General features: G+C 67.1%; 50 protein-coding genes and 2 pseudogenes (1 of these 52 only partly in view). 13 read left to right on the forward strand and 39 right to left on the reverse strand.

Annotated features, from left to right (window positions below; translation table 11 throughout):
• Positions 1–6,406 (forward strand): non-ribosomal peptide synthetase (locus ABQE93_RS21635; RefSeq protein WP_448410663.1); only part of this gene is annotated, 6,406 nt, incomplete at its 5' end.
• Positions 6,407–6,412: 6 nt separating this feature from the next.
• Here ABQE93_RS21635 and ABQE93_RS21640 read toward each other — a convergent pair.
• A complete protein-coding gene (locus ABQE93_RS21640) occupies positions 6,413–7,069 on the reverse strand; it encodes a methyltransferase family protein (RefSeq protein WP_448410673.1) in 657 nt (218 codons plus the stop codon).
• Between the two features lie 340 nt (positions 7,070–7,409).
• Between ABQE93_RS21640 and ABQE93_RS21645 the strand changes: the two genes are divergently transcribed.
• Positions 7,410–8,561 carry a 3-keto-5-aminohexanoate cleavage protein gene (locus ABQE93_RS21645; RefSeq protein WP_448410662.1) on the forward strand — a complete coding sequence of 384 codons (1,152 nt, stop codon included), beginning with the start codon at positions 7,410–7,412 and terminating at the stop codon, positions 8,559–8,561.
• Positions 8,562–8,650: 89 nt separating this feature from the next.
• Positions 8,651–10,183, forward strand: a complete 1,533-nt coding sequence (gene mbtM, locus ABQE93_RS21650; protein ID WP_448410661.1) for a long-chain-fatty acid--ACP ligase MbtM — start codon at positions 8,651–8,653, stop codon at positions 10,181–10,183.
• A gap of 7 nt (positions 10,184–10,190) precedes the next feature.
• On the opposite strand, the pseudogene ABQE93_RS21655 reads toward mbtM, so the two are convergent.
• Positions 10,191–11,162 (reverse strand): annotated as a pseudogene (locus ABQE93_RS21655) (NADPH:quinone oxidoreductase family protein).
• 158 nt (positions 11,163–11,320) lie between these two features.
• On the opposite strand from ABQE93_RS21655, the gene ABQE93_RS21660 reads away from it, so the two are divergent.
• Positions 11,321–12,292, forward strand: a complete 972-nt coding sequence (locus tag ABQE93_RS21660; protein ID WP_448410660.1) for an alpha/beta fold hydrolase — start codon at positions 11,321–11,323, stop codon at positions 12,290–12,292.
• Here ABQE93_RS21660 and ABQE93_RS21665 read toward each other — a convergent pair.
• A complete protein-coding gene (locus ABQE93_RS21665) occupies positions 12,289–13,650 on the reverse strand; it encodes a flavin monoamine oxidase family protein (RefSeq protein ID WP_448410659.1) in 1,362 nt (453 codons plus the stop codon). The genes ABQE93_RS21660 and ABQE93_RS21665 overlap by 4 nt on opposite strands.
• Before the next feature lie 19 nt (positions 13,651–13,669).
• On the opposite strand from ABQE93_RS21665, the gene ABQE93_RS21670 reads away from it, so the two are divergent.
• Entirely contained in the window at positions 13,670–14,653 is a 984-nt protein-coding gene (locus tag ABQE93_RS21670; protein WP_448410658.1) for a TIGR03617 family F420-dependent LLM class oxidoreductase, read from the forward strand.
• Positions 14,654–14,693: 40 nt separating this feature from the next.
• On the forward strand, positions 14,694–16,223 hold the full coding sequence (locus tag ABQE93_RS21675) for a flavin-containing monooxygenase (protein ID WP_448410657.1): 1,530 nt from the start codon (positions 14,694–14,696) through the stop codon (positions 16,221–16,223).
• A 60-nt stretch (positions 16,224–16,283) separates the two neighbouring features.
• Here the strand turns inward: ABQE93_RS21675 and ABQE93_RS21680 are convergent, their stop codons facing one another.
• Together ABQE93_RS21680 and ABQE93_RS21685 are read right to left on the reverse strand one after the other, a co-directional pair.
• Entirely contained in the window at positions 16,284–17,396 is a 1,113-nt protein-coding gene (locus ABQE93_RS21680) for an Rv3169 family protein (RefSeq protein ID WP_448410656.1), read from the reverse strand.
• Complete coding sequence (locus ABQE93_RS21685) at positions 17,396–18,529, reverse strand: phosphotransferase family protein (protein ID WP_448410655.1); 1,134 nt, start codon at positions 18,527–18,529, stop codon at positions 17,396–17,398. The genes ABQE93_RS21680 and ABQE93_RS21685 overlap by 1 nt, the downstream gene beginning before the upstream one ends.
• Positions 18,530–18,576: 47 nt before the next feature.
• On the opposite strand from ABQE93_RS21685, the gene ABQE93_RS21690 reads away from it, so the two are divergent.
• Positions 18,577–19,179: a TetR/AcrR family transcriptional regulator gene (locus tag ABQE93_RS21690; protein WP_448410654.1), complete on the forward strand. Its 603-nt coding sequence runs from the start codon at positions 18,577–18,579 to the stop codon at positions 19,177–19,179.
• Between the two features lie 4 nt (positions 19,180–19,183).
• Entirely contained in the window at positions 19,184–19,870 is a 687-nt protein-coding gene (locus ABQE93_RS21695) for a PIG-L deacetylase family protein (protein ID WP_448410653.1), read from the forward strand.
• Positions 19,871–19,959: 89 nt separating this feature from the next.
• On the opposite strand, the gene ABQE93_RS21700 is transcribed toward ABQE93_RS21695, so the two are convergent.
• Positions 19,960–20,736, reverse strand: a complete 777-nt coding sequence (locus ABQE93_RS21700; protein ID WP_448410652.1) for an enoyl-CoA hydratase — start codon at positions 20,734–20,736, stop codon at positions 19,960–19,962.
• A gap of 99 nt (positions 20,737–20,835) precedes the next feature.
• On the opposite strand from ABQE93_RS21700, the gene ABQE93_RS21705 reads away from it, so the two are divergent.
• Entirely contained in the window at positions 20,836–22,335 is a 1,500-nt protein-coding gene (locus ABQE93_RS21705) for an FAD-dependent monooxygenase (RefSeq protein ID WP_448410651.1), read from the forward strand.
• Positions 22,336–22,339: 4 nt separating this feature from the next.
• Positions 22,340–22,936: a TetR/AcrR family transcriptional regulator gene (locus ABQE93_RS21710; protein ID WP_448410650.1), complete on the forward strand. Its 597-nt coding sequence runs from the start codon at positions 22,340–22,342 to the stop codon at positions 22,934–22,936.
• Positions 22,937–22,943: 7 nt separating this feature from the next.
• On the opposite strand, the gene nuoN is transcribed toward ABQE93_RS21710, so the two are convergent.
• The 17 genes and pseudogenes from nuoN to ABQE93_RS21795 all read right to left on the reverse strand — a co-directional run bounded on the left by nuoN (position 22,944) and on the right by ABQE93_RS21795 (position 39,998).
• Positions 22,944–24,542 (reverse strand): NADH-quinone oxidoreductase subunit NuoN, encoded by a 1,599-nt coding sequence (gene nuoN, locus ABQE93_RS21715; RefSeq protein ID WP_448410649.1) that lies wholly within the window; start codon positions 24,540–24,542, stop codon positions 22,944–22,946.
• Positions 24,539–26,122 carry an NADH-quinone oxidoreductase subunit M gene (locus ABQE93_RS21720; protein ID WP_448410648.1) on the reverse strand — a complete coding sequence of 528 codons (1,584 nt, stop codon included), beginning with the start codon at positions 26,120–26,122 and terminating at the stop codon, positions 24,539–24,541. Before ABQE93_RS21720 ends, nuoN begins: the two co-directional genes overlap by 4 nt.
• Positions 26,116–27,996, reverse strand: coding sequence for an NADH-quinone oxidoreductase subunit L (nuoL, locus tag ABQE93_RS21725; protein ID WP_448410647.1), 1,881 nt, complete (start codon positions 27,994–27,996; stop codon positions 26,116–26,118). Before nuoL ends, ABQE93_RS21720 begins: the two co-directional genes overlap by 7 nt.
• A gap of 6 nt (positions 27,997–28,002) precedes the next feature.
• Positions 28,003–28,302, reverse strand: coding sequence for an NADH-quinone oxidoreductase subunit NuoK (gene nuoK, locus ABQE93_RS21730; protein ID WP_448410646.1), 300 nt, complete (start codon positions 28,300–28,302; stop codon positions 28,003–28,005).
• Complete coding sequence (locus ABQE93_RS21735) at positions 28,299–29,069, reverse strand: NADH-quinone oxidoreductase subunit J (protein ID WP_448410645.1); 771 nt, start codon at positions 29,067–29,069, stop codon at positions 28,299–28,301. The genes nuoK and ABQE93_RS21735 overlap by 4 nt, the downstream gene beginning before the upstream one ends.
• Entirely contained in the window at positions 29,066–29,590 is a 525-nt protein-coding gene (nuoI, locus tag ABQE93_RS21740; protein ID WP_448410644.1) for an NADH-quinone oxidoreductase subunit NuoI, read from the reverse strand. Before nuoI ends, ABQE93_RS21735 begins: the two co-directional genes overlap by 4 nt.
• Positions 29,583–30,812 (reverse strand): NADH-quinone oxidoreductase subunit NuoH, encoded by a 1,230-nt coding sequence (gene nuoH, locus ABQE93_RS21745; protein WP_448410672.1) that lies wholly within the window; start codon positions 30,810–30,812, stop codon positions 29,583–29,585. The genes nuoI and nuoH overlap by 8 nt, the downstream gene beginning before the upstream one ends.
• Positions 30,813–30,820: 8 nt before the next feature.
• Positions 30,821–33,187, reverse strand: a pseudogene (locus ABQE93_RS21750) (NADH-quinone oxidoreductase subunit G); the annotation flags it as partial.
• A gap of 71 nt (positions 33,188–33,258) precedes the next feature.
• The gene (gene nuoF / locus ABQE93_RS21755; RefSeq protein WP_448410643.1) at positions 33,259–34,575 is read right to left on the reverse strand and encodes an NADH-quinone oxidoreductase subunit NuoF; all 1,317 of its coding nucleotides are present in this window, start codon (positions 34,573–34,575) and stop codon (positions 33,259–33,261) included.
• A complete protein-coding gene (gene nuoE, locus ABQE93_RS21760; protein ID WP_448410642.1) occupies positions 34,572–35,435 on the reverse strand; it encodes an NADH-quinone oxidoreductase subunit NuoE in 864 nt (287 codons plus the stop codon). Before nuoE ends, nuoF begins: the two co-directional genes overlap by 4 nt.
• Positions 35,436–35,496: 61 nt before the next feature.
• Positions 35,497–36,855, reverse strand: coding sequence for an NADH dehydrogenase (quinone) subunit D (gene nuoD / locus ABQE93_RS21765; protein WP_448410641.1), 1,359 nt, complete (start codon positions 36,853–36,855; stop codon positions 35,497–35,499).
• Positions 36,855–37,574: an NADH-quinone oxidoreductase subunit C gene (locus ABQE93_RS21770; RefSeq protein ID WP_448410640.1), complete on the reverse strand. Its 720-nt coding sequence runs from the start codon at positions 37,572–37,574 to the stop codon at positions 36,855–36,857. The genes nuoD and ABQE93_RS21770 overlap by 1 nt, the downstream gene beginning before the upstream one ends.
• Complete coding sequence (locus ABQE93_RS21775) at positions 37,574–38,128, reverse strand: NuoB/complex I 20 kDa subunit family protein (protein ID WP_448395411.1); 555 nt, start codon at positions 38,126–38,128, stop codon at positions 37,574–37,576. Before ABQE93_RS21775 ends, ABQE93_RS21770 begins: the two co-directional genes overlap by 1 nt.
• Entirely contained in the window at positions 38,119–38,490 is a 372-nt protein-coding gene (locus ABQE93_RS21780; RefSeq protein WP_448410639.1) for an NADH-quinone oxidoreductase subunit A, read from the reverse strand. The genes ABQE93_RS21775 and ABQE93_RS21780 overlap by 10 nt, the downstream gene beginning before the upstream one ends.
• A 166-nt stretch (positions 38,491–38,656) precedes the next feature.
• Positions 38,657–39,058 (reverse strand): Rv3143 family two-component system response regulator, encoded by a 402-nt coding sequence (locus ABQE93_RS21785; RefSeq protein ID WP_448410638.1) that lies wholly within the window; start codon positions 39,056–39,058, stop codon positions 38,657–38,659.
• Between the two features lie 15 nt (positions 39,059–39,073).
• Positions 39,074–39,607, reverse strand: a complete 534-nt coding sequence (locus tag ABQE93_RS21790; protein ID WP_448410637.1) for a YceI family protein — start codon at positions 39,605–39,607, stop codon at positions 39,074–39,076.
• Between the two features lies 1 nt (position 39,608).
• The gene (locus ABQE93_RS21795) at positions 39,609–39,998 is read right to left on the reverse strand and encodes a nuclear transport factor 2 family protein (protein ID WP_448410636.1); all 390 of its coding nucleotides are present in this window, start codon (positions 39,996–39,998) and stop codon (positions 39,609–39,611) included.
• A gap of 50 nt (positions 39,999–40,048) precedes the next feature.
• Here ABQE93_RS21795 and ABQE93_RS21800 point away from each other — a divergent pair, with 50 nt between their 5' ends.
• A complete protein-coding gene (locus ABQE93_RS21800; RefSeq protein ID WP_448410635.1) occupies positions 40,049–40,672 on the forward strand; it encodes a class I SAM-dependent methyltransferase in 624 nt (207 codons plus the stop codon).
• Here the strand turns inward: ABQE93_RS21800 and ABQE93_RS21805 are convergent.
• The 11 genes from ABQE93_RS21805 to ABQE93_RS21855 all read right to left on the reverse strand — a co-directional run bounded on the left by ABQE93_RS21805 (position 40,669) and on the right by ABQE93_RS21855 (position 50,586).
• Positions 40,669–41,022, reverse strand: coding sequence for a DUF6285 domain-containing protein (locus ABQE93_RS21805; RefSeq protein ID WP_448410634.1), 354 nt, complete (start codon positions 41,020–41,022; stop codon positions 40,669–40,671). The genes ABQE93_RS21800 and ABQE93_RS21805 overlap by 4 nt on opposite strands.
• Positions 41,019–41,978 (reverse strand): phosphotransferase family protein, encoded by a 960-nt coding sequence (locus tag ABQE93_RS21810; RefSeq protein ID WP_448410633.1) that lies wholly within the window; start codon positions 41,976–41,978, stop codon positions 41,019–41,021. Before ABQE93_RS21810 ends, ABQE93_RS21805 begins: the two co-directional genes overlap by 4 nt.
• Positions 41,975–43,213 (reverse strand): acyl-CoA dehydrogenase family protein, encoded by a 1,239-nt coding sequence (locus tag ABQE93_RS21815; protein WP_448410632.1) that lies wholly within the window; start codon positions 43,211–43,213, stop codon positions 41,975–41,977. Before ABQE93_RS21815 ends, ABQE93_RS21810 begins: the two co-directional genes overlap by 4 nt.
• A 93-nt stretch (positions 43,214–43,306) precedes the next feature.
• A complete protein-coding gene (locus tag ABQE93_RS21820; protein WP_448438075.1) occupies positions 43,307–43,984 on the reverse strand; it encodes a TetR/AcrR family transcriptional regulator in 678 nt (225 codons plus the stop codon).
• A complete protein-coding gene (locus tag ABQE93_RS21825) occupies positions 43,935–44,840 on the reverse strand; it encodes a hydroxymethylglutaryl-CoA lyase (RefSeq protein ID WP_448410630.1) in 906 nt (301 codons plus the stop codon). Before ABQE93_RS21825 ends, ABQE93_RS21820 begins: the two co-directional genes overlap by 50 nt.
• Entirely contained in the window at positions 44,837–46,042 is a 1,206-nt protein-coding gene (locus tag ABQE93_RS21830) for a CaiB/BaiF CoA transferase family protein (protein ID WP_448410629.1), read from the reverse strand. Before ABQE93_RS21830 ends, ABQE93_RS21825 begins: the two co-directional genes overlap by 4 nt.
• Entirely contained in the window at positions 46,039–47,220 is a 1,182-nt protein-coding gene (locus ABQE93_RS21835) for an alpha/beta hydrolase family protein (protein ID WP_448410628.1), read from the reverse strand. The genes ABQE93_RS21830 and ABQE93_RS21835 overlap by 4 nt, the downstream gene beginning before the upstream one ends.
• A complete protein-coding gene (locus ABQE93_RS21840) occupies positions 47,220–48,332 on the reverse strand; it encodes a homogentisate 1,2-dioxygenase (protein WP_448410627.1) in 1,113 nt (370 codons plus the stop codon). Before ABQE93_RS21840 ends, ABQE93_RS21835 begins: the two co-directional genes overlap by 1 nt.
• Before the next feature lie 65 nt (positions 48,333–48,397).
• Positions 48,398–48,787, reverse strand: coding sequence for a nitroreductase/quinone reductase family protein (locus ABQE93_RS21845; protein ID WP_448410626.1), 390 nt, complete (start codon positions 48,785–48,787; stop codon positions 48,398–48,400).
• A gap of 15 nt (positions 48,788–48,802) precedes the next feature.
• On the reverse strand, positions 48,803–49,966 hold the full coding sequence (locus ABQE93_RS21850; protein WP_448410625.1) for an acyl-CoA dehydrogenase family protein: 1,164 nt from the start codon (positions 49,964–49,966) through the stop codon (positions 48,803–48,805).
• Between the two features lie 62 nt (positions 49,967–50,028).
• Positions 50,029–50,586, reverse strand: a complete 558-nt coding sequence (locus ABQE93_RS21855; protein WP_448410624.1) for a TetR/AcrR family transcriptional regulator — start codon at positions 50,584–50,586, stop codon at positions 50,029–50,031.
• 309 nt (positions 50,587–50,895) lie between these two features.
• Between ABQE93_RS21855 and ABQE93_RS21860 the strand changes: the two genes are divergently transcribed.
• Complete coding sequence (locus ABQE93_RS21860) at positions 50,896–51,873, forward strand: esterase family protein (protein WP_448410623.1); 978 nt, start codon at positions 50,896–50,898, stop codon at positions 51,871–51,873.
• A 73-nt stretch (positions 51,874–51,946) separates the two neighbouring features.
• Here the strand turns inward: ABQE93_RS21860 and ABQE93_RS21865 are convergent, their stop codons facing one another.
• From ABQE93_RS21865 to hisN, 4 genes are all read right to left on the reverse strand, one after another.
• Positions 51,947–52,945, reverse strand: a complete 999-nt coding sequence (locus ABQE93_RS21865; RefSeq protein WP_448410622.1) for an oxidoreductase — start codon at positions 52,943–52,945, stop codon at positions 51,947–51,949.
• Between the two features lie 35 nt (positions 52,946–52,980).
• Positions 52,981–54,195 (reverse strand): acyl-CoA dehydrogenase family protein, encoded by a 1,215-nt coding sequence (locus ABQE93_RS21870; protein WP_448410621.1) that lies wholly within the window; start codon positions 54,193–54,195, stop codon positions 52,981–52,983.
• Positions 54,196–54,229: 34 nt separating this feature from the next.
• Entirely contained in the window at positions 54,230–55,621 is a 1,392-nt protein-coding gene (locus ABQE93_RS21875) for an acyl-CoA dehydrogenase family protein (protein ID WP_448410620.1), read from the reverse strand.
• A gap of 115 nt (positions 55,622–55,736) precedes the next feature.
• Positions 55,737–56,525: a histidinol-phosphatase gene (hisN, locus tag ABQE93_RS21880; RefSeq protein WP_448410619.1), complete on the reverse strand. Its 789-nt coding sequence runs from the start codon at positions 56,523–56,525 to the stop codon at positions 55,737–55,739.
• Between the two features lie 22 nt (positions 56,526–56,547).
• Here hisN and ABQE93_RS21885 point away from each other — a divergent pair, with 22 nt between their 5' ends.
• Positions 56,548–56,901 (forward strand): hypothetical protein, encoded by a 354-nt coding sequence (locus tag ABQE93_RS21885; RefSeq protein ID WP_448410618.1) that lies wholly within the window; start codon positions 56,548–56,550, stop codon positions 56,899–56,901.
• Positions 56,902–56,922: 21 nt separating this feature from the next.
• Here the strand turns inward: ABQE93_RS21885 and ABQE93_RS21890 are convergent, their stop codons facing one another.
• Positions 56,923–57,291, reverse strand: partial view of an FAD-dependent oxidoreductase gene (locus ABQE93_RS21890; RefSeq protein ID WP_448410617.1) — the final stretch only. The gene runs 1,008 nt beyond the window's last position; the window shows 369 of its 1,377 coding nt (coding positions 1,009–1,377); its start codon lies beyond the right edge, outside the window; its stop codon occupies positions 56,923–56,925.

A 57,291-nucleotide genomic window follows, 5' to 3' on the forward strand; every position in this document is an offset into this window, starting at 1 on the left:
TTCACTGCTGGCGATGCGTCTGGTCGCCGCCATCAACAAGACGATGGACACCGGCCTGGTCGTCAGCGCGGTGTTCGACACCCCCACCGTCGCTCAGTTGGCGCAGCGGTTGGGCGGCGAGGACGACCAACTCGAGCCGCTGGTCGCCGGGCAGCGGCCCGCGGTGGTGCCGCTGTCGTTCGCACAAAGCCGGCTGTGGTTCATCGACCAATTACACGGGCCCTCACCGGTTTACAACCTCGCCGTGGGCCTGCGCCTGGAGGGACACCTCGACGTCGATGCGCTCGGCGCGGCGTTCGCCGACGTGGTGGAACGCCATGAAAGCCTGCGCACGGTGTTCCCGGCCGTCGACGGGATACCGCAGCAGCAGATTGTCGACGCCGAGCTGGCCGAGTTCGGCTGGGACGTCGTCGATGCCAGCGCATGGTCGGCCAGCCGGCTGGCCGAGGTGGTCGAAGAAACCGCGCGGCACAGTTTCGACCTGGCTAAGGAGATCCCGCTACGGGCAAGGCTTTTCCGTGTCGCCGACGACGAGCACGTACTGGTGGCCGTCGTGCACCACATCGCCGCCGACGGCTGGTCGATCACCCCGCTGGTGGCCGATCTGGGGGTGGCGTACGCCAGCCGCTGCGCCGGGCAAGCGCCGACATGGCAGCCGCTGGCCGTCCAATACGTCGATTACACGCTGTGGCAGCGCGCCCAACTCGGCGAGCTCGAGGACAGCGGCAGCCGGATCGCCCAACAACTGAACTTCTGGGAAGAGGCGTTGGCCGGAATGCCGGAACGCATTGCGCTGCCGACCGATCGGCCGTACCCGCTGGTGGCCGATCAACGCGGCGCCAGGGTGGAGGTGGACTGGCCGGCCGAGTTGCAGCGCCAGATCTCCCAGGTGGCGCGCCAGCACAATGCGACAGGCTTCATGGTGATGCAGGCCGCGCTGGCGGTGCTGCTGGCCAAACTCAGCGCGAGTTCCGATGTGGCGGTGGGATTCCCGATCGCCGGCCGCCGCGACGCCGCCCTCGACGAACTGGTCGGGTTCTTCGTCAACACGTTGGTGTTGCGGGTCGACCTCGAAGGCGACCCCACCGTCGCCGACGTGCTGGCCCAGGTGCGGGAACGCAGCCTGGCCGCGTTCGAGCATCAGGACGTGCCGTTCGAACTCCTGGTGGAGCGGCTCAACCCGACCCGGTCGCTGACCCACCACCCGCTGGTGCAGGTGATGCTGGCCTGGCAGAACGTGCCCGGGCAGGGTGACGACGCGGCAGGCGAGGTGACGCTGGGTGATCTGGCGGTCACCCAGATGCCGCTGGACACCCACACCGCGCGCATGGACCTGTCGTTCTCACTGGCCGAACGCTGGACCGAAACCGGTGGGGCCGCCGGTATTTCAGGCACGGTCGAGTTCCGCACCGATGTGTTCGACACTTCCAGCATCGAAGCCATGATCGAGCGTCTGCACCGGGTGCTCGACGCCATGACCACCGATCCCACCCGGACCTTGTCGGCGATCGATGTCCTCGACGCCGACGAACATGCCCGAGTGGACGCGATCGGTAACCGGGCGGCGCTGACCGAGTCGATTGCCACAGCCTCGATCGCGGCGTTGTTCGAGGGGCAGGTCGCCCGCACTCCCGACGCGGCCGCCGTAAGCTTCGACGGTCGCTCGGTCACCTACCGGGAACTGGATGAGGCCGCAAACCGGCTGGCGCACATGCTGGTTGGCCGCGGCGTCGGCTCTGGCCAGCGAGTGGCGTTGCTGTTTCCCCGCTCGATCGAAGCGGTCGCGGCGATCTTCGCCGTCCTCAAGACCGGTGCGGCCTACGTGCCGATCGACCCATCCGTGCCCGATGCGCGGCTGGAGTTCGTGCTCGGCGATTCCGCACCGGTGGTTGCGCTCACCACCGCGGATCTGGCCCACCGGCTTTCCGGCCGTGGGCTGGTCGTCATCGACGTGGACGACCCTGGCATCATCACCCAGCCCACCAGCGCGTTGTCGGGACCCAGCGCCGACGACATCGCCTACCTGATCTACACCTCGGGAACGACAGGCGTGCCCAAGGGCGTGGCGATCCCGCACCACAACGTCACCCGGTTGCTGGAGGCCATTGACACCCGACTGGAGCTACCGCCGAAACAGGTGTGGACACAGAGCCATTCATTGGCCTTCGACTTCTCCGTCTGGGAGATCTTCGGCGCCCTGCTCCACGGCGGCCGGCTGGTGATCGTCTCGGATACAGTCGCCCGGTCGCCAGAAGAGCTGCACGACCTGCTGATCGACGAGCAGGTCAACGTGTTGAGCCAGACGCCGTCGGCGTTCTACGCGCTGCAGTCCATCGACGAGCTGACCCCTGATTCGGCGTCCGATCTGGCGCTCGACGTGGTGGTGTTCGGCGGTGAGGCCCTGGAGCCGCCGCGGCTCAAGACGTGGCTGGACACCCATCCGGACGCGCCCCGGTTGATCAACATGTACGGAATCACCGAAACCACCGTGCACGCCTCGTTCCGCGAGATCCTCATCGACGACATCGACACCGCCGTCAGCCCCATCGGGGGACCCCTGTCGCACCTGGGCTTCTTCGTGCTCGACGCGTGGCTGCGGCCGGTGCCGGTCGGCGTCGTGGGGGAGCTTTACGTGGCAGGCGCCGGGGTGGGCACCGGCTATGTGGGCCGAGCAGCGCTGAGCGCGACGCGGTTCGTCGCGTGCCCGTTCGGCGGGCCCGGCGCCCGGATGTATCGCACCGGCGACCTGGTGTGTTGGGGCGCCGACGGTGAGTTGAGGTACCTGGGCCGCGCCGACGAGCAGGTCAAGATCCGCGGCTACCGCATCGAACTCGGTGAGATCCAGGCTGCCCTTGCCGAATTGAACGGCGTTGAACAGGCGGTGGTGATCGCCCGCGAGGACCGTCCCGGCGACAAACGCCTCGTGGGATATGTGACCGGTATCGACGACCCGGCCGGGCTACGCGCCCAGCTCGCCGAGCGGCTGCCCGCCTACATGGTTCCTGCGGCCGTGGTGACGCTGGACGCGCTGCCGCTCACCGTCAACGGCAAGCTCGACACCCGCGCGCTTCCTGCGCCCGAGTACACCGACGTCGACCACTACCGCGCCCCGGCCAACACCGTCGAGGAGATCCTGGCCGGCATCTACGCCGAGGTCCTCGGGTTGGAGCGGGTCGGGGTTGACGACTCGTTCTTCGACCTTGGCGGCGACAGCATTTCGGCGATCCAGGTGATCATGCGCGGCCACGCCGCGGGGCTGGTCGGGCGCCCCCGCGACATCTTCGTTCAGCAGACCGTGGCCCGCCTGGCCCGGGTTGTCCGGCTGGCCGACAGCTCTACCGGCGAGGTCGACGAGGGCACGGGGGCGGTGATCGCCACCCCGATCATGCAGTGGTTGAAGGGCATTGACGGCTCGATCGACGAGTTCAACCAGACGGTGCTGTTGCAGGCGCCCACCGGCGCGACCGAAGCCGACGTGGTGGTGGGACTGCAGGCCCTGCTGGACCGGCATGCCATGCTGCGCCTGCGCGCCGAGGACGACGGCGCAGGCGGATGGTCGTTGACTGTCCCCGAAGCCGATTCGGTAGACGCACGAAGCATGTTGCACTCCGTGGACACGCTGACCGATGAGGTGCTGGTGGCGGCGCGGTCGCGGCTGAACCCCGCGCAGGGCGTAATGCTCAGCGCGCTGTGGGTAGCCTCCACCGGGCAACTGGCGTTGATCATCCACCACCTGGCCGTCGACGGGGTGTCCTGGCGGATTGTGCTGGAAGACCTCAACATCGCCTGGACCCAGCATCGCGGTGGGCAGCCGGTGCTGTTACCGCCGGCCGGCACATCCTTTGCGCGGTGGTCGCAAGTTCTGGCCGAACACGCCCGCGACCCACACGTCGTCGCCCAGGCGGACGCGTGGCGGCGGGTGGCGGCGATCCCCGCGGCACTACCGGCCCCGCAACCCGCGGTCGATACCTTCGCCACGGCCGGATACCTGACCGAACTGCTCGACGCCGAGACCACCCACATGCTGCTCGGCGAGGTGCCCGCCGCGTTCCACGCCGCGGTGCACGAAATCCTGTTGATCGCCTTCGCGTTGGCGTGGACGCAGTACCTGGGCACCGACGGCGCGCCGATCGCCATCGACGTCGAGGGCCATGGCCGCGACGAAGACTTGCCGCTTGCGGGTGAGAGCGCCGATCGACACATCGACCTGTCCCGCACGGTGGGCTGGTTCACCGCCAAGTACCCCGTGGCCGTGAACCTGGGCGGGTTGCGCTGGACGCAGGTGGTCGCCGGGGACGCCGCGCTGGGTGCGGTGATCAAAGATGCCAAGGAGCAACTGCGTTCCCTGCCCGACGGCCTGACCTACGGGCTGCTGCGCTACCTGAACCCCGACGCCGACCTGGCCGGGGCGGACCCGGTCATCGGGTTCAACTACCTTGGGCGCCTTGGCGCTCCGGCGGCCTACGCATCCGGTGACGTGTGGCGGTTCAGCCAGGAAGGCTTGTCGATGACCGCCGCGGCGGCGGCGATGCCGATCGCGCTGATGCACACCGTCGAACTCAACGCCGCCACCATAGACACCGACACCGGTCCGCACCTGAACGCGACGTGGACGTGGGCGCCGTCGGCGCTGGACCGTACGGCGGTCACGCGCATCAGCCGGTTGTGGTTCGACGCGCTGGCCGGTATCTGCGCGCACGTCCGACGCGGCGGCGGCGGGTTGACACCGTCCGACATCGCACCAGTGCGGTTGAGCCAGCAGCAGATCGACGAACTGCACCGCCAGTCTCCGATCGCCGACGTGCTGCCGTTGACCCCGCTGCAACAGGGTCTGCTCTACCACGCCGGCATCGCGAACTCCTCAGGTGACGATGTGTACGCGGTGCAACTCGACATCGCGCTGAGTGGCCCGGTCGACGCCCACCGGCTCCGCGAAGCCGTACAGGCCGTGGTCACCCGGCACCCGCACCTGGCCGCCCGGTTCTGCGCACAGTTCGAACAACCGCTGCAGCTGATACCCGCCGACCCCGACCCGCCGTGGCGATATGTCGAATTAGAAGACGTCGCAACCGATTCCGGCGTCGACGAGCAGATCGACCGGATCTGCGCCGACGAACGCGCCGCGGTGTGCGATCTGGCGCACCAGCCGCCCTTCCGAGTGGCGCTGATCCGTGTCGGCGCGGAACGCCACCGCTTTGTGCTGACCAACCACCACATCGTGCTCGACGGCTGGTCGATGCCGATCCTCATGCAGGAGATCTTCGCCGGCTACCACGGCCACCGGCTGCCGGCGGCTTCGCCCTACCGCAGCTTCATGACCTGGCTGGCCGAGCGGGATCACGCTGCCGCACAAGCGGCCTGGCGGAAACTGTTCGCCGACTTCGAGACCCCGATCCTCGTCGGGCCACCGCAGAAGCTCGGGTTCGCGCGGCGCAGCGTCGAGGTGTTCCGGGTGCCCGCCAAGACCACCCGCGGCGTCACCAAGCTGGCACGGTCACACCACACCACCGTCAACGTCGTGCTGCAGGCCGCATGGGCGATCTTGCTCGCCTCGCTGACCGAACAGCACGACGTCGCGTTCGGCACCGTCGTGTCCGGTCGGCCGCCGGAGGTGCTGGGCGCGGACTCGATGGTGGGCCTGCTGATCAACACGGTGCCGGTGCGCGCCACCCTCGCACCCGATACCACACCGTCGGCCCTGTTGCACCAGCTGCAAAGCGTGCACAACGACACCCTCGAGCACCAGCATCTGGCGCTCAGCGATATCCACCGCATCACCGGCCAGGAAAGGCTTTTCGACACCGTCTTCGTTTACGAAAATTATCCGACCGACACCGGTACCGCGCCGGCCGTCGACGGGCTGGCCATCACCGGGTTCAGCAGCCGCGACTTCTACCACTATCCGCTCGCGGTACAGGCCGGGCCGGGCCGCGAACTCGAGCTACGCGTGCAGTACGACACCGAAGTGTTCGACGCAGAGGGCATCGAAGCGCTGATGGAACGGTTCAAACAGGTGCTCGTGGCGATGACGGCCCACCCGAATCGGCGGCTGCTGTCGATGGATGTGCTGAAGCCCGGCAAGCATTCCCGGCTGAACCGGTGGAGCAAACCGGCGACCCCGGCACCGGAAGCCCGCGACCCCGGCGCCGCCTACAGCGCACCGTCGACGTTGGTCGAACAGATCCTGGTGAGCATCTACGCGCAGGTGCTCGGCGTGGACCGCGTCGGTGTCGACGAGTCGTTCTTCGACCTGGGCGGGGATTCGCTGGCCGCCATGCGGGCGGTCGCCGCGATCAACACGGCCCTTGACGTGCACCTCACCGTGCCAACGTTATTGGAGGCCCCGACGGTGCGAAGCCTGAGCCGGTTGATGGACGAAGCCGTCAGGCCGACCGGCGAGTCGTAGCCCCCATCACCACAGCAGCGGTACCAGACGATAACGCGCCTTCTGCGCGTACTCCCGGTAGCCGTCCAACTCATCGATGAGCATCTTCTCCTCATCGCCGATGCGCAGCACAAGCATGAGCACCCCGGGTAGTACGGCAAGCAGCCCCCAGTAGGAGCCCAAGGCAAGCGGGAAGCCGAGGATCGTGATCACGTTGCCGGTGTACATCGGGTGGCGCACCAGCCCGTACAGGCCCGTGTCGACGAGCTTCTGGTCCGACTCGACCTGCACCGTGGAGGCCGCGAAGCTGTTCTGAATCACCACCAGGCTGGTGACACCGAGCCCGATGGCCACCAGGACAGCACCGGCGATGCTGATCGCCGCGGGTACCTCCGACCAGCCGAACCGGTGGTCCAGGGTGCTGACGAGCACCATCGCCGCCAACGACACGTACCACCCCGCGATGAGCAGCTTTTGCACCGTGCGGGTTTCGGCCACGGGGCCCGCGCGCTTACGCCGCTGCAGCGCATCGGGATCCGCGCGAAGCAGGTACATGCTGGGCAGCCACGTCGAAAGGGCGAACACCGCCAGGAAAGCCCACGCCTGCCAGTAGTCGAACGTGCCGGCCAAACCGAACAGCACCAAGCCGAACACCGTGATCTCGAGAAGCCCCAACATCAGCATCTTCAGAAGGGCTTTCACACAACCTCCACACTCGTCGGTCTGACAGGCTAAAACTACCGTGGCCCCACCCTTTCCCGCGAGCATGCGTGTTGCCCATGCTTCGCGGTGGGCCCAGCGGCCGACACACCGTGCTCGAGCGCGAGTTCGCGCACGCACGTCGCGGAGTTCACCTCGCGGCAGGGGAGTCGCAGGTCCCAATCCAGTCCCGGCCCGATCATTTATACAATGGCCAATGTGTAAACTCTGGACCGTCACCGGAGCATCTGCAACTGCGGCTCGTCGGGAAGGCGTGACGCCAGGGTCGTGGTGGTGGACACCTGCGGAGAAAGGCGGCACTGCAATGAGTTTTCGCGACGACGGCAGGGTGTACCTCGAGGTCGGGATAAACGGCAAGGCCGGCAAGGAACTGAACCCGAACGTTCCCCACGGGGCTGACGAGACGGCACGCGATGTCGTGGAGTGCATTCAGCACGGTGCGAGCGTTGTTCACTACCACGCTCGCTATGACGACGGACGGCAAGCCTGGGCCGATGACGACGTCTCCCGCGCGATCTTGACCACCGCGGCCCGGGAGGTCGACCCGCTCGCCTACCCGGGCTACGCCGGCAGCCTCGAGCACATCGTGGCGTTGGCCGAGCGCCCGCCGGACGGTACCGCGCTGTTTTTCGCGCCGTTCGAGCCGGCCCAACACGTCGAGCAGGTCTTCTGGCACGAAGACAAGAACCAGTTCGAGGTGGCCGGTAACGGCACCGACGACTCGAGCGGCGCACATCCTCCTTACCTGGCTGAGCTCGATCGGCTCACGAAGTTGAGGTTGGTGCCCAGCATCTCGGTGTTCAACGCCGTCGATCTGCGCTGGGTGATGCTGGCCGCCCGCATCGGGGTCTTGCGGCAACCGTTGAACATCAAGTTGTTCTTCTCCGATCGCTGGGTTTCCTACAGTGATCCCGCCCCCGACGTCATGGACTTCCTGATCTCGCGGATCCCGAAATGGGTCGACCATGAGGTCGTCGTCGTGCCATATGCGATGACCTCAGCCGAACGCTGTCAAGAGCTGTGGGAGCACGCACTGGAGCGCGGGCTGGGGATTCGGGTGGGCATCGGGGACAACCCGTTGGTGTACCGGACAGTGACCAATGCCAGGATGGTGGACCGCGCGGTCGACCTCGTCGCCAGGCGCGGGTTCAGTCCAGCCACACAGGATGATGTGCGCGCCCGCTTCGCTGCCGCCGGTGTGGACGAAAGCGAAATGGTGCGGGTAGTCGTCAACCGCAATCGCTGTCTGGGCTGGGGTGTGTGCTACACACATGCACCGGAGATATACCAAGCCGATTCGGAGGGCTACTGCGTCGTCGTCAAGCCCTTCGTCGGCGAAGCGCTGTTCGACAAGGCCGTCGAGGGTGCGGCGGCCTGCCCCGAACGTGCGATCAGGGTCGAGCTGCCCGAGGACGCCTCAGCTCCGGTACCGACCGCAACGGGCCGTCACACGTAGCCATCCACATCGCGCCGCGATCCATTAACTTTGCCTCAGCGAACCGTGTCGAGGCGACCGGTTCCCAAGATCAACACGTATGAGGTGCGATGAGCTCGTTGGCAGCCGCGCTTGCCGAGCGGTTATCGAGCAGCGACAGGTATCTGGTCGTCCTGGACGACGGGCAGTGGATGCGCCATCCGTGGCCGGAGGTACACGCACGATCGGAGAACGTCGCCGACTGGCTGCGCAACGACGACGTCACCGCGCTCGGCCTGACCGGGGATCCCACCGTCGAGTTGATCGCGGCGATCCTCGGTGCCTTCCAGGCCGGTGTCGCGGTATCGATCGGACCTGGCCCGGTCCGCGGCGCGGATTCAGACCAGTGGGCGCAGAGCATCCTGACCCGGTTTAGCGGCATGGGGATCAGCCACGTCCTCAGCCACGGGTCTCATCTCGAACGGTTGTCGGCCGCCGACGGACCCTTGATCGTCAAGGAGCTCAGCTCCGTTGCCCCCGTACGACGTTCGTCCACGTTGGTGGCCCCCGATGATCCGGACCCGGTGGCGCTACTGCAGGGCACCGCGGGGTCCACGGGTGCCCCGCGCACGGTGCAGCTGTCACCGGACGCGGTGCTGGCCAACCTCAGCGGCCTCAACGCCCGCATCGATGTGACGCCGGCAGACGTCGGGTGCTCCTGGTTGCCGCTGTATCACGACATGGGGTTGAGCTTTCTGCTCGCAGGCGCCCTGGGCGGCACCGATGTGTGGCAGGCACCGACGGCGGCTTTTCAGGCGTCGCCGTTTCGCTGGCTGAACTGGCTCACCGAGAGCCGCGCCACCATCACCGCCGCGCCGAACATGGCCTACGGGTTGATCGGCAAGTATTCGCGGCGCGTCACCGACGTGGACCTGAGCAGCGTGCGCTTCGCGCTCAACGGCGGTGAACCCGTCGATTGTGAGCTGACCGCGCGGTTCGCCACCGAGATGGCCCGCTTCGGGTTCGATGGCGGCGCACTGGCACCGTCGTACGGGCTGGCCGAAGCCACCTGTGCGGTAACTGTTCCCGAACCCGGCCGCGGCCTTGTCGTCGACGACGCCGGCCACGCGATCCTCGGTGCGCCGATAGCGGGCATGTCGGTGCGCGTCGAACCGGGCGAGCATGGGCAGCGCGGGGTCGGCGAGGTGATGATCCGCGGGTCGTCGATGATGTCGGGCTATCGCGGCGATGAGCCGCTGGGCACCGACGAATGGTTTCCCACTGGCGATCTGGGCTACCTGGTCGACGGTGGCCTCGTGGTGTGCGGACGCGCCAAGGAACTGATCACCGTGGCTGGGCGCAACGTCTTCCCGGCTGAAGTCGAGCGGGTGGCCGCGGCGGCCCCGGGCGTGCGCGAGGGCGCCGTCGTGGCCGTCGGCGTCGGTGAACGCTCCGTGCGGCCCGGCGTCGTGATCGTCGCGGAGTTCCGCGGACCCGACGAAGACGGTGTCCGTGCCGAGGTCATCAGGCGCGTCGCGTCAGAGTGCGGTGTCGTCCCCTCGGACGTGATCTTCGTGCGCCCCGGCGCGCTGCCGAGAACGACGTCGGGCAAGTTGCGCCGTCTGGAGGTCCAACACGACGTCGTTGCCAAACGCGGCGGTTGAGCCGCGCTCAGCGCACCTTGACGACGACCTTGCCCTTGGCTGAGCGGTCCTCCAGCGCCGCGATCGCATCCGCGGCGCGCTCGAACGGGTAGATCACCGGTTCTGGTGCCGACACCGTGCCCGACGCCAGCAGCGGCTCCAGCTCGGCCCACTGCTCGGCGAGATAGTTGGGATGAGTGAAAGTTCAAGCGCCCCAGCCGACTCCGACCACATCGATGTTGTTGAGCAGCAGCCGGTTGACCTTCACGGTCGGGATCTCGCCGCCGGTGAACCCGATGACCAGCAGCCGACCGCCGGGGGCCAGCGACCGCAACGAGTCGGTGAACCGGTCGCCGCCGACGGGGTCGACGACGATGTCCACCCCGCGCCCGTCCGTCAACTCCTTCACCTTGTCCTTGAAGCCGTCGGCAAGCACCACATCGGAGGCTCCGGCGGCGCGGGCGGCCTCGACCTTGCCCTCGGTGCTGACCACCGCGATCACCCGCGACGCGCCCCACGCCGGCGCCAACCGCAGCGTGGACGTACCGATGCCGCCGGCCGCCCCGTGCACCAGCACGGTCTCGCCCTCGGCCAGCCGGCCCCGGGTCAGCAGTCCGTGGTGCATGGTCAGGTCGTTGAAGAGCAGGCCGGCGCCGGCCTCGAACGACACGTTGTCGGGCAGCTTGAACACCCGTTCGGCGGGCAACGCGACCACTTCAGCCATCCCGCCGCACAGCATGGTCAGCGCAGCCACCCGGTCACCCGCGGTCACCTGCGCGCCCGCAGGTGCGCTGCGCACCACGCCGGCGACCTCACCGCCCGGGGTGTAGGGCATCTCCGGTTTGTACTGGTAGAGCCCGCGGGACTGCAGCACGTCGGGAAACGCGACACCGGCCGCGTGCACATCGATGACAACGGCGTCGCGGCCGTCGGGCTCGTCGATCTCGACGAGTTTGGCGGCCTGTGGCCCGTCCAGGCTGGCTATCTGAATTGCGCGCATGGCGCCCATTTAACCTCCCCGGATGCCCGGCCCCGGACTCGCCGCCCAAAGGGGCGTTTCGGTGCTACCCGCCACACAGACGCGAAGATAAGCTAACTTATGCGGCAGCGTTGCTGAAATCGATCGGAGCACCAATGGGTCGTGGTTACACCCCGAGCATGCGGGCAGGAGCTTTCGCCCCCGCGCAGGCACTACCGCCGGGCCGGCCCGTCACCGTGCGCGCGACGGACGGCACCCGCCTGCACGCCGAGGTCTTCGGGCCCGACGACGGCCAGCCCGTCGTGCTGGCCCACGGCATCACCTGCGCGCTGCGGGTGTGGGCGCACCAGATCACCGACCTGTCGCGCGACTACCGGGTGATCGCCTACGACCACCGCGGCCACGGCCGCAGCGGCGTCCCCCCGCGCCGCAGCGGATACAGCCTCGAACACCTGGCCGCTGACCTCGACTGCGTACTCGATGCGACGGTGGCCCCCGATGAACGCGCCGTCGTGGCGGGCCACTCGATGGGCGGCATCGCGATCACCTCGTGGGCCGAGCGCTACCCCGACCGGGTGTCTGACCGCGCGGCCGCCGTCGCGCTGATCAACACCACCACCGGTGACCTGCTGCGCAACGTGCAGCTGCTGCCGGTGCCCGCGGCGCTTGCTGGCGTTCGGGTACGCGCCGCGGGCACGCTGCTCAAGACGTTCGGCGCGACGCCGGTACCGCGCGCCGCCTACGGCCCGAACCAGCGTTTCCTGTCCATGCTGGCGGTAGGCCGCGACGCCGACCCCGCGATCGCGGCGTTCGTGCACGAGCTGTTCGCCCAAACCCCTCCCGCCGGCCGCGGCGGCTGGGCCCGCACGCTCGTCGACCACCTGGGTCCGCAGCACATCGGGCTGGCCAACCTCGTCGTGCCGACGTTGGTCATAGGCAGCGAAAAGGATCGGCTCCTGCCGGTCGCGTCGGCTCGTCGCATCGCCAACGAGGTGCCCAACCTGACCGAGTTCGTGGAACTGGCCGGCGGGCACTGCGCGATCCTCGAATGTCCCGACGAAGTCAACAAGCGCCTGCGCCAGCTGGTCGAGTCGGTCGGCGCCGAACGCCGCGCTGGGTCTGTCCGCCCGGCCCGCCGGGACACCTCCTAGGCCGTGAGCGCCCGGTGCACTTCGTCGGCGGCGCGCTTACCGGAGCGCACCGCCCCGTCGAGGAACCCGCTCCACTTGTCAGCGGTTTCGGTGCCCGCCCAGAAGATGTTGTCGACCGGCTTGCGCAGCCACGGCCCGTAGGTGGTCCACGACCCCGTCGGTACAGCCGCGGTGGGACCACCAGGCGCGAACTCCTCTGCGCCCCAGCGATGGTCGAGATAGTCGATCGGGTTCGCCGCGTCTTCGCCGAACAACGCCGTGAAACCGGCCAGCGCGCGCTCGCGGCGTTGTTCGGGGGCCAGCGCGTCAAATGACCGGGCGTCGGTGAACCCCAACAGGATTCCCGGGCCGTCGTCGCCGGGGCTGACGTCGAACGTGATGAAGACCGGTCCCTCGTCGGAGAGCGCCTCACCCGAACATCCGCCGGCCCGCCAGAACGGTGTCTCGTAGGCGACATAGGCCTTGCTGAGATTGCCCTGGGGCCAATGGTTTACCAACTTTTCCTGCTCGGGCGGCAGCTCGGGGTGGAACTCGATGCCGCCGCGGTGCGCCGGGGGGACGGCCACCACAACCGCTTTGGCCGTGACGTCGCCGCGGTCACCACCCACGGTCAGCGTGCCGTCGGGATGGCGGTCGACGCGACGTACGACGGCGTCCAACACCACCCGCGGCCCAAGCTCATCGGCGATCCGCAGCGCGATCTGCTGGGTGCCGCCCGGGAAGCGGTCCTGTTGGGCGCCGCCTTCGACGTCGAGCATGCGGCCGATACCGCCTGCGGCCTTGACGTAACGCGCGGCGTGCAACATCGACACCTCGTCGGGTTCGGCGCCCCACGTCACCCGCGCCATGATCGCCATCAGATCCCGCGTCGACGCGCTCGCGCGGACGTAGCGCAGCCAGTCGTCGAGGGTTTTGGAGTCCAGGGTGTCGGCGATCGGCGAGGTCCACGGCGCATCGACCGGCACCCGGCGGCAGACGCGGTCGAACCGCCACTGGATGCGTGACACGTCGAGCAGTTCGAGAATCGACAGCCGCGGAATCGTGCTGCGATAGGACCGCACCCGCCCGCGCCAGTGGATGAGGTTCTTACCGCGCACGTAGGTGGGCTCGGTCGGGCAACCGAGCTCTTTGGCGAGGGCGACGACGGCATCCTGCGTTGGGCCGACGAACGTCGCACCGAGATCGACCGGCACCCCGGCGATAGTCGCCGTCATCGAACGGCCGCCGACCCGGTCGCGGCCCTCCAACACCAGCACGTCGTGGCCGAGGCGCGTCAAATCCCTGGCCGCCGTCAGCCCCGCGAACCCGGCGCCGACGACCACGACGTCGGCTCGGGCGGGCAGGGCAGAAGAAGTCACCCAGTTAGGCTCTCACGTCGTGAGGGTGATGACTGCGCTGTTCGGCCCAACCGATGCGATCGAGCGGGCGCAGGCGCTACGCGAGGCCGGAGCCAGTGGGGTGTTCACCTTCGAGGGTCCACACGACGTGTTCGCGCCGTTGACGCTGGCGTCCACGGTGTCCGGCCTCGATCTGATGACCAACGTGGCGATCGCCTTTCCCCGCAACCCAATCCAGCTCGCACACCAGGCCAACGACATGCAGTTGCTGGCGCAGGGCCGCTTCATTCTGGGCCTCGGCACCCAGGTGCGCGCGCAGGTCGAGAAGCGCTACGGCGCCGCCTTCGACCGGCCGGTGGCGCGGATGAAGGAGATGGTCGGGGCGCTGCGCGCGGTGTTCGACACGTGGAACACCGGCGGGCGCCTGGATTTCCGCGGCGAGTACTACCGGCACACCCTGATGACGCCGACCTTCAACCCCGGCCCCAACCCGTACGGCCCGCCGCCGATCTATCTGGGTGCGCTGGGCCCGCGGTTGACGCGGGCCACCGCCGAGGTCGCCGACGGCCTGCTGGTGATGCCGTTCGGTTCGAAGCGGTTCCTGCACGAGGTGACGATGCCGGCGGTGCGTGACGGGCTGGCCGCCGCCGGCCGTCGCGCCGAGGACTTCGCCGTCGTCCCGGAGATCATCGTGTCGGTGGACGACGACGACCATGCGGCGGCGCGCCGGTTGCTCTCGTTCTACGGGTCCACCCCGGCGTACCGCCCGGTCCTGGACGTACACGGCTGGGGGGAACTTCAACCGGAACTCAACACGTTGTCCAAGCAGGGCCGCTGGCAGGAGATGGCGACTCTGATCGACGACGACATGCTGCACACCATCGCCGCATGTGGCAGCCCCGCCCAAGTCGCCGCGCACGTGCGCGACCGCGTCGACGGCGTCTCGGACCGCATCTGCCTCTACCAGCCCGGACCGATCGCGGTCGAGTCGTTGGCCGAGATCGTCGACGCTTTGGGTGCCTGACACATATCGTGGTACTCAGCGGGACCAAAGGAGGTTCGAGATGAGTGGCGATGAGCGCTTGCGCGAAGAGCCGACTGGTATCGATGGGCGCACCGACGTGCAGACGGATTACTCCGATGTGCTGATCCTCGGTGCGGGGATCTCGGGAATCGGCGCCGCCTACCGCGTGCAGGAGAAGAACCCGACGTCCTCCTACACCGTGCTGGAACGACGCGCGCGGATCGGCGGGACCTGGGATCTGCACACCTATCCGGGTATCCGCTCTGACAGCGACATCATCACGCTGAGCTACCCCTTCGAGCCGTGGACCCGCCCGGAGAACGTCGCCGACGGGCCCGACATCCGTGACTACCTGGAGCAGACCGCTCAAAAGCACGGCATCGACAAGCACATCCGGTTCAACAACCATGTGCTGTCGGCAGATTGGGATTCGACGACCGACACCTGGACGGTGCAGGCGGAGGAGAACGGCACCCCGAAGACCTATCGCGCCCGGTTCCTGTTCTTCGGCACCGGCTACTACAACTACGACGAACCGTACCGGCCGGATTTCCCCGGCCTCGACGAGTTCGCCGGTGACGTGGTGCATCCGCAGCACTGGCCGGAGTCGCTGGATTACGCGGGCAAGCGCATCGTGGTGATCGGCAGCGGCGCGACGGCGGTCAGCATGATCCCGACGCTGACCGAAACCGCCGGCCACGTCACCATGCTGCAGCGCTCACCGACCTACATGTTGTCGACCCAGCGGATCAACCCGATCGTGCAGGCGCTGCGGAAAGTGCTGCCGAAACGGCTCGGCTACCGCGCCGCACGGTTCTACAACACGTTGTTCACGGTGTTCGTCTACGGGTTCGCCCGGATTGCGCCCAAGCTCAGCAGGCGTTTCATCCGAGGCCGCGCCAAAGCCAACCTGCCCGAGGGCTATCCGGTCGACGTGCACTTCAATCCGCCCTACGACCCGTGGGACCAGCGGTTGTGCGCCATGCTCGACTACGACTTCTACGAGGTGATCAACCAGGGCAAGCTCGACGTGGTGACCGACCGGATCGACCGGATCGACGCCGCCGGCATCAAACTGCGGTCGGGGGAGCGCATCGACGCCGACGTGATCATCACCGCGACCGGCATCCAGCTGCAGGCGCTCGGCGGCGTCGCGTTGAGCATCGACGGCGAGGAGTTCAAGCCGCAGGACCGGTTCGTCTACAAGGAGCACATGCTCGAGGACGTGCCGAACCTGGCCTGGTGCGTCGGCTACATCAACGCCTCGTGGACGCTGCGCGCCGATCTGACGGCGCGCGCGTTCGCGCGGTTGATCGCCTACATGGACGAGCAGGGCTACACCCACGCCTACCCGCATCTGGGGGAGCGGCCGATGCAGGAGAAGCCGGCGTGGAACATCAACGCCGGCTACGTGCAGCGCACCGGCCACGAGCTACCGAAGTCCGGTACCGAACGGCCCTGGAACGTGCGGCACAACTACGTGCTGGACGCCATCGATCACCGCTTCGACCGCATCGAGGAGTCCATGGTGTTCGGCCGGGTCAGCGTCGCACAGGTGAAGGCCGGCTGATTTTGTGATTTCGGCGCGCTCATGCCCCGTCAGGGTGGATTAGCGCGCCGAAATCACTGATTACGGGGCGACGGTGAACCAGTCGGCGAAGCCCGACGGGTCGTGGCGGCCCAGCGCACCGTGCTCGAACAGGCCCCAACCCTCGGCCGATTTGCCGCCCTCCGTGCACACCGCACGGCCGACGTGGTCGATGACGCCGAACATGGCCTTGCCGTTGACCGACGGGTCGGTCATGTCGTAGGTCAGTCGCTCGGTGAACTTCTCGCCCTTCCACATCCCGTGCAGCCAATCGGAATCGCCGCCGTACCCGCCGCCGATGTGGATGGGCACCGCCAACTTCGACTCGACCTCGAACACCACCGGCTTACCCTCCGGCGTGGTGGCTTCGATGGTGGCGCCGTAGGGAATTCGCGTCCCCGACGTGTAGTGGATCTTCACCCGGGGCCAGCCGAGCTGTTCGACACGGCCGTCGCGCCAGACCCGCGTGCAGTCGTTGAGGCTGCGGAACCCGGTCGGATCTTCCTGGATGATCAGCACGATCCCGAAGTCGTCGAACGCCATCGGTACGTAGAGCCACCACATACCCTCGAACGGCGGATCTGCGGGACGGCCCGCCGGTTCGGGTTCACCGATCGGTCGGATACCCCACGAGCGGTCGCGGGTGCCGATCCATACCGACGGGTCGACGGAGATCTCCTCACCGTCGATCACGATGGTCCCGCTCCAACTGCCGACCTGCGCGAAGCGCTGCGCGTCGAGCGTGACCCGGGTACCGGTACGCAGCACGTGGCGTTGCTCCTGCACGGCGGGAAACAGCCCCTCCCAGGTCAGGTCGACGGCCATACCGTCGGTCTCCTCGAGCACCACCCGCAGCTTGTTGAGCGGTTCGGTGACCTCGACGCGATATCCCAGCACGTGCGGGTTGAGCCGGTCGGCGTCGATGCCGTCGGACAGATGCACCGCGGTCTGGACGTCGTTGCGCCGCACGAGGACGAACGCATCCTTGACCCCGAGGTTGGGGTAGTACCCGATGCCGGTGATCAGGAAGATGTCACCGGTGCGGTCGTGGGCGTTGAGATAGGAGCGGTCGTAGAAGTTGCGGTCCGACGATCCCGGCCAGGCGATCGGCTGCGGGATCTGGTGTACGGGGAATTCGTCGATGGGTCCGAGCATCAGGCCTCTCCTGTAATGAGCCGCTTGAGCAACGACCCGTGATAGAACAACGATTCGACGTCCTCGGGCTGCTCGATCTCACCGAAGCGCACGCGCCGGGCGCTGGTCCGCATGAACACACACGCCCATATCACGCCCGAGTACACGTAGAACCACTTCAGATCACCGAGTTTGACCCCGGTGCGTTCGGTGTAGGCCGCCTTGACGTCTTCTTCGCGCATGAAGTCGGGCATGCCGGGCAGGCCGGCCAGCCCGGCCAGTTCTTGAAAGACCATGTGCGCAAAGATCATCCACGCGACGTCCATCTCGCGCGGGCCCAATGTGGCCATCTCCCAATCCAGTACGGCCACCGGCGCAAACCCGGAGTAGAGCACGTTGCCGACGCGCGAGTCACCCCACACCAGCACCGGGTCCGTGGCCGCGACGTCGGCCGGCCAGTTGGCCTCCAACCACTCCAGCGCCTGCTCGACAAGCGGCGAGCGTCCGATATCGGGAACGGCGAACTGATACCAGTCCTTGAGCCAGTTGAGGTTTCGCCGCAACGCGTTGTCGTCGGAGCCGTCGTCGAGGAAGCCGAAGGTGCTCTGCGGGTCGGGAATCGAGTGCACCTTGGCCAACACGTCGACGGTGTTGTCCTGGAGTTCTCGTTGCTGTTCGGCGGGGGAGTCGAAGAACCAGTTGCCGCCGAAGGTGTAGGGCATGACGTCGGGCGGCACCCTGCCGTCGACGTAGTCCATCAGGAAGAACGGCGTGCCCAGCACCGACCCGCTGTTCTCCAACCAGCGCACCGGCGGCACCGGCACGTCGGTCTTCTCGCCGACCAACCGGATGACGTCGAACTGGTGATCCATCCGGTAGGACGAGAACACCGGAACGTCCTGGGCGGCGGGGGCGACGCGCGCCACCCATTTCTGTTCCTGCGGTTGCCCGCCCTGTTCCCAACGGCCCGTCAGGATGATGGTCTCCGAGGACATGCCGTTGGCGTCGACGCCGCTCTCCACGGTGATTTCCGGAGCGACGCCGCCGGGTAGCACTGTCGACAGCCACTCGGACATCACACCGGGCAGGGTGCTGACGTCACGACTGGAATGCTCGAGGCGGCCGACATCCTCTACCGCCGGTTCGCTAGCCATCCGGAACCATCCTTCGTTGACCAAATTACGATACGGTAAGTAGCGTTATGAAAGCAGACCTGTCATCGGTTGACAAGCCCCCTGGCGCCGGGCGGCCCAGGGATCCGCGCATCGACGCCGCCATCTTGCGCGCCGCCGCGGATCTGCTTGTGAAAATCGGCTATTCGAACCTCACGATGGCGGCCGTCGCCAAGCAGGCGGGCACGACGAAGACCGCGCTGTACCGCCGCTGGTCCAGCAAGGCCGAGCTGGTGCACGAGGCGGCGTTTCCAGCGGCCCCCACCGCAATCGACACGCCGCCGGGCGACATCACCGCCGATATCCGCGCGATGATCGCCGCCGCCCGCGACGTTTTCACCACTCCTGTGGTGCGCGCGGCGCTGCCCGGGCTGATCGCCGACATGGCCGCCGACGCCGAACTGAACGCCAGGGTGATGGGCCGGTTCGCCGAACTGTTCGCCGCCGTGCGCATGCGGTTGGCCGACGCCGTGCACCGGGACGAGGTGCATCCCGACGTCGACCCCGACCGGCTGGTCGAGGTGATCGGCGGGGCCACCCTGCTACGCGTGCTCCTGCAACCCGGTGAGCCCCTCGGCGACGACTGGGTCGAGCAGACCGCTGCCATTCTGATCCACGGTGTGGTGGCATAGCGGCGTGTCTTCAGTACAACCGTTTCCCTCCGAATGGCGCACCTGCCTGGTTCTGGTGCCGCACCCCGACGATCCCGAGTACGGCATCGCCGCGGCCGTCGCCAAGTGGACATCGACAGGCAGGAAGGTCCACTACACGCTGGCCTCGCGCGGCGAGCGTGGCATCGAAGGAATGGCGCCCGAACAGGCCGGCCCGCTGCGTGAAATCGAGCAGCGCCGGTCGGCGGCCGTCGTCGGCGTCGACGACGTGGACTTCTGGGATTTCCCCGACAGCCAAATCCGCAACACCCCGGCGCTGCGGGCAAAGATCGCCGAGACGATCACCGCGTTGGCGCCCGACGTCGTGATCACCATCTACAGCGGCCCGCGGTGGGCACCCGACGCGCCGAACCAGCGTGACCACATCGAGTTCGCGAACGCCGTTGCGCAGGCCTATGATTCGCTCTCCGACCCGCCGCGCTGGCTGTTCGAGAACGGTCCGGAGCCGACCCACGGGGAAACCGTCGACGGCTTTGTCGACCACGCCGTCGCAGCCCTTGCCGCGCACGAGAAGTACCTGTCGGTGCTCGACCCGGACACACCGGTCGTCGAGCAGGCCCGCAAACAGGTGGAGATGACGACCGCGCCGCACCCGGATTTCGACGGCGCGCCCACCGTCGGCTTCATCCTCAAACGCCCCACCCCCCTCTAGCCGCGAGCGTGCGTGTTTGCGTGCGACACACCGGTGTTCGGCCGAAGTTTACGCACGTCCCCAGCTTCGCGTGGGCCCACGCTGGCGACTCAGCCGTCGATCTGGCGCTTGTTGCGTTCGCTCACCGCGCGGAACTGATCGCCCAACCCCGCGAAGTCACGCTCCTGCGCCATCGCGATCCGCTCCTCGGCGCCCAACGCGGGATCGATGACGGCGGCCGCCCCGGTGGTGTAGATCTCCTTGAGCCCGCGCATGATCGGACCGGGAACCTCGGCGATCTGGGTCGCCAGCTCGACGGCGCGATCCAGTAACCGCTCGTGCGCGACGACCTCGGTCACCAACCCGATCCGTTCGGCCCGCGCCGCGTCGACCACCTCGCCGGTCATCGACAGGCGTCGCGCCATCGCGTGGCCGACCACCTGGGGTAGCCGCGCGGTCATGCCGCCGCCGGGCAGGATGCCGACGCGGGCGTGGGTGTCGGCGAACACCGCCCGCTCTGACGCGATGAGGAAATCGCAGCCGAGCGCCATCTCGAGACCGCCGGTGAACGTCGCCCCGTTGATCGCGCCGACGATCGGCGTGCGCATGTCGGCGGTCTTGGTGATGCAGCTCTGCCACCGGAACTCGTCGAAGTAGGCCGACCCGTCGCGTTGGGCCTCCTTGAGGTCCACCCCCGCACAGAACCCTGGGTCGGTGCCGGTCAGGACCACGGCGCGGACATTGCCGTCGGCGTCGGCATCGGTCAACGCCGCGTACAACGTACGGATCAGCTCGCGGCCCAACGCGTTACGGGCCTCGGGCCGGTTCATCGTCAACACCCGCACCGGGCCGTGGTCGGTGACGAGGACAAGTTCTGCGGTGCTCATGGGTAGAACGTAGCGCGCCGAGATCCGGGGTGGACCCCAGCCGACCACAAGGCGTAGCCTTTCGTTACGACATCGTTTCGTATATTGGAGGGCGCGGGAATGGCACATCCGGAGGTGATCGTGGTCGGCGCAGGCCCGTCCGGGCTGGCGTTGGCATGTGGGCTGCTACTTCACGGTGTCGGCGTACGCGTCGTCGACAAGGCCAGCGGTCCGGCCACGACGTCGCGGGCCAACTTCCTGCACGCGCGTGGCTCCGAGGTCCTGGATCGGTTGGGGGCACTCGGTGATCTGCCGCAACGCTCGGTGCGGGCCATGCAGATCACCACCTATCTCGGTGGTAAGCCCATGATGCGTTTGCGCTTCGGCGATCCCGGAATGGACACGGCCGCACCGCCGATGGTGATTTCGCAGGCCAACGTCGAAGCAGCGCTGCGGGACCGGCTGAGGGCACTCGGCGGCACCGTCGAGTGGAACTCCCCGCTGGTGGGCCTGCGCCAGGACGACGACGCCGTGGTGGCCACCCTGGGCACCGGCGAGGACGCACGTGCTGCGTGGTTGGTCGGCTGCGACGGCGCAGGCAGCACGACGCGGAAGGTCGCGAACATCGGGTTTCCCGGCGCCAAGCTCACCGAACGGTTCCTGCTCGCCGATGTGGCACTGGACTGGGACCTCGACCGGTCAGGAACCACCGGCTGGATTCACCCGGACGGCATGCTGGGCGTGATGCCGATGCCCGACGACATGTGGCGCGTCATCGCCTATGACCCCGGTCAGCGCAGCGAAAAGCCCACGGACGCCGAGATTCTCGACCGGCTGCAGCACATCCTGCCCGAGCGCAGCGGTCGTGATGTTAGCGTCACCGGCACCGAGTGGCTGTCGATGTTCCAGGTGCACCGCAGGCTGGCCGACACCTACCGTCGGGGCCGCGTGCTGATCGCCGGGGACGCCGCCCACACCCATGCGCCGTTCGGCGGCCAGGGCATGCTGACCGGACTCGGTGACGTCGAAAACCTCGCCTGGAAGCTGGCTTTGGTGATCGGCAGGCGCGCCGACACCGCGCTGCTGGACACCTACCAGGCTGAGCGACGGCCGCTGGCTACCGAGGTGCTGCGCGATACCAGCGCGGTCACCAAAATCAATATCGCGCAGGGCCCGGTGGGCCGGTTTCTGCGTGACCGGGTGGTCTTGCCGCTGCTCGGCCTGCCGCGGGTGCAGCGCTCGTTGACGTATCGCACCTCGCAGCTGTGGGTGGATTACCGGGATGGGCCGCTCGCCGAAAAGCGTTGGCGCGGGAAGAAACCCCGTTCTGGTGATCGGGTCGCCGACGTCGAATGTCGCTGTATCGCCGACGGCGAGAAGACTCGTTTGTACGCGGAGCTCGGCGGATGCTGGGCGTTGCTGGTGCCCCGCGGCGACGACGCGCTGTCCGCGACCGCCCACGCTCATCTCGGTGAGCACGTCGTCACACTGCGCTGTGCGAACGACGAAACCGACGCCTTGCTGGTGCGCCCCGACGGGCACCTGGGTTGGCGCGGCCGTTCCGATGCGGAGTTGACCGGCTGGCTGCAGCGGGCGCTCGGCAGGGGAGATGTGAGGTGACGCCGTGACGTCGGCTCGGGGGCGGCCGCGTGACCCGGAACTGGACGCGGCGATCCGGACCGCGGCGCTGGAGTTGTTCATCGCCCAGGGTATTTCGGCGATGAGCATCGAGCAGGTCGCCAAACGCGCCGGTGTGGGTAAGCCAACCGTCTACCGGAGGTGGCCGTCGAAGGAGCGGTTGGTGTCCGACGCGATCGAGAGCCTGATCGGTGCGGAGATCCACTGGGCCGACGCCGAAGAGATCGCCGCGACGCCGCCGCAGCAGCTGGTGCGACGCAACATCGACGCCGCCGCTCGCACCGCGGCCGATCCGACGTTTCGCGCGCTGGTCGCTCAGGTCTATGGTTCGGCCGTCACCCATCCCGTGCTGATACAGACCTACTGGACGCACTACATCGTGCCACGTCGCCGTTCGGCGATCGCCCTGCTGAAGCGCGCGCAGGCCGACGGCCTCGTCGCGGCCGACGCCGATCTCGACGTCATCGTCGACATGCTCGCCGGCGCGGTGACATACCGGGTGCTGCAACCCGATCCGCCCAACTTCGGGCAGATGAAGCGCTACTTGACGGCCGCGTACCGACAGGTCGGGCTGCTGCCGTAAGAACCGTTCAGCTCAGCAACTGGTCGGCGTGGTTCGCCAGGTCCAGCAGCGGTTGCGGCAGCGCGCCGAGCGCGAAGGTGACGGCCGCGGTGACCGTGACGACGGCGGTGCTCAGCACGCTGGGGACCACCACCGTCGGCGGGTCGGCGGGCGGTTCGGTGAAGAACATCAACACGATCACCCGCACGTAGAAGTACGCGGCCACGGCGCTGGCGATCACGCCGACGATGACCAGCGGCATCGCACCGCCCTCGGCTGCGGCCTTGAACACCGCGAACTTGCTGACGAACCCGCTGGTCAACGGGATACCGGCGAATGCGAGGAGAAACAGTGAGAAGACCACGGCGACAACGGGATGACGCCGTCCCAGCCCGGCCCAGCGGGCCATCGCGGTGTCCTCCTCGTCGGCGGAGTTGCGGACCAGGCCCACCACCGCGAACGCGCCGACGGTGTTGAAACCGTAGGCGAACAGGTAGAACAGCGTCGAGGAGACGCCGGCGTCGTTGCCGGCGACCACGCCGGTGAGGATGAAACCGGTGTGGGACACCGCCGAATACGCCAGCATGCGTTTGACGTCGGCCTGGGTGATCGCGGCCACGGTGGCCACGACCATGGTCAGGATCGCCACCGCCCACAGCGCGGGACGCCAGTAGTCGTGCAGGAGCGGGAACGCGACGTAGAGGAGCCGCAACATCACGCCGAACGCGGCGATCTTGGTGGCCGCGGACATGAACGCGGTGACGGCGGTGGGCGCCCCCTGGTAGACGTCGGGAACCCAGGAGTGGAACGGCACCGCACCGATTTTGAACAGCACGCCGACCAGCAGCAGCGCGATGCCGATGAGCGCCAACGAGGTCTTGCCCGAACCGTCTTCGATCACCGCGGCGATGCCGCGCAACTCCAGGGTGCCGGCGTAGCCGTACAGCATGGCGACGCCGTAGATGAAGAACGCCGACGAAAACGCGCCCAGCAAGAAGTATTTCATCGCCGCTTCCTGCGACAGCAACCGGCGGCGGCGCGCCAACCCGCACAGCAGGTACAGCGGTAACGACAGCACTTCGAGCGCGACGAACAGGCTCAGCAGATCGTCGGATGCCGGAAAGAGCAGCATGCCGCCGATGGCGAACATCGTCAGCGGGAACACTTCGGTCTGAATCACACCGGCCCGCGTGGCCAACTTCTCCGCCACGTCTCCCGGCACCGCGGACGCCTGCGGTGTGAACCCGTCCAGGCTTCGGCTTTGGCGTTGGGTTTCGCCGCCACCGCCCTCGGATTCCACCAGCGCGGGGATGTGCCTTTCGGCGATCAACAGGATGCCCAGCACGCCGACGAGCAGCACGGTGCCCTGGATGAACAACGCGGGCATATCGATGACGATGGCGCCCATCACCGCCGATTGTCCGACGGTGCCATGCATATCGCGGGCCACCAACACCACCGCCACCAGCGCGGCGACCAGACCGCCGAGGCTGAGCACGACTTGGGCGGCGTACCGACGTTGCCGCGGCAGCAGGGCTTCGAGGAGCACACCGGCGACCGCCACCCCGAACACGATCAGCATCGGGGAGACGAGGTCGTATTCGACGACCGGCGGGGAGAGGGTCATGGCGTCGGCCCTTCCGCGATCCGGGGGACCGGATCAGGTTGGTCGATGGTGGTCAGGGTGTGGGTGACCGCGGGGTTGATCACGTCCAATGCGGGTTTGGGATAGACCCCTAACACCAGGAGCAGCGCGATCAGCGGTGCGACGACGACGATTTCACGCGGCACCAGGTCACGTATTCGGTTCTCGCCATCGGCGAGTTCGTCGGGCGTCGGCCCGCCCATCATCCGCTGGTAGGTCCACAGGATGTAGATGGCGGACAGCACCAGCGCCGTCGACGCGAACACCGCCAGCACCGGGTAGCGGCTGAATGTGCCGATGAGAACGAGGAACTCGCTGATGAACGGCGCCAACCCGGGTAGCGACAGGGTGGCCAGGCCGGCGACCAGGAAGGTGCCCGCCAACACCGGCGCAACCTTCTGCACCCCGCCGTACGCATTGATCAGGCGAGTGCCTCTTTGTGTGACCAGGAATCCGGCGATCAGGAACAGCGCGGCCGTCGAGAGGCCGTGGTTGATCATGTACAGCGTCGAACCGGACTGACCCTGGCTGGTCATCACGAAGATGCCGAGAATGATGAACCCGAAGTGAGATATCGACGTGTAGGCGATCAACCGCATCACGTCGGTCTGGCCGATCGCCACGATCGCGCCGTACACGATGCCGATTGCCGCGAGTGTGATGATCAGCGGCCGGAAAACCGTTGAGGAGTCCGGGAACAACTGCAGGCAGTACCGCAGCATGCCGAACGTGCCGACCTTGTCCATCACGGCCATCATCAGCACCGCGCTGGCGGGGGTGGCCTCCACGGCGGCGTCGGGCAGCCACCGGTGGAACGGCCACAGCGGCGCCTTGATCGCGAACGCGAACATGAAACCGAGGAACAACAGGTTCATCACGGCCGGGTTGACCACGAACTCGCCGCTGGACACCGCGGCGACGATCTCGCGGAAGTCGAATGTGCCACCGGCGAACGCATCGCTCTGCGCGGTCGCCACGTACAGTCCGATCACCGCGGCGAGCATGATCAGGCCGCCGAACAGGTTGTACAGCAAGAACTTCACCGCTGCCTTGCCGCGGTTCTCGCCGTGGCCGAAGCCGCCGATGAGGAAGTACATCGGGATCAGCATCGCCTCGAAGAACACGTAGAACAGCAACACGTCGAGCGAGACGAGCGACATGATCACCATGCCCTCGACGGCCAAGGTCAGCGCGAAGTAGGTGTGCGTCGAGCGACCACCCCATGCCGCATGGTCGCGGACGTCGTTCCAGCCGGCGATCAGCAACAGCGGCACCAACACCGCGGCAAGCGCGACGATCGCCAACGCGATGCCGTCCAAGCCAAGGATGTATCCGGTGCCGAACGACGGTATCCAGCGGTGAGATTCGACGAACTGGTACTGCTCCCCGCCGGGATCGAAGCTGACGGCGAGGAACACCGTGATGACCAGCACCACGAGCGACACCACGAGCGCCAGCCACTTGGCCAACGCACGCTGGGCCGCCGGCAGCAGGATCACCACGGCCGCACCGACAATCGGCACCGCCCACAGCAGGGTCAACCAGGGAAAGGAGGTCACCATAGCTGCACCGCCAGGATCGCGCCGGCCAGCAGCATGGCGCCGGCCAGCATGGCCATTGCGTACGAGCGGGCGAAGCCGGTCTGCAGCTGCCGCAGCCACCTCGAGATTCGAGACACCAGGGAGGCGAGCCCGGTCGCCACCCCCTCGACGGCTTGGTCATCCAGCTCGACCAGCCCCTTGGTCAGCCGCTGTCCCGGCACCATGAAGACCTCTTCGTTGAAGGCGTCGCCACCCAGGTCGGACCGGGCGGCCACTGTCAGCAGCGAACCGGCGGGCGCCTCCGCTGGCACCGGCCGGACGCCGTACATCCGGTAGGCGATCACGATGCCGACCGCCACCACGGCGAGGATGACGGCGGTGACGACCCAGACCGGCGCGACGTGGTGCACTTCCTCCGTTCCGACCACGGGCTCCAGCCAGTGTTCGAGGGTGCCGCCGATCGCGAACGCCGCACCCGAACCCACCGAGCCGACGGCCAGCAGGATCATCGGCCACGTCATCACCTTCGGCGCTTCATGCGGGTGTGAGTTTGGAGCCCAACGTTTCTCGCCGAAGAACGTCATCAGCATCACCCGGGTCATGTAGAAGGCGGTGATGCCCGCACCGAGGATCGCGGTGCCGCCGAGGATCAGGCCCTTGACCCCGCCGGCGCCGAGCGCCGCTTCGATGATGCCGTCCTTGGAGAAGAACCCGGCTAGCGGCGGCACGCCGATGATCGCGAGGTAACCGAGCCCGAATGTCGCGAAGGTGATCGGCAGCGCCTTGCGCAGGCCCCCGTAGCGACGCATGTCGACCTCGTCGTCCATCGCGTGCATCACCGACCCCGCCCCGAGAAACAGCCCGGCCTTGAAGAAGCCGTGGGTCAGCAGGTGCATGATTGCGAATGCGTATCCGACGGGACCGAGGCCGGCGGCCAGCACCATGTAGCCGATCTGCGACATCGTCGACGCGGCAAGCGCTTTCTTGATGTCGTCCTTGGCGCAGCCGATGATCGCGCCGAACAGCAACGTGACCGCACCGACGATGACGACGGCCAACTGCGCGGTCGGCGACAGCTCGAACACCGGACCGGAGCGCACGATGAGGTAGACACCGGCGGTCACCATCGTGGCGGCGTGGATGAGCGCCGACACCGGCGTCGGGCCTTCCATCGCGTCACCGAGCCAGGACTGCAGCGGCACCTGCGCGGACTTGGCGCATGCGCCCAGCAGGAGTAGCAGGCCGATCACCGTCAGCGCGGTATCGCTCACTTGGGGGGCAGCGGCGAAAACGGCTTCATACGAGATCGAGCCGATGTGGGCGAACATCGCGAAAATGGCTATCGCCAGACCCATGTCGCCGACGCGGTTGACGACGAAGGCTTTCTTGGCCGCGGTGGCCGCCGAGGGTTTGTGCGTCCAGAAGCCGATCAGCAGGTACGACGCCAGGCCCACGCCTTCCCACCCGACGTAGAGGCCGAGGTAGTTGTCGGCGAGCACCAGCAGCAGCATCGCGGCCAGGAACAGGTTCAGGTAGGCAAAGAAACGTCGCCGGTCCGGGTCGTCGGCCATGTAGCCGATGGAGTAGATGTGGATCAACGAGCCGACGCCGGTGATCAGCAGCACGAAGCACATCGACAGCTGGTCGAGTTGCAACCCGAAGTCGACCTGCAGTTCGGCCACCGGCACCCAGGAGAACAGATGCTCGTGGAGCGTGCGGGTTTCGGCGTCGCGGCCGAGCATGTCGGTGAACAGCGCCGCGCCGACCACGAACGACGCGATCGACGCCGCACAACCCAACAGATGGCCCCAGCTGTCGGTGCGTCGGCCGCCGATCAGAAGTATCGCGGCACCCACCAGCGGAAGGGCGATCGTAAGCCACACCGGAGTTGTCATCGTCCCTTAGTGTTTCAGCAGATTGGCGTCGTCGACGGAGGCCGAGCGGCGCGCGCGGAAGATGGCCATGATGATCGCAAGCCCGACCACAACCTCACACGCGGCGACGACCATGGTGAAGAACGCCACCACCTGCCCGTCGAGTTGACCGTGCATACGCGAGAACGCGACCAGAGCCAGGTTCGCGGCGTTGAGCATCAACTCGACGGACATGAACATCACGATGGCGTTGCGGCGCAGCAGTACTCCGCCGGCGCCGATGGTGAACAACAGCGCCGAGAGGTACAGGTAATTGTCGGGGTTCATGTGTCACCGTCCCCGCCGTTGGCCGAGGTGACGGAGCGCTTCTGCAGGATGGGGCTGACCGACAGCTCGGAATCGGAACCGTCGGGCAGGCGCGCCGCGACGTCGACGGCGTTATAGCGGGCGTAGACACCGGGGTTGGGCAGTGTCGTCGGGTAGCGACCGGGTTTGAACCGCTCCTCGGCGAGTTCACGCTGAGTCTTGCGACGTGCGAAGCGTTCCCGGTGCGCCAGCACCGTCGCCCCGAGGGTGGCGGTGATCAGCAGCGCGCCGGTCAACTCGAACGCCCACAGGTAGCGGATGAAGAGCAGCGCCGCCAACCCCTCGACGTTGCCGCCGGCATTGGCCTGCTCCAGCCCGATGAATCCGCCCGCCGAGACGTTTCCGATTCCGGCGATCATCAGGATCCCGAAGCCGATCCCGAACACGATCGCGGCAACGCGTTGTCCGCGAATCGTTTCCACCAGGGATTCCGAGGAGTCGACGCCGATGAGCATCATCACGAACAGGAACAGCATCATCACCGCGCCGGTGTAGACGACTACCTGTACGACGCCCAGGAACAGTGCTCCCTGCGCGATGTAGAACACCGCCAGCACGATCATGGTCATGGCCAGAAACATCGCGGAGTACACCGCCTTCGGCGCCATCACCACACCCAGGGCGCCGATCAACGCGACCGCGCCGAGCACCCAGAACAGCACCGCTTCGGTGGTTGTCGTGCGGCCTGCGGTGTCGGCGGCCATCGCGGCGACCCACTCAAGGGTCATCGGATGTCCTCGGTGATCGGCTTGATGTTGCCGAGGTAGTAGTCCTCATCGGTGCTGCCCTCGGCCATGGGGTGCGGCGCGGGCAGCATCCCGGGCTCCAGCGGGGCCAGCAGCTGGTCCTTACCCAGGATCAGATCGGCGCGGTTGTCGTCGGCCATCTCGTAGTTGTTGGTCATCGTCAGTGCGCGGGTGGGGCAGGCCTCGACGCAGTAGCCGCAGCCGATACACCGCAGGTAGTTGATCTGGTAGACGCGGCCGTAGCGTTCACCGGGGGAGTACCGCTCCTCTTCGGTGTTGTCGTCACCTTCGACGTAGATGGCGTCGGCCGGGCACGCCCACGCGCACAGTTCGCAACCGATGCACTTCTCCAGCCCGTCGGGGTAGCGGTTGAGTTGGTGCCTGCCGTGGTAGCGGGGTGCGACCGGGCCTGGTTTCTCCGGATACTCCTCGGTGATGGGTTTCTTGAACATGGTCCCGAAGGTGACCGCGAAACCCGCTATCGCATCGAAGAACTTACGCATCGGCTCGCTCCTTGGTTGCGCTCGGTAGCGGCGGTATGGGGAAGATGTCCGGATCCAGCGTCTGGGTGGGGGGTTTGCGGGTTTCCTTGCCGCGCACCGTTCTCCACACCACGATGAGGATCAGCAGGGCGATGATCGCACCGGCGGAGAACACCACCGTCGCTATTTCGTCGACGCCGCTGTTGCGCAGGCTGCGGGCGACGGCGACGATCATGATCCAGGCCAGCGAGATGGGGATGAGCACCTTCCAGCCCATCGCCATGAACTGGTCGTAGCGCATCCTCGGCAGCGTGGCGCGCAGCCAGAAGTACATGAACAAGAAGCCCCACACCTTGAGGGTGAACCACAGCAGCGGCCACCAGCCGGTGTTGGCGCCGTCCCACATGTTGATCGGCCACGGAGCGTGCCAGCCGCCGAGGAACAGCGTGGTGGCCAGCGCCGACACCGTCGTCATGTTGACGTACTCGGCGAGCATGAACATCGCGAACTTGATCGACGAGTACTCGGTGTGAAAGCCGCCGACCAACTCGCCTTCGGCCTCGGGCAGGTCGAACGGTGCGCGGTTGGTCTCGCCGACCATCGATGTCACGTAGATGACGAACGACGGCAGCAGCAGGAAGATGAACCAGATTCCGTCCTGGGCGGCCACAATGCCCGATGTCGACATCGTGCCCGCATAGATGAACACGGCGACGAACGACAGCCCCATCGCGATCTCGTAGGAGATCACCTGTGCGGTGGAACGCAGACCGCCCAGCAACGGGTAGGTGGAACCGGATGCCCAGCCGGCCAAAATGAGCCCGTACACGCCGATCGAGGTGGCAGCCAGGATATAGAGCACCGCGACGGGCATGTCCGTGAGCTGAAGCGGCGTGCGGTGCCCGAAGATCGACACCTCGCCGCCCATCGGGATCACCGCAAAGGCGATGAACGCCGGGACCGCCGCGATCACCGGCGCCGCCAGATAGATGAACTTGTCGGCACCGGCGGGTATCAGCCCCTCCTTGAGCGCCAGCTTGACGCCGTCGACCAGCGACTGCAGCAGACCGCGCGGACCGACGCGGTTCGGGCCGAACCGCATCTGCATGCGGCCCAACAGCTTACGTTCGATCAAGATCGCCGCGAGCACGGTCAACATCAGGAACGCGAAGATCCCGACCGCCTTCGCGACGATCAGCCACAACGGGTCGTGCCCGAACAGTGTCGGATCCGGATGGATCATTGCAGGCGTCATGATGTAGCCCGTTCTATCGAAACCACGGCTCCCTCAGTCACGCCCAGGCTCCGGTGCACCGCGGAACCGGGGGAGTTCAGCGGCAACCAGACCACGCGGTCGGCCATGTCGGTGACCATCAGCGGCAGCGTGATCGCGCCCCGCTCGGTGCGAACGCTCACCAAATCACCCTCAGCCGCCCCGATCTCAGCGGCGGTGGCTGCCGAGAGCCGCACAACCGGGGCGCGCGCGGTGCCCGCGAGATACGGTTCACCGTCCTGCAGGCGTCCCGCATCGAGCAGCAGACGCCAACTCGCCAGCACGGCTTGACCCGCGCCCGGCGTGGCCGGCGGTGCGGCAGGCACTTGTGGTGCGGCGGGCCGCGGCCCCGCCCAGACCCCCAGTCGCACCATCTCGTCGACACCCACCGACGGGTTCGCCATGTTCAGCGCGACGCCGAGTTCGTCAGCCAAGTAGTTCAGCACCCGGGAATCCGGAATCGCGTTGGTGTCCAACGACGGCTCGAACGGGCGCAGCCTGCCTTCCCAGTTCATGTAGGAGCCCGCCTTTTCCACCACCGGCGCGACGGGGAAGACCACATCGGCGAGCGCGGTGACCGCACTTTCTCGAAGCTCCAGGCTGACCACGAACGGGGCGGCCTCGAGTGCGGCCAGCGCGGCGTCGGGGTCGGGCAGATCGGCAAGCTCCACCCCGCCGACCACCAAGGCTCCCAGGTCGCCGCTGCGCGCGGCCTCCAGGATCTCCGAGGTGTCACGACCCGGTGTGCTCGGCAGGTCGTCGACGTTCCACGCCGCGGCGGTCTGCGCGCGCGCGGTCGCGTCGGCGACCGGCCGCCCGCCGGGCAGCAGGTTCGGCAACGCACCGGCTTCGGCGGCGCCGCGCTCGCCGGCCCGGCGCGGTATCCAGGCCAGGCGGGCGCCGGTCTGCGCGGCCAATCTGCTTGCCGCCGAAAGGGCACCGGGCGAGGTCGCCAGGCGCTCGCCGACGAGGATGATCGCTCCCGGCTGTTTCAGTTGGTCGTCGTCGGCCAGGCCGTCCAGGGCGGCGGCCTCACCACCCGGTGCCGCCGCGACGAGGCGGCCCTGCACCTTGGTGAGGCTGCGGGTGGCGAACGGGGCGACGGCGATGACCTGAAGCCCCTTCTTGCGGGCGGCCTTGCGCAACCGCAGAAAGACGATCGGTGATTCCTCCTCCGGCTCAAACCCGGCCAGCAGCACCACGGGCGCGTTCTCCAGATCGGTGTAGGTCACCGTCATCGGCTGTCCGGCGACGTCGCTGGCGAGGAAGTCGCTCTCCTCAGCACTGTGCGGACGGGCGCGGAAGTCGACGTCGTTGGTGTCCAACGCGATCCGGGCGAACTTGGCGTAGGCGTAGGCGTCCTCCATCGTCACCCGTCCGCCCACGAGCAGGCCCGTACGGCCGTTGGCCGCCGCCAGCCGGGAACCGGTCAGCGCGAGCGCCTCCGCCCAGGAGGCGGGCCGGTAGCTGCCGTCGTCTTCGCGGATCAGCGGGGTGGTGATGCGATCGCCCTGGGTGGCGTAGGTGAACGCCCATCGGCCCTTGTCGCAGTTCCATTCCTCGTTGACCTGTGGATCGTCACCAGCCAAGCGGCGCATCACTTTTCCGCGGCGGTGGTCGGTACGCTGGGCGCATCCAGATGCGCAGTGCTCGCAAACGCTGGGGCTGGACACCAGGTCGAACGGCCGGGCCCGGAACCGGTACGCCGAGCCGGTGAGCGCGCCGACCGGACAGATCTGCACGGTGTTGCCGGAGAAATACGATTCGAACGGTTCGCCCGTCGCGATGCCCACCTGTTGCTGCGCACCACGTTCCAGCAGGTCGATGAACGGGTCTCCGGCGATCTGCTCGGAAAACCGGGTGCAGCGCGCACACATCACACAGCGTTCCCGATCCAACAGCACCTGCGAGGAGATGTTGATCGGCTTGGGGAACGTCCGCTTGACGTCCTCGAAGCGGGTTTCCGGGCGGCCCGCCGACATGGCCTGGTTCTGCAGCGGGCATTCGCCGCCCTTGTCGCACACCGGGCAGTCCAGCGGGTGGTTGATCAGCAGGAACTCCATGATCCCCTGCTGGGCCTTGTCGGCGACCTCGGAGGTGACCTGGGTGCGCACCACCATGTCGGGCGTGCAGGTGATCGTGCACGACGCCATCGGTTTGCGCTGACCCTCGACATCGACCAGGCATTGTCGGCACGCGCCGACGGGATCGAGAAGGGGGTGGTCACAGAACCGCGGGATCTCCACGCCGATCAACTCCGCGGCCCGAATCACCAAGGTGCCCTTGGGAACACTGACCTCGACGCCGTCGATGGTCAAGGTCACCATTTCGACCTGGGGCTCTCCCTCGTGAGAAGTCGTGAACCCCCCCTTTTCTGTGCTGTTTTGGGGGTCTTCGCGTCTGCTCGCCGGAACGGTCATATTCCCACCCCTTCCGTGGCCATCAACGTCGAAGCGTGCGGATCGAACGGGCAGCCGCCGTCGAGGTGGGCGATGTACTCGTCGCGGAAGTACTGGATGGAGGACACGACCGGGGCGGTCGCGCCGTCGCCCAACGCGCAGAACGCTCTTCCGAAGATGTTGTCGGAAATGTCGAGAAGCTTCTCGAGGTCGGCCGCGGTACCGGCACCAGTTTCGAGGCGCTCATAGATCTGGATGTACCAATAGGTGCCCTCGCGGCACGGGGTGCACTTACCGCACGATTCGTGCGCGTAGAAGTCGCTCCACCGACGAACCGCCCGCACCACGCAGGTGGTCTCGTCGAAGATCTGCAGTGCCTTGGTGCCGAGCATGGTCCCCGCACCGGTCATCCCTTCGTAATCCAATGGCACGTCGAGGTGTTCATCGGTCAACAGCGGCGTCGACGACCCGCCCGGTGTCCAGAACTTGAGTTTGTGCCCCGCCCGGATGCCGCCGGCGTACTCGAGGAGTTCGCGCAGCGTGATGCCCAGCGGCGCTTCGTACTGCCCGGGGTTGGTGACATGCCCGGACAGCGAATACAGCGTGAAGCCAGGAGATTTCTCCGTGCCCATCGACCGGAACCAGTCCACCCCGTTGAGCACGATCGGTGGCACGCTCGCGATCGACTCCACGTTGTTGACCACTGTCGGGCAGGAGTACAGCCCGGCGACCGCGGGAAACGGCGGACGCAGTCGTGGCTGGCCGCGTCGACCTTCCAGAGAGTCCAGCAATGCGGTTTCCTCACCGCAGATGTAGGCGCCCGCACCGGCATGCACGATCAGCTCCAGATCAAATCCGGAGCCCCCGATGTTTTTGCCGAGGAACCCGGCCTCGTACGCCTCGGCCACCGCGGCGTTGAGCCGTCGCAGCACCGGAGCCACTTCACCGCGCAGATAGATGAACGCGTGGTGTGCCCGGATCGCGTACGACGCGATGATCGCGCCTTCGATCAGGAAGTGCGGCGTCGTCAGCATCAGCGGAATGTCTTTACACGTACCGGGTTCCGACTCGTCGGCGTTGACGACGAGGTAGTGCGGTTTCGCGCCCGCACCGGTGTCGTCCTGCGGGATGAACGACCACTTCGTGCCGGTCGGGAAGCCCGCGCCGCCGCGGCCCCGCAGGCCGGAATCCTTGACGAGCGCGATGACGTCGTCGGGATCCATGGCCAGCGCCTTCTCGAGGCCGCGGTAACCGCCGTGCCGTCGATAAGTGTCCATGGACCATGGCTCGGGTTCGTCCCAGAACTTGCTGAGTACGGGTGTCAGTGGGGTCATTTCGGTCGATCCGTTGCGTCTGGGTTGGTCTCGGGTGTGTCCGGCTCGGGCGGGACGGTGGCCGACGGCCCCGGCGCCGGAGCGTCCTTCGTCGCTTCCGCCGCCGCCTTCTGGTCGTCGGGCGCGTCGCCGGGTACCGGCGCGGCATCGGGTTCGGGTGCCGTCATAGCCCGTTCGCGCGCCACGCGCAGGCCGACGAGCGTGGCGTCACCGATCCGGTCGCCGCCGGAGCGCGGATCGGGCAGGCCCGCCAGCGTGCGGGCGGTCTCGCGGAACGTGCACAGCGGTGCGCCGCGCGTGGGCTCGGGCGGATTTCCTTCGCGCAACCCGTCGACCAGGTCACGCGCCGAGGCCGGTGTCTGGTTGTCGAAGAACTCCCAGTTGACCATCACGACCGGCGCGTAATCGCATGCGGCGTTGCACTCGATGTGGTCCAGCGTGACACGGCCGTCTTCGGTGGTTTCGCCTGCGTGAACGCCGAGGTGGTCCTGCAGCGAGTCCAGGATCGCGTCACCGCCCATGATCGCGCACAACGTGTTGGTGCATACGCCGACCAGATAGTCCCCGGTTGGGGTGCGCCGGTACATCGTGTAAAACGTGGCCACCGCGGTGACTTCGGCGTCGGTCAGCCCTAACTGCTTGGCGCAGAACGAGATACCCGCGTTGGTCAGCCGGCCGTCCTCGGCCTGCACCAGGTGCAGCAGCGGTAACAGCGCTGAGCGCGGTTCCGGATAGCGTGCGATCAGCGTCTCGGCATCGGCGGCGAGCCGTGCCGTGACGTCATCGGGATACGACGTGGGCCCGTCGATCGGTGGTCCGGGTTCTTCGGGTCGCTGACCGAGCTCGAAGAATATGCTCATGGTTGTCTCTTCTTCGCGCAAGCGCTCATCGGCCGTTGTCTGTTCTTCGCGCAAGCGCTCATCACCGATCCACGCCTCCCATTACCGGATCGATCGACGCCACCGCGGTGATCAGGTCGGCGACCATGCCGCCCTCGCACATCGCCGCCACCGCCTGCAGGTTGTTGAACGACGGGTCGCGGTAGTGCACGCGATAGGGGCGGGTGCCGCCGTCGGACACCATGTGCACGCCGAGTTCGCCGCGGGGCGACTCGATTGCGGTGTACACCTGGCCCGGAGGGACGCGGATCCCCTCGGTCACGAGCTTGAAGTGGTGGATCAGCCCCTCCATCGAATGCCCCATGATGTTCGCGATGTGTTCAGGTGAGTTGCCAAGCCCGTCGGGGCCGACCTTCAGGTCGGCCGGCCACGCCAACTTCTTGTCCTGCAACATCACCGGGCCCGGCTTGAGCTTGTCGAGGCACTGCTCGACGATCTTCATCGACTCGTGCATCTCCTTGACCCTGATGATGTAACGGCCGTAGGAGTCGCAACCGTCGTCGGTGATGACGTCGAACTCGTAATCCTCGTAACCGCAATAGGGTTGGGCCCTGCGCAGATCGTGGGGCAGGCCAGTGGAGCGCAGGCAGGGCCCGGTGATGCCGAGCGCCATGCACCCGGTCAGGTCCAGGTAACCGACGTCCTTGGTGCGGGCCTTCCAGATGTAGTTCTCGTTGAGCAGGTCCTCGAGGTCTTTGATCCGTTTCGGCAACAGCTCGAGCAGATCGCGGATCTGGGGGATGGCGTCGTCGGGCAGGTCCATCGCCACCCCGCCGGGACGGATGTAGGCGTGGTTCATCCGCAATCCGCTGACCGCTTCGAAGACGTTCAGCACCAACTCGCGCTCACGGAAGCCGTAGAACATCGCGCTCATCGCACCGAGTTCCATGCCGCCGGTGGCCAGCGCGACCAGATGCGATGAGATCCGGTTGAGCTCCATCATCATCACCCGGATGATGGTGGCCCGCTCCGGGATGTCGTCGGTGACGCCCAGCAGCCTTTCGACGGCGAGGCAGTATGCCGTCTCGTTGAAAAACGGTGAGAGGTAGTCCATCCGGGTTACGAACGTGACGCCTTGAGCCCAGTTGCGGAACTCGAGGTTCTTCTCGATCCCGGTGTGCAGATAACCGATTCCGCAGCGGGCCTGAATGATCGTCTCGCCCTCGATCTCGAGGATGAGGCGCAGCACGCCGTGCGTCGAGGGGTGCTGCGGGCCCATGTTGACGACGATCCGTTCGTCGGCGTGCGTTGCCGCGGCCTCCCTGGCGGCCTGCACGACCTGCTCCCAATCCTGGCCGCCGACAATGACAACCGGTCCGTCCTCGGATGCGCCCGAGGTATCAACGCCGCCCTGCTGGGGCGGGGTGGGGGATGCGCTCATCAGTTGTAGGCCCTCCGCTGATCGGGCGGTGGGATCTCGGCGCCGTGGTACTCCACCGGGATGCCGCCCAACGGGTAGTCCTTGCGTTGCGGGTGCCCGACCCAGTCGTCGGGCATCTCGATGCGGGTCAGCGACGGATGTCCGTCGAAGATGATTCCGAAGAAGTCATAGGTTTCGCGTTCGTGCCAGTCGACGGTCGGATACACGCCGAACAGCGACGGGATGTGCGGATCGGCGTCCGGCGCCGCCACCTCCAGGTGGATCCGCCGGTTGTGGGTGATCGACATCAGCGGGTAGAAGGCGTGCAGCTCACGTCCGACGTCGTCGGGGTAGTGCACCCCGCTGACACCGAGGGACAACTCGAAGCGCAGCCCCGGATCGTCGCGCAACGCCTGCGCGACCGCGGGTAGCTGCCCGCGGAACACCTCCAGTGTCAGCTGGTCGCGGTACACGACGACCCGCTCGATCGACTCCCGGTAGCCGTCATCACCCAGCGTGGCCTGCAACGTGTCGACGACGTCGTCGAAATAGCCGCCGTACGGGCGCGGTGAGCTGCCCGGGAGCTCGATCGGCTGGATGAGGCGGCCGTAGCCGGACGTGTCGCCGGTGCCCTCGACACCGAACATGCCGTGGCGCACGCCGATGATGTCGGGCGTGTCAGGCGAGGTGCCGTTGCCGTTCTCAGTCATCTTTGTGTGTTCTTCGCCCGAGTGGCTCATCACCGCAGCAGGCCCTTGAGCTCGATGGTGGGCGGCACGGCCAGCGCCGCCTGCTCGGCTTCGCGAATCGCTTCCTCGCGGTTGACGCCGAGCGGCATCTGCTGAATCTTGTCGTGCAGCTTGAGGATTGCGTGTAGCAGCATCTCCGGTCGCGGTGGGCAGCCCGGCAGGTAGATGTCGACGGGTACGACGTGGTCGACGCCCTGAACGATCGCGTAGTTGTTGAACATGCCGCCTGAGGAGGCGCACACCCCCATGGAAAGCACCCACTTGGGCTCGACCATCTGGTCGTAGATCTGGCGCAGCACCGGGGCCATCTTCTGGCTGACCCGACCTGCGACGATCATCAGATCGGCCTGCCGCGGTGTGGCGGAGAACCGCTCCATTCCGAACCGGGAGATGTCGAACCGCGGGCCTGCGGTGGCCATCATCTCGATCGCGCAGCAGGCCAGGCCGAAGGTCGCAGGCCACAACGAGCCCTTTCGGATGTAGCCGGCCACCGTCTCCACGGTGGACAGCAGAATCCCGGCGGGCAGCTTTTCTTCTAGTCCCATGTCAGACCTCCTCGCCGCCACTCGTACGCATAGGCCACCGAGACGTTGAACAGGAAGAGCGCCATGGCGACCACCGCGAACACGCCCAGGCCGTCGAACGCCACCGCCCACGGATAGAGGAACACGATCTCAATGTCGAAGATGATGAACAGCATCGCCGTCAGGTAGTACTTGATCGGAAACCGCTGGCCCGCCGCCTGCGTGCTGGCCATCTCCGGCACGGGCTCGATCCCGCACTCGTAGGCCTCCAGCTTCGACTGGTTGTAGCGCCTGGGGCCGACCAGCAGGGCAATACCGACCGACCCGACCGCGAACGCCGCCGCAATAGCGCCAAGCACCAGGATTGGCGTGTACAAATCCATACCGCGAAATCGCTCCCTCGTGGGCTGTTCGATGTGAGCTTACCCACACCCTAGCGGGCTTTGCGATTAGCACCACACGTTTTGGTTAGTATCGCTATTGGCCGCGTCTGGCTATGTCGTCGTGCCTTGAATAGGCAAGTGCGGCAGTTTATTTGGTGTTTTCTGGCTATCGCACCGGGGTGCGCAGCAGAGACACCACGGCATCGCCCAATCGGATCGGATCGATCGGGTGGGGGACCGCGGCCTCCGCACGTGACCACCGGGCCAGCCAGGCGTCGTCGACGCGGCCGGTGAGCACCAGTATCGGTGGGCAGTCGGCGATCTCATCCTTGAGTTGTTTGGCGATGCCCATGCCTCCGACCGGGGCGGCTTCCCCGTCCAAGATCACGAGGTCGAACCCGCCCTTGTCCATCTGCCGGATCACCATGGCACCGGTAGCGACGTCGAGGTAGGTCAACTCGGGCAGGTCGGGGTGCACCCGCTTGCCGAGTGCCAGCTGCACCTGTTCCCTGACCCGTGGGTTGTCGCTGTAAACGAGGATCCGCAACGGACGCGATGACTCGGCCATGCGCCGATGGTACGGCTAGCCCACCCGTTGGAACACGATGTCGCCCGAGATCGTCGCGATGTCAACGATCATCCCCATCATGTTGCCGTCGACGCCGAACTCCTGGCGGTCGATTTGGATGCGGGTGCGAAACTGCACCGTCCGGTCGTCGAGCACCGTGACGTCAGCGATGAGCTCCAGCGGTTTGGTGGTGCTTTTGATCGTGAGCTGCCCGCGCAACTCGACGGTGTCGACGCCCGTCGCTGTCAACCCGTTGATCTCAACGGTGATGTCGGGGAACTTCTGCGCGTCGAAGAAGTCGGCGGAGTGCAGATGGGTGTCGCGCCTGCGGATTCCGGTCCGCAGCGACGCGGCTTTGATGTCGACGCGGCCGAAAATCGTTGGTCCGCCCGTGAGTTGAGCCTCGCCGCGTACCTCGGTGAAGCGGCCTCTGACCGGCATCAGCCCCCACATCGACTTGACGTTGATCCCGAGGGTGGACTTGTCGGGTACGACGCGCCATTCGCCTGCCGAGGTCGGGTCGTCGAGGAGTTCCTGAACGCCTGTCATGTCACCTGCCGTCGAGTAGTGGGCTGATCTCCGCGGGGTCGAAGTATTCGTCGATGCGGCGGATCAGCCCGTCGGTCCCCACTTTGATCACGATGCAGACCCGCATCGCGATCAATCCGCCGTTGTGGCCGTTGGCGTGCAGGATGTGCTGCTGTACGAACCCGCCGTCGAACAGTTTGCGCTCGAGGATCTCGTAGCGACGGTCGGTCGTGGTGTCCATGAACCAGGTGATGACCCGCAGCGCCCGGTCCTTGTCGCGGTCGCGGTCGGCGACCTTCCAGACCACCACGTCGTCGCTCCACATCTGCCCAACCGCCGCGATGTCGCCCTTCTCGATGGCGGCGAACAGGCGATCGGCGACGTCGGCCACGACATCGGGGTCGGCGACCATATCGCTCCTCTCTTGACCTCAACAGGCGTTGAGGTTGAACACTTGGCGGCATGGATGTGACACCTACTCTCTCGCTATTCGACGACGCCTACAAGGCCGGTGCCGCACCGTGGGTCATCGGCGAGCCGCAGCCCGCGGTCGTCGACCTCGATCGGGCGGGCCTGATCCGCGGGAAGGTGCTCGACGTCGGCTGCGGCGCCGGCGAGCACACGATCCTGCTCACCGGGCTGGGTTACGACGTGCTCGGCGTCGACTACGCCCCGTCGGCCGTCGACTACGCGCGTCGCAACGCCGCCGCCAAGGGCGTCGACGCGCGCTTCGACGTCGCCGACGCAATGGATCTGGGATCTCAGCGGTACGACACCATCCTCGACAGCGCGCTGTTCCACATCTTCGACGCGGCGGACCGCTTGCGGTACGTGCGCAGCCTGCACGCGGCGTGCCGGGCCGGCGGGGTGGTCCATGTGCTGGCGCTGTCCGACCGGGGCCGCGGGTTCGGTCCGCAGGTCAGCGAAGCCGACCTGCGGAGCGCGTTCGGCCAGGGCTGGACGCTGGAGGAGCTGGCGGAGACCACCTACCGCGGCGTCGTCGCGCAGTCGCAGGCCGACGCCATCGGGTTGCCGTCAGGAACGGTCGTCGACGAGCCGGCGTGGCTAGCACGCATCCGGCGCTAATAGCCCGGGTGGGCGACATCGAGGCGGTGTCGCACCAGCGTGCGCAGCACCGGCAGCAACTCGGCGGCGCGCTCGTCGAGCTCACCGGCGCGGATCGCGGCGGCCAGTTGCGGCTCGTCTCGATAACCGATGCCGGCCAACGCGGCGGTGACCTCGCCCGCGGAAGTGTCGAGCAGTTCGCGTTCGACGATGCGCAACACGTTGGCCGCCACGCGCGCGTGGAAGTTGAGTTGGGCGGCCTCGGTGAGCGGACTGTCCGGGCCGGTGGCGCCGCGCACGTCGTTCTCCAGGAATCCGGCGACGGCGGCGATGAGTTCGGCCGCGGTCGGTCTGCCGTACAGCCAGTTCATCGTGGGCCACCGCCTTCCAGCAGATCCAAAACGTCCCATTCGGTTTCGCTGACCCGGCGCCCGATCGCGGCGAGCTCGACCGACTCCGTCACGCCGGACAGATGCCGTTCGGCCTGATATCGGCAGATGACACCCCAGCGCAAGGTCGCGACGGTCAGCCACCACCGGAACGTGTCGCGATCCAACGTCGTCCCGGCGGCCGACTCGTAGGCCGACAGGAAGCTCTCGACGCTGCCCAGCCCGCCGGCGCCGAGGTCTTCGGCTGCGCCGAAGCGCCACGCCCGGATGCAGAACCAGGCCAGGTCCTCATAGACCTCGCCCACGTGCACCAGCTCCCAGTCCAGCACCGCGGCCAGACCGTTGTCGTCGACGATCAGGTTGCCCATCCGAAAATCGCCGTGCACCAACACCTGCGGCGTCGGGGCGGGCCGGTTGCGTGCCAGCCAGCGAAACGCCCACTCGAATGTCGCTGTGGTGTCGCCCATCTCGTCGAGCCGGTCACGCCACTCGGAGAGCTGGTCCGACGGCGGCACGTCGATGCCCTGGTAGTCGGCGCGGTGGATCGCGGCCAGCGCGTCGGCGCACTGCTTCAGCAGCCGCTCGCGCCCGCCGTCGTCGAGGGTGCGGTAGATCCTGCGCACGATCGTCTCGCCGTCGATGGCATCGCAGATCAGGTACGGGTTACCCAGCGCCGCAGGGGAGTTGTCGGCGGTCAGGATGCGGGGCACCGGCGCGCGCGCGGCTGCGGCGCGCTGTTGCACAGCGGCTTCCAGCTCCATGCTGGCGTGCACGTCGTCGGGTGGGCCGGTGCGCAGGATGAGCGCCAGGCGGGTATCGGTGACCGCGTCGAAGGCCCACGTGGTGCGGCTGGCGCCGCCGGTCAACCGGTGCAGGTTCTCGACCACGACGTCCGTGCCGAGCACCGGCTGCAGCACCGACTCCAGGGCTTGCTTCACTTGCGGCCGAACCCGAAGAGCCGCTGCGCCACCCGGCGGATCTGAATCTCCTCGGCGCCCTCGGTGATGCGGTAGCGGCGATGGTGACGGTAGATGTGCTCGAACGGTTCGTGCCTGCTGTAGCCGACGCCGCCGAACACCTGCATCGCGCGGTCGGCGGCCTCACACACCAGCCGGTTGGCGCGGTAGTTGGCCATCGACACCTTGTCGGACACCTCCATGTGGTGGTTGCGGTCCAACTCCGTGGCGGCGTAGCGCACCAGCAGCCGCACCATCTGTGCCTCGGTCTGCAGTTCGACCAGCGGCCACTGCACCGCCTGGTTCACCGATAGCGGTTTGCCGAATACCTTGCGCTCGCTCGCATAGGCCACCGCTCGGTCGATGCAGTGCTGGGCGGCGCCCAGACTGCTGGCGGCCTGGCGGATCCTGTTCTCGTGCAGGAAGGTCTGGCCGACCTCGAGCCCGCGGTCGACTTCGCCGAGCACGGCGTCGGCGGGAACCCGGACGTCGTTGAACTCGACCTCGCCGTGATCGGTGGGCATGTTGAAGGTCCACCAGTAGTACGGCACGGTGACGCCAGGAGTATCCATCGGGACCAGGAACGCCGTGATGCCGCGCGCCTGACCGTCCTCGCCGGACGTACGCGCGAACACCAGGTCGTGGGTGGCGCGGTGCACACCGGTGTTGAACCGCTTGGCGCCGTTGATCACCCAGCTGTCACCGTCGCGCACCGCGCGGGTCTCCATCCAGGTGGCGTCAGAGCCGTGGTTGGGCTCGGTGAGGCCGAATGCCATCGACCGCTCGCCGGTGATCAGGGCCTCGGTCCAGACCTTCTTCTGATCGTCGGTGCCGAACCGGTCCATCATGATGACCTGCGGGAAGTTGCCGACGATCGAGGATTCGTCCTGCAGGTCGTTGTGCAACCCAAGGCCTTTGTGCGCCAAGTGTTCTCGGATGACCGCCATGTCGAGGTTGGAGCCGTCGCGCCCGCCGAACTGCGACGGCAACCCGTAGCGCAGCCAGCCGGCCTTGTCGGCGCGTCGCCGCATCTCCGAAAGCAGATCCTCCCACTCCCGCCTCGGGATACCGCCGTTGTCCCAGTCGGTGCGCGCATGCTCGCGGCGATGGTCGAAGTACTGGATGTGCTCGCGCTCCAGCGGCTTGATCTCGGCCTCGATGAACGCATCCATCTCGGTGAGCAGGTTCTGCAGGCGGTCAGGGAGGGCGAAATCCACGGTGATTCCTTTCAATTGGTTCGCCGAGCGCACGGTTGTTCGCGGGTCCACCCGCGATTTGTGTACAACGACTGTGCGCTGGGCGGCAGTGGGCTAGCGGCCATACAGCGTCTTCTTCCAGATCTTGGCCAGCGTGGCGATCGCGTCCTCGTCCCCGATCTCGAGGTCCAGCCCCGAACCGCCGACGAAGACGGTGGTGAAGTTCTCGAACAGCAGCGCGATCGCGGCCGCGGTGTGTTCGGGGTCGAGGTCCTCAGCGTAGCCCTGCTCCTGCGCCCGGCGTACGGAGGCGGCGACGACGTCCATGCCGAGCCGACGAAACTCGTTCTGCACGAGGGCGAACCGCGGTTGGGTGGCGGCGAGTTGAGCGACCGCGATCATGATGCCGATGTTCTGCTTGAACATGTTCCAGTAGCCGGTGACCACCGAGCGGAAGAACGCGTCGTGATCGGGCGAGTCAGGCAGCGTCAGGTTCGCGCCCGACGGCTCCACCACGTCGTGCAGGAAGGACTGCGCCAGCGTGGCCAGCAGGTCTTCCTTGTCGGCGAAGTAGCGGTAGAACGCTGCGGGCGACTTACCGGCCGCCGAGGTGATGTCGCTGAGCGTGGTGCCGTGAAACCCGCGTTCGGCGAACAGCTTTCGGGCCGCCTGTTCGATGGCCTCCCGGGTCTGGCGGCCCTTGGCGCTGAGCGTCGCAGAGGTTCCCGTGGCCACGTCGGTCTCAGCCCAGTATCCGGTCGCCGGCGCGTAGCAGCGAGCTGGGTAGCTCATGTCCGACGACGCGCTGCGCGACTTCGGCGGCGGCGATCGCGGCCGGTAGGTCGACGTCGACGTGGATTCCGCTGTCACGTAACAGATACACCAGGTCCTCGGTGGCGATGTTGCCGCTGGCGCCCGGCGCGAAGGGGCAGCCGCCGAGCCCGCCGGAAGATGCGTCGAGCCGGGTGACACCGGCGCTGACGGCGGCGTAGGCGCTGGCGAGCCCGGCGCCGCGAGTGTTGTGGAAGTGCGCGCCCAGGGGGCGGTCGCCCACCTGTGGTCGGATCACGTCGATGAGGTCGGTGACCCGCCGCGGCGTCGTGGTGCCGATGGTGTCGGCAATGGCGAGCCGGTCCACCCCCGCATCGGTTGCCGCGGCCACGATGTCGACGACGCGCTGCGGCGGGGTCGGCCCGTCGAACGGGCAATCCCACGCGGTGGCGATGATGACCTCGACGGACACCGCGCTGTCGTGGGCGATTGCGACGATCTCGGCGATCTGCGCGGTCGCCTCGGCGGTGCTGCGCCCGACGTTGGCGCGGCTGTGCCCGTCGGCCGCCGAGACCACGTACTCGATCGATGACAGCCCCGCGGCGATCGCGCGCTTGGCGCCGTTGGGGCTGGCGACCAGCGCGGAGAACTCGATGTCGGGAAAGTTGTGCAGTTCGGCGGCCAGTTCCGCCGCGTCGGCCAGCGCGGGCACCTTCGACGGGGACACGAACGCCGTCGCCTCCATCTCACGCACGCCGGTGGCGGCCACGGCGGCCAGCAGTTCGAGCTTGGCCGCCAACGGAATGGGATCTTCGATCTGCAGACCGTCGCGCAGCGAGACGTCGCGGATGTCGACATGGTCGGGTAACTCGCTCACAGCGTTCCTTCCGCCCGAAGCGCGTCGAGTTCGTCGGCGGACTTGCCGAGCAGGCCGCGGTAGATCTCGTCGTTGTGCTGGCCGGGGGTGGCCGAGCCGGCGTTGCGCACCGTGCCCGGGGTGTCGGAGAGCACCGGCACGATCCCAGGCCCCAACACCGAGCGTTCGACGCGTTCGTCCCAGTGCTCGACGAGCATGCCGCGCGACCGTAGCTGTGGGTCCTCGACAACCTCGGCGACGGTGTTGATGGGCCCGGCGATCACGCCTGCGGCGCTGAGGGTCTCGATGATGTCGTCCGGGGCCCGGTCCGCCGCCCAGTCACCGATGATCTTGTCCAGTTCGTCCTGGTTGCGCCCCCGGGCGCCGTGGTTGGCGAACCGGTCGTCGGTGGCGAGTTCGGGGCGGCCCATCGCACCGCAGAGCCGGCGGAACACGGTGTCCTGGTTGGCCGCGATCACCACCCAGCTGCCGTCGGCGCTGCGGTAGATGTTCGACGGCGCAATGCCTTCCAGCCGGGTGCCCGACGGCCCTCGGACCACCCCGCCGACGTCGTAGTCGGGAATCGTCGATTCCTGCACCGCCAAACACGCCTCGGTCAGCGCCGCATCGACGACCTGACCCTCGCCGGTGACCGAGCGGCGGTACAGCGCGGCCAACGCGCCCTGCGCGGCGAACATGCCTGCGAGGCTGTCGCCCAGCGACAGCGCCAGCCGCGGCGGCGGGCCGCCGGGAAAGCCGTTCATGTGCCGCAGCCCGCTGGCCGCCTCGGCGACCGAGGCGTATCCGGCCTTGTGGGCCTCGGGTCCGGTCTGCCCGTAGCCGGAGACGCGGACCAGGATGACGCCGCGGTTGCGCTCGCGCAGCACGTCGTAGCCGAGGTTCCACTTCTCCAGCGTGCCCGGCCGGAAGTTCTCGACGATGACGTCGGAGCGCTCGACCAGCTCGAGAAACAGCGCCCGACCGGCCTGGGTGCGCAGGTTGAGCGTGACGGCTTTCTTGTTGCGCGCGTGCACCGTCCAGAAGAAGCGGTGCCCGTCGAGTTCAGCCTGGCCCCAGGTGCGCAGCGGGTCGGGCGCTCCTGGCGGCTCGATCTTGATCACCTCGGCCCCCATGTCGCCCAGCAGGCGCCCGGCGAACGGCCCGGAGATCAGCGTGCCGACCTCGATGACCCGGATACCGTCGAGCGGACCAGCCACGCTCATAGCGAGAACCCGTGCCTGTGCAGCCAGTCGGTGACGACGCCGACCGCGTCGCGCAGTTTGTCGCGCTGATCGGCGCCCGCATAGTAATGGTTCGCCCCAGGGATCTCGTGCATCTCCTTGTCATGATGCCCGATCGCCTCGAAGAGCCTGCGGGTATGGCTCGGCGTGCACGCGTCGTCGGCCAGGTTGCCGATCACCAGCGTGGGCACCGCGATGTCGGCACCGCACTTGACGGCGTCGCCGTTGGCGTCGTCGTAGCTCCACTGCGACAGCCAACTGCGCAGCGTGCAGAACCGGGCCAGGCCGACGGGGGAGTTGTTGACCACCTGCGGGTCGCCCAGATAGCAGGTGCCGGGCGCACGTTCGTTGGGGTCGACGGTCGGGTCCAGCCAGCGCGGGTCGGCCATGGTGCCGTGCACGACGAACGCGAACTCGTCATCGGGCCGGCCCGCTGCGGCCAGTTTGGCTAATTTTTCCCTGACCCACTTGGTGATTCGGCGGTTCCGGTCGATCTGTGCTTGCCGGTAACGGGCCAGGAACTCCTGGGTGTAGGGCGGCTGGTTGGGGTTGTCCGGGTTGTACAGGTCCAACTCGGGGTCGCGTGTGGACGGGTCGGACTCGTCGAGGATCGACGCGTCGAGCCATTCGGTCATGGTGCCGTGACGGCTGATGTGGGCGGCCAGCAGCATCAGCCCGTCGGCGGGAATCAGACCGAGCGTGGTCAGGTCGGGGCCGTCGCCGGACGGGCTGGCCGTGATCGTGGGATGTTGGGCCTGCTGCTGGTAGAACACCGACAGCGACCCGCCGCCGCTCCACCCGGCCAGCACGACCTTCTCGTAGCCCAACCGGTTCTTGGCGTCCTTGATGCACTCGCCGAGGTCCTCGACGACCTTCTCCATCAGCAGCGCCGAGTCGGTGCCCCGAAACCGGCTGTTGCAGTAGATGACGTGATGGCCGGCCCGGGCCAGGCCGTTCATCATCGGCAGGTACGCGCCGCCGCCGATCGGGTGCATGAACACCAACACGGTGTCGGAGGGTTTGTCCTTGGGCCGCAGCAGGTGGCTTTCCAGCACCACCAACTCGGCCACCCCGCCGTACACATCGCGCACACCCGAGTTGTTCTGGTATGCAACAAGATAGGGGATGCGGTCGTATTCGTGCTTCACAGCCGTGGTCATCAGTGCTGCCCGAGGTCGTTGGCGAGCACTTCCTCCGACGGAACCAAGCGTCGCCGGGTGTCCACCGCGATCACCGACCAGTCGACCCGTTCGTAGTCGTCGAACTTGCGCCGGGCACGCTCGCGAGCCTTCTCCGGTGCGCCGTGGTGAACACCTTGCGGCGCATGCGAAATCAACCCGGGCGGCATCGGGATGCCGTAGAGCGATCCACCGTGGAAGAAGGCGATCTCGTCGTAGTCGACGTTGCGGTGATACCACGGGGTGCGTTCGGTGCCCGGCACGCTCTCGGCGGGTTTGGGCAGGAAGTTCATCACGTAGACGCCGGTGGCCTCCATGAACAAATGCACGGTCGGCGGCAGGTGCACGCTGTCGGAGGTGACCACGTTGTAGTCCTCGATGTTGAAGGTGAACGCGAAGTTGTCCCCGCGCCACCCTTCGACGTCGAGCGGATGATGTTGGTAATAAAGCGATGTCGGCCCGCCGGGTACGGACGGGTGGATCAGCCGCACCTCGTATTCGCCGTCGACGGTCGGGCCGGTGCCGTCCTCTGACGGGGCGGGTTCCGGAATCGTGGCCTGCGACGGGTCGAACGGAAAATGACGTCCGAGCGCACCCGGTGGTGGCACCCGGAACTCGTCGGTGGCTTGCACCATCAGCAAGGTGGTCTCGGATTCGGGCACGTGCCGCCACGTACACGCCTTGGGCAGGTACACCCAGTCGCCGGTGCGGTAGGTCAGTGGGCCGAACTCGGTTTCCACCAGGCCCGCTCCGGCGTGCACGAAGCACAGCAGATCGCCGTCCACGTAGCGGGTGTAGAACGGCATCGGCTCACTGCGCCGACTCAACGACACCCGGCAGTCGGGGTTGGAGAACAGCAACAGCGGGCCGCCTGCCGCGTCGGTGGCGTCGCTGGGCTTGAGTTCGCTGGACAACACGTCGAGAGGCCGCAGCGGCCCCTTGCTGCGGTAGGCGGTGGGATCGTTGCGGCGATACATGTTCGCCGTGCGGCCGGTGAACCCGCCGCGTCCCAACTCGTCGTCCTTCAGCCCGTCGAGGTCGGCGTGTAACCGCCGCGGCGTTCGGCCTTTGCGCAGGTGGACGAATGATTCCATGGCGACTCCCTCGACGTGGCCGGTGCAGAACTAAAACTGACTTTAGTTTTAGTTCCGGGGTCCGGTCAATCGGTGAGGTCGACGCGCACGGTGAGCAGGTTGGTGCCGAACGTGCGCACCCCCAGGCTGTTGAACTGAGGCAGCGACCGCAGCCGCTCGTGCGGGTCGTCGTCGGGCATCAGATGCGCGACGCCGTTGTGCCAGCGCCCGTTGAGCCGCACCCGCACGTTGGGGTTGGCCTTGATGTTGCGGATGTAGTGCGACTTGTCCCCGAACTCCGAGACGAACCAGAACTCGTCGCCGACGCGCTTGCCGCCCAACGGGGTCTGACGCGGCTGGCCGGTCTTGCGGCCGGTCGTCTCCAGCAGGGTCTGGAAGGGCATGAGCCGCGTCAACCGGTTCGCGACGTTCTTCTGGAAGAGCATCGTGATCTTGTCGCGTAGGTCCTCGGCCATGGTTTCCCCTTCGATCTAGATCATTGCGGTACGTGACACTTTCATACCCAGTCTGAGTGCGCCGGCCAGTTCACGGCTGGTGTCGTAGTCGAACACCACGTGCCCGGCGATCACATCGACGTCGCGCCTGATCCGTTGCAGCGGGTTGTCCACGAAGTGCGCGCTCGCGCCCGACGCTTCCAGGACCAAACCGATCACCGCGCGCGATTCGGCCACGATGTGCGCGGCGGCCAGGCGCGCCGCCGCGCGCACCGGTCGCCCGATCTCATCGCCTGCGCTGACGGCGGTTTCGATCTCGCCGAGCGTGTCGGCCAGCAGGGCGCGCAGCGCGCGCAACCGGACCTCGGCCTCGGCGAGCCGGGCCTGGGCGATCGGTTTGTCCTTCTGCATGACGCCCTCATAGGCCAGCATGCGCGCCGAAAGCCGCTCGGCGTAGATCTGGGCAGCGCGTTCGGCGCTGCCCAGCGCGGGCATGGCGGCCAGCAACGCCAGTGCGGGCACCATTGGCCAGCGGTAGGTGTCCGCGTCGTGCAGTGCGGCGCCGGGCGCGGTGCCGGTATAGATGTCGACGACCCGCACCAGGCGATGCTCGGGCACAAACGCATCGGTGATCACCACGTCGTTGGAGCCGGTGGCGCGCATGCCGTCGGTGTGCCAGACGTCGTCGATGGTCACCGCGTCGATGGGCAGCAGCGCCAGCGCGGGATAGATGGCGTCGTCCGGCCCGCACAACGCGCCGACGATGATCCAGTTGCCGTCCATCACCCCGGTGGCCCAGGACCATCGGCCGCTCACGCGCACCCCGCCAGGAACCGGCACCCCGCGTCCGGTGGGTGCCAGGGGAGCTGGCGCCAGGAACGGGCGCGTCGCGAACGCCTCCTCCTGGGCCCGTTCGTCGAACAGCGCGAGCATCCAGTTGTGCAGGGCGTAGAAACCGATCGTCCACGCGCTCGACGCGCAGCCGTGTGCCATCCGCCGCACCGGGTCGAGGATCGCGGGAAACGCGGCCTGTTCGCCGCCGTAGCGCGCGGGCACCAACAACTCGGTGAACCCGGACGCCGTGAAGTCGCTGACCGTGTCGGCGGGCAGCCGCCGCAGCCCCTCGGCCTCCACTGCCCGATCGGCGAGTTTGGCGACGAACTCGCTGGTAATCGCGTCGGCTGCGGAGACCGTGGGCATATCGGCGGACGCTACCATACTTTTTTGTATGGAAAGTCGGTGCCAGGTCGGCGAACCGCGGTTCAGCGCCGCAGCATGATGTCGAGGAAACGTTCCCGCTGGTCGGCCGCCCGGGAACTGGGTCGACGACCGGACAGGTGTAGAAATCCGATACCGGCCGCGAAGGTGGCGTTGGCACGCAGGTCGGCTTCGTCGGCGTCGAACCCGTGGTCGCGAAACGCCTGCCGGACCGCGTCCAATACACGTTGATCGGAGGCGCGAACGCTGGCGGCCACCGCCGGATCGGTGCGGGCCCACTCGCGCATCGCGCGTTCCAATGTCCAGTGCCGCGGCGTCACCAGCGACGCCATCATCTGCGACAGTCGCGCACGTGGCGGCACGCCACTCGCGTCGGCGAAGAACCGTCGATCATCGTCCCGCAGTTCGCCCCACGCCTTCACGAGCGCGTCGCGATAGCTGGCCATATCGGAGAAATGCCAGTAGAAGCTGCCTTTGGTGGCCCCGACACGCGCACACAGCCGGTCGAGCTTGAGCGCCTTGATGCCTTCCTCGGCCAAGATCGTGTAGCCGGCCTCGATCCAGCTGTCCACCGACAGCCGCGATACCCGCTCGTTAGCCATGAACCGCAGCCTACGACCCCAAAACGAGCCCCACCGACGCCTCGATCACCGCGTTGCTGCGGGCCGATTCGCGGAGTAGTTTGGCGCAGGCAAATCAGCAGTCGTGGCCGGTCGGACTTTCTCACATGCTGGTCACATGTTTTACTGCTCACGCGACAACTGAAGTTTCTCGGTCCGTTCGACGGCCCCGGGGCAGTCGAGCGGGCACGACGACGCAGTGAAGACATCGCTGCGCCGTCGATGGCGATCGCTCGATCGCAGGGGAATGGCGAGTTAACCCGGTAGACCGGAAATGGATGGAATTGCAGTATGAGCTTCGTTGACAAGATCCGTGGCCCATGGGCCCGTCGGTTCGCGGTGGCCGCGGTAGCAGCGGCTGTGATGCCCGGCCTGCTCGGCCTCACCGGAAACACCGCCACCGCCGAGGCGTTCTCCCGGCCTGGCTTGCCGGTGGAGTACCTGATGGTGCCGTCACCATCGATGGGCCGGGATATCAAGGTCCAGTTCCAGCCCGGCGGCCCGCATGCGGTGTATCTGCTCGACGGTCTGCGTGCCCGCGACGACTACAACGGCTGGGACATGGAGACCCAGGCGTTCGAGTGGTTTTACGAATCGGGCCTTTCGGTCGTCATGCCGGTCGGCGGACAGTCCAGCTTCTACAGCGACTGGTACGCGCCGGCGTGCGGTAACAACGGCTGCCAGACCTACAAGTGGGAAACCTTCCTGACCAGCGAACTGCCGCAGTGGCTGTCGGCCAACCGGGGCATCTCGACGACCGGCAACGCCGCGGTCGGGCTGTCGATGTCGGGTAACTCGGCGATCATCCTGTCGGTGTATCACCCCGACCAGTTCATCTACGCCGGGGCGCTGTCGGCCTTCCTGAACCCGTCCGAGGGCAGCTGGCCGTTCCTGATCAACATGGCGATGGGTGACGCCGGCGGGTTCGACGCCAACGACATGTGGGGCAGGACCGAGGATCCCAACAGCGCATGGAAGCGCAACGACCCGATGGTGCAGATCCCCAAGATCGTCGCCAACGGCACCCGGCTCTGGGTGTACTGCGGTAACGGCACGCCCAACGAGCTGGGCGGCGCGAACCTGCCCGCCGAGTTCCTCGAGGGGCTGACGATCCGCACCAACATCACGTTCCGCGACAACTACATCGCCGCGGGCGGCAACAACGGCGTGTTCAACTTCCCGCCGTACGGCACCCACAGCTGGGAGTACTGGGGCCAGCAGCTGCAGGAGATGAAGCCCGACCTGCAGCGCTACCTCGGCGCCGCCTAGCGGTCCGACGCAACGCGAAGGTCCCCGGCTCGCTCGGCGCGCCGGGGACTTTTGCGTCGTGCCTGATGCGGTCTCAGAACCCGCCGGCCACCCGCACCACCGCGCGCCCGGAGTACTGCCCGGCACGAATCTCGTCGAGCACCCCGACGACGTCCTTGACGTCGACGTCGTGGGCGTAGTCCGCGAGGTGTGACGGCTTCATCGGGCCGCCCAGCTGCTCCCACAACGCCCGCCGCGGCACGATCGGCAGTTGCACCGAGTCGATGCCCAGCAGCGCCACCCCGCGCAGGATGAACGGCATCACGGAGGTGTTCAGCGCCGCCCCGCCGGTCAAACCGCTGGCCGCCACCGCGCCGCCGTAGTTCATGGTGCTCAGCACATCGGCCAGCGTGACACCGCCGACGCAGTCGACGGCGCCGGCCCAGCGAGACCTGGCAAGGGGCCGCGGCTTGGCGTGCGGGTCCTCGGGTAGCCGGTTGATCACCTCGGCGGCACCCAGCGCGGTCAACTGCTCGGTGGCCGATGCCTTACCGGTCGAGGCCACCACGTGGTAGCCCGCGGCGGCGAGCAGATCGACGCTGACCGACCCGACGCCGCCCGTCGCACCGGTGACCACCACCGGCCCGTCGTCCGGTGTGACGCCGTGGCGCTGCAGCGCCTGCACGCTCATCGCGGCGGTGAAGCCGGCCGTGCCGATCGCGGCGCCCTCGCGTGGGCTCAATCCGCCGAGTTTGACGACCCAGTCGGCGGGCAGCCGCGCGTACTCGGCGTAGCCGCCGTGGCGCCCGGTGCCGATGTCGTAGCCGTGGGCCAGCACCGCGTCGCCGACCGCGAACTCATCCGACGTCGACGCCACGACCTCGCCGGTGAGATCGATGCCCGGCACGATCGGGTAGTCGCGCACCACACCGCCTTTGGGCGTGAGCGCCAGCGCATCCTTGTAGTTGGCGCTGGAATACAGGACGCGGACCGTCACGTCGCCGGCCGGCAACGCGGACTCGTCCAGCGTCTGGACTTGCGTTTCGATGCGATCTTCGACCTGCTGCGCGACCAGCGCCTGAAAACTCTCCATGGCTCTCGACGCTAGTCGCCGGAGAGAGGACGAAGCTACTTGAGTTCGGCGGAGGACAGGCCCAGCAATCGGCGCGCCACCACAAGCAACTGGATCTGCTGGGTGCCCTCGAAGATGTCGAGGATCTTGCTGTCGCGCGCCCACTTCTCCAGCAGGGTCTGCTCCGAATAGCCGACGGTGCCGGCCAATTCGACTGCCTTGAGGGTGATGTCGCTGGCGACACGGCCCGCCTTGGCCTTGCCCATCGACGCTTCCTTGGAGTTGGGGATGTCGTTGTCCGCCTGCCATGCCGACCGCACCATCAACAGGTAGGCAGCCTCCCAGTCGGATTCCATCCGCAAGAACTCCGCGGCCGGGGCGCTCTGGGCGTGCGACGGCTTGTCGTAGGAGATTTCCACACCGGCCTCGGTGAGGATCTTGCGGAGTTCCTCCAGCGCGGCGCGTGCGATGCCGACGGCCATCGCGGCCACGACCGGACGGGTGTTGTCGAAGGTCTCCATGACCCCGGCAAAACCCTTCTCCACGTGGATCTCTGGGCTGCCGAGCAGGTTGTCCTTGGGAATGCGGGCGTTGTCGAACCGGATCACCGCGGTGTCGGAGGCCTTGATGCCCAGCTTGTCCTCGAGCCGTTCGACGGTGACACCGGGATGCTCGCGCGGAACGATGAACGACTTGATCGCCGCCCGGCCCAACGACTTGTCCAGCGTCGCCCACACCACAATGTGGGTCGCCCGTGAGCCGGCGGTGACGAAGATCTTCTCGCCGTTGATCACGTACTCGTCACCGTCGAGGGTGGCCGTCGTCGACACCGCGGCCGAGTCGGAGCCGAAGTCCGGTTCGGTGATGGCCATCGCCGCCCAGACGTCCTTGCCGAGCCGCTCGAGCTGCTCGGGGGTGGCCACGCTGCTGATCGCGGCGTTGCCGAGGCCTTGTCGCGGCACCGACAACATCAATGCCACGTCGCCCCAACTGATCTCCATCACGTTGAGCACCGCGGACATGTTGGCGCCGTTGTTGTTTGCAGCCCTGGGCTCGTCGCCTTCGCGGAACGCCTCAGCGCCGGCGAACGCGATGGTCTTGGCCTCGGAGATGCCCTCGAACAGGGTGGCCAACGTGTCGAGCTCGACGGGGTATTCGTGCTCGCGCAGATCCCACTTGCGCGAGATCGGCCGCAGCATCTCCGCGGCGCCCTGATGGGCCTTCTCGATGACCGCCTCGAGTTTCTTCGGCAGTTCCAGATTGATTGCCATGGTTCGTCTTTCGGATAGGCCAGGTAAATGTCAACTAGATGAGCACGACGCCTTCGGCGACGCCGATCGCGCGCAGATCGCGGTACCAGCGTTCGACGGGGTGCTCCTTGGTGTAGCCGTGGCCACCGAGAAGCTGCACGCCGTCGAGGCCGATCTGCATGCCCTTGTCGGCGCCGAGGCGCTTGGCCAGCGCGGCTTCCCGGGCGAACGGCAGCCCCTGATCGGCGCGCGATGCTCCGCGCCAGGTGATCAGCCGCAGCCCGTCGAATTCGATCGCCATGTTCGCGCACATGAACGCCACCGCCTGCCGGTGCGCGATCGGCTCACCGAACGCGTGCCGCTCCTTGACGTAGGGCACCACGTAGTCGAGCACCGCATGCGCGGTGCCGACCGCCAACGCCGCCCAGCCCAGCCGCGACAGCGCGATGGCCTCGGAGTAGTCCTGGTCGGTGGCGTCGTCCTCGCCCAGCCGCGCCGACAGCGGCACCTTCACCCCGTCGAGGGTGACCCGGCCGAGTGCCGCGGCGCGGATGCCCATGCTGGGATCGGCCGTGACGCTGAGCCCCTCAGATGAGGACTCGACGATGAACAGCGTCGGTTTGCCGTTGAGTTGTGCTGCCACGATGAAGATTTCGGCGTCGGCCGCGGCAGGAACCAGCGACTTGACGCCGTCGATGCGGTAGCCGCTGGGGGTGCGCACCGCCGTGGTCTTCAGCGCCGTCGGGTCGAAGAGCGCATGCGGTTCGGCGATCGCCACACAGCCCTGGGGGACGTTCTCGCCGGCGAACTCCTTGAGGTAGGTCGCCTGCTGATCGGCGCTGCCCCAGTGGGTGAGGGCCGATGCGACACCGGCGGGCGCCAGGATCGGCAGCGCCAACCCCATGTCGCCGTAGGACAGCGCCTCGGCGACCAGCACGTTGGTGACCGCCGCCCGATGCCCGGCGATCCCGTCGAAGTTCTCGGGCACGTTGATCGCGGTGATCCCGATCTCGGCGGCCTTGCCGACGAGATCGTCGGGGTATGACGCGGAATCGTCGGCTTCGCGGGCGGCCGGACGCATCACCTCTTCGGCGAACTCGTTGACCGTCTCGACGATCATCTTCTGTTCGTCGTCGGGGGTCAGGTCGAAGTAGTCCGAGCCGCTTGTCTTCAGCCGGGTCGGGCCGCTGGTGCTGCCCGACACCCGCTTGAACTGGCGGGTGGCCGCGCCGGCGACCGAGAACGCCTGTTTGACGCCGTACTTCAGGCCGCGGTTGAGCGGATCACGCAGCTTGTAGCGGTCGAGAAACTCCTGACCGACCAGCGGCGTCACCAGGGCCAGGCCCAGATCGGTCACGGTGCGCTTGTGCTTGTGCAGGCCGACGGCGCTTTCCTTGCCGGTGCGCCGGGGCTTGGATCCGTTTTCCGACGGCAGGGTATTAGACATTTTCAGCTGCCTCGCTATGGGGATTGTCGTTCGCGCTTACCGAACTGACTCCAGAGTAAGGTATCGGAACTGACTCTTGAGTAAGATCGTCGGCTTTGTAGCGCAACTCACAGGGTTACGGTGCGGAAAGCCTGGCCAGGACTGCGTCGTGCAGCAGGCCGTTGGTGGCCACCGCGCTGCCGCCGTGCGGACCGGATTTCCCGGCCAGGTCGGTGAAGGCGCCGCCGGCTTCACGCACCAGGATGTCGAGGGCGGCCAGATCCCACAGCGACACTTCCGGTTCAGCGGCGATGTCGACGGCCCCCTCGGCCATCAGGCAATAGGACAGGAAATCGCCGTAGCCACGCACCCGCCACACGTCGTCGGTCAACCCGATGAAGCTCTCGCGCAGTCCGCGCACCGCCCACCCCGACAGGCTGGAGAACGACAGGCTCGCCGAGCCCAGGTCGTCGACCCTCGACACGCGCAGCCGCCGCTCGGGTTGCGCGCCCGCGCGTGCGTAGGCGCCGTGACCGGTGTGCGCCCACCAACGTCGTTGCAGCGCAGGCGCACTCACCACACCGAGCATCGGGATGCCGTCCTGTAGCAGGGCCAGCAGCGTCGCCCACACCGGCACGCCGCGGACGAAGTTCTTGGTGCCGTCGATCGGATCGACCACCCACTGGCGCCCGGTGAACTCCGCGGCGCCGCCGAACTCTTCGCCGAGCACCGCGTCGTCGGGCCGGTGTTCACCCAACCGGCGCCGGATCATCGACTCGACATCGAGGTCGGCGTCGGTCGCGGGGGTCAGGTCCGGTTTGGTCTGCACGACGAGGTCGACGGCACCGAAGCGGGCCGTGGTCAACGCATCGGCCTCATCGGCGAGCGTCAGCGCCAGCGTCAGGTCATCGGCCTCGGAGTTCATGCTGTGGTCCTACCATGTCGGTATGTGGGAATTCCTGGCGATGCTGCTCATCATCGGCGCCATCGTCGTGATCGCCGGGCCCATGCTCATGCGTCGCCGCGGCGCCGGAGCCGACTGGCCCTCGGGCACCTTACTGGTCACCGGGGTCAGCCCCCGTCCCACCGACGTCTCCGGGCAGCAGTACGCGACCATCACCGGCGTCATCAACGGACCCACGGTCAATGAGCACGTGGTGTATCAGCGACTCGAGGTCGATGTCGACAACTGGCCGACGATGGGCGCGTTGTTCCCCGTCGTGTACTCACCGAAAAATCCCGACAACTGGCGGTTCGCCCCGCAGGAGGGCCCGCCGGCGCAGGATCCGCCGCCGGCCTGAGTCCCCGGGACCTGCCGTCCTCTAACGGTGCCCGATTCGCAGCAACTCGACGATGCTGGTCACCTTCACCCGAGGCCGACCGTGGGGTTCACCTGCCGAGCGTTCGTACTCATCGATCAGCTTCCAGTGCTCGCTGGTAATCACCTTGGGCTGGCACTGCGTCAGCCACCGCGCCAGCTGCTCGGCGTGATCGGCGTCGCGCTCGGGCAGTTCGTCGCCCTGTAGGTCGGCGATCAGGGTGTCGACGGTCTCCTGTGAGTCGCTCTTGTTGCTGCCGATGACTCCGGTGGGCCCGCGCTTGATCCAGCCGACGACGTACTCGTTGCGGCTGCCCTCGACGCGTCCAGCGGTGTGCGGGATGGTGCCGCTGCGCTCGTCGAACGGCAACCC

The organism is Mycolicibacterium sp. XJ662 (assembly GCF_053484035.1).

Excerpts from the sequence above, each read along its gene's own strand:
- ABQE93_RS21860 (WP_448410623.1), top strand. The coding sequence starts at position 50,896 with ATGAGCTTCGTTGACAAGATCCGTGGCCCATGGGCCCGTCGGTTCGCG.
- nuoD (WP_448410641.1), bottom strand. The coding sequence starts at position 36,855 with ATGAGCGCATCCCCCACCCCGCCCCAGCAGGGCGGCGTTGATACCTCG.
- ABQE93_RS21735 (WP_448410645.1), bottom strand. The coding sequence starts at position 29,069 with ATGACCCTTGAGTGGGTCGCCGCGATGGCCGCCGACACCGCAGGCCGC.
- nuoH (WP_448410672.1), bottom strand. The coding sequence starts at position 30,812 with ATGATCCATCCGGATCCGACACTGTTCGGGCACGACCCGTTGTGGCTG.
- ABQE93_RS21685 (WP_448410655.1), bottom strand. The coding sequence starts at position 18,529 with ATGGCTAGCGAACCGGCGGTAGAGGATGTCGGCCGCCTCGAGCATTCC.
- ABQE93_RS21680 (WP_448410656.1), bottom strand. The coding sequence starts at position 17,396 with ATGCTCGGACCCATCGACGAATTCCCCGTACACCAGATCCCGCAGCCG.
- ABQE93_RS21780 (WP_448410639.1), bottom strand. The coding sequence starts at position 38,490 with ATGGATTTGTACACGCCAATCCTGGTGCTTGGCGCTATTGCGGCGGCG.
- ABQE93_RS21885 (WP_448410618.1), top strand. The coding sequence starts at position 56,548 with ATGTGGGAATTCCTGGCGATGCTGCTCATCATCGGCGCCATCGTCGTG.
- ABQE93_RS21790 (WP_448410637.1), bottom strand. The coding sequence starts at position 39,607 with ATGACAGGCGTTCAGGAACTCCTCGACGACCCGACCTCGGCAGGCGAA.
- ABQE93_RS21720 (WP_448410648.1), bottom strand. The coding sequence starts at position 26,122 with ATGGTGACCTCCTTTCCCTGGTTGACCCTGCTGTGGGCGGTGCCGATT.
- ABQE93_RS21820 (WP_448438075.1), bottom strand. The coding sequence starts at position 43,984 with ATGAGCTACCCAGCTCGCTGCTACGCGCCGGCGACCGGATACTGGGCT.
- ABQE93_RS21805 (WP_448410634.1), bottom strand. The coding sequence starts at position 41,022 with ATGAACTGGCTGTACGGCAGACCGACCGCGGCCGAACTCATCGCCGCC.
- ABQE93_RS21845 (WP_448410626.1), bottom strand. The coding sequence starts at position 48,787 with ATGGCCGAGGACCTACGCGACAAGATCACGATGCTCTTCCAGAAGAAC.
- mbtM (WP_448410661.1), top strand. The coding sequence starts at position 8,651 with ATGAGCTCGTTGGCAGCCGCGCTTGCCGAGCGGTTATCGAGCAGCGAC.
- ABQE93_RS21870 (WP_448410621.1), bottom strand. The coding sequence starts at position 54,195 with ATGGCAATCAATCTGGAACTGCCGAAGAAACTCGAGGCGGTCATCGAG.
- nuoE (WP_448410642.1), bottom strand. The coding sequence starts at position 35,435 with ATGAGCATATTCTTCGAGCTCGGTCAGCGACCCGAAGAACCCGGACCA.
- nuoK (WP_448410646.1), bottom strand. The coding sequence starts at position 28,302 with ATGAACCCCGACAATTACCTGTACCTCTCGGCGCTGTTGTTCACCATC.
- ABQE93_RS21700 (WP_448410652.1), bottom strand. The coding sequence starts at position 20,736 with ATGAGCACCGCAGAACTTGTCCTCGTCACCGACCACGGCCCGGTGCGG.
- ABQE93_RS21640 (WP_448410673.1), bottom strand. The coding sequence starts at position 7,069 with ATGCTGATGTTGGGGCTTCTCGAGATCACGGTGTTCGGCTTGGTGCTG.
- hisN (WP_448410619.1), bottom strand. The coding sequence starts at position 56,525 with ATGAACTCCGAGGCCGATGACCTGACGCTGGCGCTGACGCTCGCCGAT.
- ABQE93_RS21645 (WP_448410662.1), top strand. The coding sequence starts at position 7,410 with ATGAGTTTTCGCGACGACGGCAGGGTGTACCTCGAGGTCGGGATAAAC.
- ABQE93_RS21830 (WP_448410629.1), bottom strand. The coding sequence starts at position 46,042 with ATGAGCGTGGCTGGTCCGCTCGACGGTATCCGGGTCATCGAGGTCGGC.
- ABQE93_RS21785 (WP_448410638.1), bottom strand. The coding sequence starts at position 39,058 with ATGGCCGAGTCATCGCGTCCGTTGCGGATCCTCGTTTACAGCGACAAC.
- ABQE93_RS21875 (WP_448410620.1), bottom strand. The coding sequence starts at position 55,621 with ATGTCTAATACCCTGCCGTCGGAAAACGGATCCAAGCCCCGGCGCACC.
- ABQE93_RS21850 (WP_448410625.1), bottom strand. The coding sequence starts at position 49,966 with ATGCCCACGGTCTCCGCAGCCGACGCGATTACCAGCGAGTTCGTCGCC.
- ABQE93_RS21775 (WP_448395411.1), bottom strand. The coding sequence starts at position 38,128 with ATGGGACTAGAAGAAAAGCTGCCCGCCGGGATTCTGCTGTCCACCGTG.
- ABQE93_RS21690 (WP_448410654.1), top strand. The coding sequence starts at position 18,577 with ATGAAAGCAGACCTGTCATCGGTTGACAAGCCCCCTGGCGCCGGGCGG.
- nuoL (WP_448410647.1), bottom strand. The coding sequence starts at position 27,996 with ATGACAACTCCGGTGTGGCTTACGATCGCCCTTCCGCTGGTGGGTGCC.
- ABQE93_RS21770 (WP_448410640.1), bottom strand. The coding sequence starts at position 37,574 with ATGAGCCACTCGGGCGAAGAACACACAAAGATGACTGAGAACGGCAAC.
- ABQE93_RS21800 (WP_448410635.1), top strand. The coding sequence starts at position 40,049 with ATGGATGTGACACCTACTCTCTCGCTATTCGACGACGCCTACAAGGCC.
- ABQE93_RS21795 (WP_448410636.1), bottom strand. The coding sequence starts at position 39,998 with ATGGTCGCCGACCCCGATGTCGTGGCCGACGTCGCCGATCGCCTGTTC.
- ABQE93_RS21840 (WP_448410627.1), bottom strand. The coding sequence starts at position 48,332 with ATGGAATCATTCGTCCACCTGCGCAAAGGCCGAACGCCGCGGCGGTTA.
- nuoI (WP_448410644.1), bottom strand. The coding sequence starts at position 29,590 with ATGCGTAAGTTCTTCGATGCGATAGCGGGTTTCGCGGTCACCTTCGGG.
- nuoN (WP_448410649.1), bottom strand. The coding sequence starts at position 24,542 with ATGACCCTCTCCCCGCCGGTCGTCGAATACGACCTCGTCTCCCCGATG.
- ABQE93_RS21835 (WP_448410628.1), bottom strand. The coding sequence starts at position 47,220 with ATGACCACGGCTGTGAAGCACGAATACGACCGCATCCCCTATCTTGTT.
- ABQE93_RS21855 (WP_448410624.1), bottom strand. The coding sequence starts at position 50,586 with ATGGCTAACGAGCGGGTATCGCGGCTGTCGGTGGACAGCTGGATCGAG.
- ABQE93_RS21705 (WP_448410651.1), top strand. The coding sequence starts at position 20,836 with ATGGCACATCCGGAGGTGATCGTGGTCGGCGCAGGCCCGTCCGGGCTG.
- nuoF (WP_448410643.1), bottom strand. The coding sequence starts at position 34,575 with ATGACCCCACTGACACCCGTACTCAGCAAGTTCTGGGACGAACCCGAG.
- ABQE93_RS21660 (WP_448410660.1), top strand. The coding sequence starts at position 11,321 with ATGCGGGCAGGAGCTTTCGCCCCCGCGCAGGCACTACCGCCGGGCCGG.
- ABQE93_RS21865 (WP_448410622.1), bottom strand. The coding sequence starts at position 52,945 with ATGGAGAGTTTTCAGGCGCTGGTCGCGCAGCAGGTCGAAGATCGCATC.
- ABQE93_RS21675 (WP_448410657.1), top strand. The coding sequence starts at position 14,694 with ATGAGTGGCGATGAGCGCTTGCGCGAAGAGCCGACTGGTATCGATGGG.